This window comes from Rice orange leaf phytoplasma, assembly GCF_001866375.1.
Taxonomy (GTDB): domain Bacteria; phylum Bacillota_I; class Bacilli_A; order Acholeplasmatales; family Acholeplasmataceae; genus Phytoplasma; species Phytoplasma asteris.
The window spans coordinates 1-57,671 of sequence record NZ_MIEP01000001.1 but is presented as its reverse complement, the minus strand read 5'-3'; the positions used below and the strand labels follow the sequence as shown (position 1 = coordinate 57,671).

At 25.7% G+C, this 57,671-nt stretch carries 55 protein-coding genes and 4 pseudogenes (1 of these 59 running past the window's edge); 24 read left to right on the top strand and 35 right to left on the bottom strand.

Annotated features, from left to right (window positions below; genetic code table 11):
- From BHE82_RS00285 to BHE82_RS00260, 7 genes are all read left to right on the top strand, one after another.
- Positions 1 to 117 carry the 3' portion of a hypothetical protein gene (locus tag BHE82_RS00285; RefSeq protein ID WP_071345326.1) on the top strand. Its footprint begins 96 nt before the window's first position, so the window shows 117 of its 213 coding nt (coding positions 97-213); its start codon lies beyond the left edge, outside the window; the stop codon is at positions 115 to 117.
- A gap of 640 nt (positions 118 to 757) precedes the next feature.
- On the top strand, positions 758 to 958 hold the full coding sequence (locus BHE82_RS00280; RefSeq protein WP_071345325.1) for a hypothetical protein: 201 nt from the start codon (positions 758 to 760) through the stop codon (positions 956 to 958).
- An 872-nt stretch (positions 959 to 1,830) separates the two neighbouring features.
- The gene (locus BHE82_RS00275; protein ID WP_180365472.1) at positions 1,831 to 2,319 is read left to right on the top strand and encodes a hypothetical protein; all 489 of its coding nucleotides are present in this window, start codon (positions 1,831 to 1,833) and stop codon (positions 2,317 to 2,319) included.
- 70 nt (positions 2,320 to 2,389) lie between these two features.
- Positions 2,390 to 2,983: a hypothetical protein gene (locus tag BHE82_RS00270; RefSeq protein WP_071345323.1), complete on the top strand. Its 594-nt coding sequence runs from the start codon at positions 2,390 to 2,392 to the stop codon at positions 2,981 to 2,983.
- Positions 2,984 to 3,018: 35 nt separating this feature from the next.
- Positions 3,019 to 4,053, top strand: a complete 1,035-nt coding sequence (locus BHE82_RS03165; protein WP_257608361.1) for an AAA family ATPase — start codon at positions 3,019 to 3,021, stop codon at positions 4,051 to 4,053.
- 16 nt (positions 4,054 to 4,069) lie between these two features.
- Positions 4,070 to 4,381 carry a hypothetical protein gene (locus BHE82_RS03345; protein WP_257608360.1) on the top strand — a complete coding sequence of 104 codons (312 nt, stop codon included), beginning with the start codon at positions 4,070 to 4,072 and terminating at the stop codon, positions 4,379 to 4,381.
- A gap of 581 nt (positions 4,382 to 4,962) precedes the next feature.
- Positions 4,963 to 6,621, top strand: coding sequence for a DEAD/DEAH box helicase (locus BHE82_RS00260; RefSeq protein WP_071345322.1), 1,659 nt, complete (start codon positions 4,963 to 4,965; stop codon positions 6,619 to 6,621).
- 131 nt (positions 6,622 to 6,752) lie between these two features.
- Here BHE82_RS00260 and recA read toward each other — a convergent pair.
- The 4 genes and pseudogenes from recA to BHE82_RS00240 form a co-directional block, all read right to left on the bottom strand.
- Positions 6,753 to 7,708 (bottom strand): annotated as a pseudogene (gene recA / locus BHE82_RS00255) (recombinase RecA).
- A gap of 296 nt (positions 7,709 to 8,004) precedes the next feature.
- On the bottom strand, positions 8,005 to 8,664 hold the full coding sequence (gene pgsA / locus BHE82_RS00250; RefSeq protein WP_011161060.1) for a CDP-diacylglycerol--glycerol-3-phosphate 3-phosphatidyltransferase: 660 nt from the start codon (positions 8,662 to 8,664) through the stop codon (positions 8,005 to 8,007).
- 617 nt (positions 8,665 to 9,281) lie between these two features.
- A complete protein-coding gene (locus BHE82_RS00245) occupies positions 9,282 to 10,817 on the bottom strand; it encodes a 2-hydroxycarboxylate transporter family protein (protein ID WP_180365471.1) in 1,536 nt (511 codons plus the stop codon).
- Complete coding sequence (locus BHE82_RS00240; protein WP_071345321.1) at positions 10,814 to 11,986, bottom strand: NAD(P)-dependent malic enzyme; 1,173 nt, start codon at positions 11,984 to 11,986, stop codon at positions 10,814 to 10,816. Before BHE82_RS00240 ends, BHE82_RS00245 begins: the two co-directional genes overlap by 4 nt.
- 550 nt (positions 11,987 to 12,536) lie before the next feature.
- On the opposite strand from BHE82_RS00240, the gene BHE82_RS03020 reads away from it, so the two are divergent.
- Together BHE82_RS03020 and BHE82_RS03340 are read left to right on the top strand one after the other, a co-directional pair.
- Entirely contained in the window at positions 12,537 to 12,707 is a 171-nt protein-coding gene (locus BHE82_RS03020; protein ID WP_240682820.1) for a hypothetical protein, read from the top strand.
- Positions 12,652 to 12,867 (top strand): hypothetical protein, encoded by a 216-nt coding sequence (locus BHE82_RS03340; RefSeq protein WP_257608372.1) that lies wholly within the window; start codon positions 12,652 to 12,654, stop codon positions 12,865 to 12,867. The genes BHE82_RS03020 and BHE82_RS03340 overlap by 56 nt, the downstream gene beginning before the upstream one ends.
- A gap of 63 nt (positions 12,868 to 12,930) precedes the next feature.
- Here BHE82_RS03340 and gtfA read toward each other — a convergent pair.
- Positions 12,931 to 13,901 (bottom strand): annotated as a pseudogene (gtfA, locus tag BHE82_RS03490) (sucrose phosphorylase); the annotation flags it as partial.
- A gap of 123 nt (positions 13,902 to 14,024) precedes the next feature.
- On the opposite strand from gtfA, the pseudogene BHE82_RS00220 reads away from it, so the two are divergent.
- The 3 genes and pseudogenes from BHE82_RS00220 to BHE82_RS00210 all read left to right on the top strand — a co-directional run bounded on the left by BHE82_RS00220 (position 14,025) and on the right by BHE82_RS00210 (position 15,272).
- Positions 14,025 to 14,653, top strand: a pseudogene (locus BHE82_RS00220) (sigma-70 family RNA polymerase sigma factor).
- Between the two features lie 5 nt (positions 14,654 to 14,658).
- Positions 14,659 to 14,847, top strand: coding sequence for a DUF2963 domain-containing protein (locus tag BHE82_RS00215; RefSeq protein WP_071345317.1), 189 nt, complete (start codon positions 14,659 to 14,661; stop codon positions 14,845 to 14,847).
- A 110-nt stretch (positions 14,848 to 14,957) separates the two neighbouring features.
- Positions 14,958 to 15,272: a DnaB-like helicase N-terminal domain-containing protein gene (locus BHE82_RS00210; RefSeq protein WP_071345316.1), complete on the top strand. Its 315-nt coding sequence runs from the start codon at positions 14,958 to 14,960 to the stop codon at positions 15,270 to 15,272.
- Positions 15,273 to 15,728: 456 nt separating this feature from the next.
- Here BHE82_RS00210 and BHE82_RS00205 read toward each other — a convergent pair whose 3' ends face one another.
- From BHE82_RS00205 to BHE82_RS00185, 4 genes are all read right to left on the bottom strand, one after another.
- Positions 15,729 to 17,522, bottom strand: a complete 1,794-nt coding sequence (locus BHE82_RS00205) for an ABC transporter ATP-binding protein (protein WP_071345315.1) — start codon at positions 17,520 to 17,522, stop codon at positions 15,729 to 15,731.
- Entirely contained in the window at positions 17,519 to 19,243 is a 1,725-nt protein-coding gene (locus BHE82_RS00200; RefSeq protein ID WP_071345314.1) for an ABC transporter ATP-binding protein, read from the bottom strand. Before BHE82_RS00200 ends, BHE82_RS00205 begins: the two co-directional genes overlap by 4 nt.
- Positions 19,244 to 19,455: 212 nt before the next feature.
- Positions 19,456 to 19,893, bottom strand: coding sequence for a large conductance mechanosensitive channel protein MscL (gene mscL / locus BHE82_RS00195; protein WP_071345313.1), 438 nt, complete (start codon positions 19,891 to 19,893; stop codon positions 19,456 to 19,458).
- A 1,506-nt stretch (positions 19,894 to 21,399) separates the two neighbouring features.
- Positions 21,400 to 21,717, bottom strand: a complete 318-nt coding sequence (locus BHE82_RS00185) for a hypothetical protein (protein WP_071345311.1) — start codon at positions 21,715 to 21,717, stop codon at positions 21,400 to 21,402.
- A 288-nt stretch (positions 21,718 to 22,005) separates the two neighbouring features.
- Between BHE82_RS00185 and BHE82_RS03330 the strand changes: the two genes are divergently transcribed.
- Complete coding sequence (locus BHE82_RS03330; protein WP_257608359.1) at positions 22,006 to 22,137, top strand: hypothetical protein; 132 nt, start codon at positions 22,006 to 22,008, stop codon at positions 22,135 to 22,137.
- A gap of 397 nt (positions 22,138 to 22,534) precedes the next feature.
- Here the strand turns inward: BHE82_RS03330 and BHE82_RS00180 are convergent, their stop codons facing one another.
- A complete protein-coding gene (locus tag BHE82_RS00180) occupies positions 22,535 to 22,729 on the bottom strand; it encodes a hypothetical protein (protein WP_143549413.1) in 195 nt (64 codons plus the stop codon).
- A gap of 719 nt (positions 22,730 to 23,448) precedes the next feature.
- Here BHE82_RS00180 and BHE82_RS03090 point away from each other — a divergent pair.
- Positions 23,449 to 23,631 (top strand): hypothetical protein, encoded by a 183-nt coding sequence (locus tag BHE82_RS03090; RefSeq protein WP_130427320.1) that lies wholly within the window; start codon positions 23,449 to 23,451, stop codon positions 23,629 to 23,631.
- A gap of 313 nt (positions 23,632 to 23,944) precedes the next feature.
- On the opposite strand, the gene BHE82_RS03160 is transcribed toward BHE82_RS03090, so the two are convergent.
- From BHE82_RS03160 to BHE82_RS00140, 7 genes are all read right to left on the bottom strand, one after another.
- The gene (locus tag BHE82_RS03160) at positions 23,945 to 24,088 is read right to left on the bottom strand and encodes a hypothetical protein (protein WP_180365469.1); all 144 of its coding nucleotides are present in this window, start codon (positions 24,086 to 24,088) and stop codon (positions 23,945 to 23,947) included.
- Between the two features lie 529 nt (positions 24,089 to 24,617).
- On the bottom strand, positions 24,618 to 25,670 hold the full coding sequence (nrdF, locus tag BHE82_RS00160) for a class 1b ribonucleoside-diphosphate reductase subunit beta (RefSeq protein ID WP_071345306.1): 1,053 nt from the start codon (positions 25,668 to 25,670) through the stop codon (positions 24,618 to 24,620).
- A gap of 322 nt (positions 25,671 to 25,992) precedes the next feature.
- Complete coding sequence (nrdE, locus tag BHE82_RS00155; RefSeq protein WP_071345305.1) at positions 25,993 to 28,536, bottom strand: class 1b ribonucleoside-diphosphate reductase subunit alpha; 2,544 nt, start codon at positions 28,534 to 28,536, stop codon at positions 25,993 to 25,995.
- Between the two features lie 343 nt (positions 28,537 to 28,879).
- Positions 28,880 to 29,239 carry a hypothetical protein gene (locus BHE82_RS00150; RefSeq protein WP_071345304.1) on the bottom strand — a complete coding sequence of 120 codons (360 nt, stop codon included), beginning with the start codon at positions 29,237 to 29,239 and terminating at the stop codon, positions 28,880 to 28,882.
- Positions 29,239 to 29,472 (bottom strand): hypothetical protein, encoded by a 234-nt coding sequence (locus BHE82_RS00145; protein WP_071345303.1) that lies wholly within the window; start codon positions 29,470 to 29,472, stop codon positions 29,239 to 29,241. Before BHE82_RS00145 ends, BHE82_RS00150 begins: the two co-directional genes overlap by 1 nt.
- A 17-nt stretch (positions 29,473 to 29,489) precedes the next feature.
- Positions 29,490 to 29,657: a hypothetical protein gene (locus BHE82_RS03325; RefSeq protein ID WP_257608358.1), complete on the bottom strand. Its 168-nt coding sequence runs from the start codon at positions 29,655 to 29,657 to the stop codon at positions 29,490 to 29,492.
- Positions 29,658 to 29,684: 27 nt separating this feature from the next.
- Positions 29,685 to 30,248 carry an AAA family ATPase gene (locus BHE82_RS00140; RefSeq protein ID WP_257608370.1) on the bottom strand — a complete coding sequence of 188 codons (564 nt, stop codon included), beginning with the start codon at positions 30,246 to 30,248 and terminating at the stop codon, positions 29,685 to 29,687.
- A 494-nt stretch (positions 30,249 to 30,742) separates the two neighbouring features.
- Between BHE82_RS00140 and BHE82_RS00135 the strand changes: the two genes are divergently transcribed.
- The 5 genes from BHE82_RS00135 to BHE82_RS00115 all read left to right on the top strand — a co-directional run bounded on the left by BHE82_RS00135 (position 30,743) and on the right by BHE82_RS00115 (position 36,666).
- Entirely contained in the window at positions 30,743 to 31,060 is a 318-nt protein-coding gene (locus BHE82_RS00135) for a hypothetical protein (protein WP_071345302.1), read from the top strand.
- 197 nt (positions 31,061 to 31,257) lie between these two features.
- Positions 31,258 to 31,725, top strand: coding sequence for a hypothetical protein (locus tag BHE82_RS00130; protein WP_257608357.1), 468 nt, complete (start codon positions 31,258 to 31,260; stop codon positions 31,723 to 31,725).
- Entirely contained in the window at positions 31,700 to 32,362 is a 663-nt protein-coding gene (locus BHE82_RS00125) for a hypothetical protein (RefSeq protein WP_257608356.1), read from the top strand. Before BHE82_RS00130 ends, BHE82_RS00125 begins: the two co-directional genes overlap by 26 nt.
- 32 nt (positions 32,363 to 32,394) lie before the next feature.
- Positions 32,395 to 33,375, top strand: a complete 981-nt coding sequence (locus tag BHE82_RS00120; protein ID WP_071345299.1) for a DUF2963 domain-containing protein — start codon at positions 32,395 to 32,397, stop codon at positions 33,373 to 33,375.
- Between the two features lie 225 nt (positions 33,376 to 33,600).
- Complete coding sequence (locus BHE82_RS00115) at positions 33,601 to 36,666, top strand: UvrD-helicase domain-containing protein (RefSeq protein ID WP_084024620.1); 3,066 nt, start codon at positions 33,601 to 33,603, stop codon at positions 36,664 to 36,666.
- A gap of 502 nt (positions 36,667 to 37,168) precedes the next feature.
- On the opposite strand, the gene BHE82_RS00105 is transcribed toward BHE82_RS00115, so the two are convergent.
- The 13 genes from BHE82_RS00105 to BHE82_RS00050 form a co-directional block, all read right to left on the bottom strand.
- Positions 37,169 to 37,408 carry a hypothetical protein gene (locus BHE82_RS00105; protein WP_071345298.1) on the bottom strand — a complete coding sequence of 80 codons (240 nt, stop codon included), beginning with the start codon at positions 37,406 to 37,408 and terminating at the stop codon, positions 37,169 to 37,171.
- A 326-nt stretch (positions 37,409 to 37,734) separates the two neighbouring features.
- Positions 37,735 to 38,358, bottom strand: coding sequence for a hypothetical protein (locus BHE82_RS00100; protein WP_071345297.1), 624 nt, complete (start codon positions 38,356 to 38,358; stop codon positions 37,735 to 37,737).
- An 85-nt stretch (positions 38,359 to 38,443) separates the two neighbouring features.
- Positions 38,444 to 39,178, bottom strand: a complete 735-nt coding sequence (locus BHE82_RS00095) for a hypothetical protein (protein ID WP_071345296.1) — start codon at positions 39,176 to 39,178, stop codon at positions 38,444 to 38,446.
- 11 nt (positions 39,179 to 39,189) lie between these two features.
- Complete coding sequence (locus BHE82_RS00090; RefSeq protein ID WP_071345295.1) at positions 39,190 to 39,651, bottom strand: hypothetical protein; 462 nt, start codon at positions 39,649 to 39,651, stop codon at positions 39,190 to 39,192.
- Positions 39,652 to 39,709: 58 nt separating this feature from the next.
- A complete protein-coding gene (locus BHE82_RS03315; RefSeq protein WP_257608355.1) occupies positions 39,710 to 40,363 on the bottom strand; it encodes a hypothetical protein in 654 nt (217 codons plus the stop codon).
- Positions 40,364 to 40,394: 31 nt separating this feature from the next.
- Positions 40,395 to 40,916 (bottom strand): AAA family ATPase, encoded by a 522-nt coding sequence (locus BHE82_RS03310; RefSeq protein WP_440480366.1) that lies wholly within the window; start codon positions 40,914 to 40,916, stop codon positions 40,395 to 40,397.
- A 33-nt stretch (positions 40,917 to 40,949) separates the two neighbouring features.
- A complete protein-coding gene (locus BHE82_RS03305; RefSeq protein WP_071345294.1) occupies positions 40,950 to 41,384 on the bottom strand; it encodes a hypothetical protein in 435 nt (144 codons plus the stop codon).
- Between the two features lie 257 nt (positions 41,385 to 41,641).
- A complete protein-coding gene (locus tag BHE82_RS00075) occupies positions 41,642 to 42,553 on the bottom strand; it encodes a hypothetical protein (protein WP_071345293.1) in 912 nt (303 codons plus the stop codon).
- 35 nt (positions 42,554 to 42,588) lie between these two features.
- Complete coding sequence (locus BHE82_RS00070) at positions 42,589 to 42,939, bottom strand: hypothetical protein (protein WP_071345292.1); 351 nt, start codon at positions 42,937 to 42,939, stop codon at positions 42,589 to 42,591.
- 52 nt (positions 42,940 to 42,991) lie between these two features.
- Positions 42,992 to 43,174 (bottom strand): hypothetical protein, encoded by a 183-nt coding sequence (locus BHE82_RS00065; RefSeq protein ID WP_071345291.1) that lies wholly within the window; start codon positions 43,172 to 43,174, stop codon positions 42,992 to 42,994.
- A gap of 69 nt (positions 43,175 to 43,243) precedes the next feature.
- The gene (locus tag BHE82_RS00060; RefSeq protein WP_071345290.1) at positions 43,244 to 43,765 is read right to left on the bottom strand and encodes a hypothetical protein; all 522 of its coding nucleotides are present in this window, start codon (positions 43,763 to 43,765) and stop codon (positions 43,244 to 43,246) included.
- Between the two features lie 304 nt (positions 43,766 to 44,069).
- Complete coding sequence (locus tag BHE82_RS00055) at positions 44,070 to 44,684, bottom strand: hypothetical protein (RefSeq protein WP_071345289.1); 615 nt, start codon at positions 44,682 to 44,684, stop codon at positions 44,070 to 44,072.
- Positions 44,685 to 45,171: 487 nt separating this feature from the next.
- Positions 45,172 to 46,302 carry a hypothetical protein gene (locus BHE82_RS00050; RefSeq protein WP_071345288.1) on the bottom strand — a complete coding sequence of 377 codons (1,131 nt, stop codon included), beginning with the start codon at positions 46,300 to 46,302 and terminating at the stop codon, positions 45,172 to 45,174.
- 1,015 nt (positions 46,303 to 47,317) lie between these two features.
- Between BHE82_RS00050 and BHE82_RS00045 the strand changes: the two genes are divergently transcribed.
- Both BHE82_RS00045 and BHE82_RS00040 read left to right on the top strand, forming a co-directional pair.
- A complete protein-coding gene (locus BHE82_RS00045) occupies positions 47,318 to 50,080 on the top strand; it encodes a cation-translocating P-type ATPase (RefSeq protein ID WP_071345287.1) in 2,763 nt (920 codons plus the stop codon).
- Positions 50,081 to 50,291: 211 nt separating this feature from the next.
- Positions 50,292 to 50,501 carry a hypothetical protein gene (locus BHE82_RS00040; RefSeq protein ID WP_071345286.1) on the top strand — a complete coding sequence of 70 codons (210 nt, stop codon included), beginning with the start codon at positions 50,292 to 50,294 and terminating at the stop codon, positions 50,499 to 50,501.
- Positions 50,502 to 50,794: 293 nt separating this feature from the next.
- Here the strand turns inward: BHE82_RS00040 and BHE82_RS00035 are convergent, their stop codons facing one another.
- Positions 50,795 to 51,208, bottom strand: a complete 414-nt coding sequence (locus BHE82_RS00035) for an Hsp20/alpha crystallin family protein (protein ID WP_071345285.1) — start codon at positions 51,206 to 51,208, stop codon at positions 50,795 to 50,797.
- Between the two features lie 370 nt (positions 51,209 to 51,578).
- On the opposite strand from BHE82_RS00035, the gene BHE82_RS00030 reads away from it, so the two are divergent.
- Complete coding sequence (locus BHE82_RS00030; RefSeq protein WP_071345284.1) at positions 51,579 to 54,653, top strand: S1 family peptidase; 3,075 nt, start codon at positions 51,579 to 51,581, stop codon at positions 54,651 to 54,653.
- A gap of 106 nt (positions 54,654 to 54,759) precedes the next feature.
- Here BHE82_RS00030 and BHE82_RS00025 read toward each other — a convergent pair whose 3' ends face one another.
- From BHE82_RS00025 to BHE82_RS03155, 4 genes and pseudogenes are all read right to left on the bottom strand, one after another.
- Positions 54,760 to 55,260: an ATP-binding cassette domain-containing protein gene (locus BHE82_RS00025; RefSeq protein WP_071345283.1), complete on the bottom strand. Its 501-nt coding sequence runs from the start codon at positions 55,258 to 55,260 to the stop codon at positions 54,760 to 54,762.
- A 28-nt stretch (positions 55,261 to 55,288) separates the two neighbouring features.
- A complete protein-coding gene (locus BHE82_RS00020; RefSeq protein WP_071345282.1) occupies positions 55,289 to 55,534 on the bottom strand; it encodes an ATP-binding cassette domain-containing protein in 246 nt (81 codons plus the stop codon).
- A gap of 16 nt (positions 55,535 to 55,550) precedes the next feature.
- Positions 55,551 to 56,587: pseudogene (locus BHE82_RS03485) on the bottom strand (ABC transporter ATP-binding protein).
- A gap of 88 nt (positions 56,588 to 56,675) precedes the next feature.
- Positions 56,676 to 56,876, bottom strand: coding sequence for a hypothetical protein (locus BHE82_RS03155; RefSeq protein ID WP_180365468.1), 201 nt, complete (start codon positions 56,874 to 56,876; stop codon positions 56,676 to 56,678).
- Here BHE82_RS03155 and BHE82_RS00010 point away from each other — a divergent pair.
- Together BHE82_RS00010 and BHE82_RS00005 are read left to right on the top strand one after the other, a co-directional pair.
- Positions 56,863 to 57,177 (top strand): hypothetical protein, encoded by a 315-nt coding sequence (locus BHE82_RS00010; RefSeq protein WP_071345281.1) that lies wholly within the window; start codon positions 56,863 to 56,865, stop codon positions 57,175 to 57,177. The two genes, BHE82_RS03155 and BHE82_RS00010, sit on opposite strands and share 14 nt — an antisense overlap.
- 226 nt (positions 57,178 to 57,403) lie before the next feature.
- A partial coding sequence (locus BHE82_RS00005) for a hypothetical protein (protein ID WP_143549412.1) occupies positions 57,404 to 57,671 on the top strand: 268 nt, incomplete at its 3' end.

Here is a 57,671-nt window from a genome sequence, read left to right as displayed (position 1 = left end):
AATATAAAAGAACAAATTATAAATTCCGAAATGCCGAAACAAAATCCATCCCAATTAAAAAAATATAATATTAATAAAATAACTGTTGCCCTTTATTTAATTTATCCAGATTTATAAAACAATATCATAAGAGAGTATTGTTTTTTTGAAGGAATGAATCCCACTCAAAAAGATATTAATGGAAAAATAAATTTCTTTGAAAAAAGATTTTGAAACATTAAGTAAAATTTTGCCATCATATTATATCATTTGGACTGAAGGTAAAAATAATTTATATAATTTAGAATAAAAAAATGCAAAACCTAAAGAAAAATATGGTTGTCAAATTTCTAAAGCTGACTATTCATTAATACAAACTAGCAAACCAGATGCCACTGATGAATTATTAAATACAAATTGTAACAATAATGATAATTACTATAATGAAAAATATTCTTTTATAAACACAATCAATAATATTGATATAAAAAAAATATTGAAAAATAGCAATATATCTTCTAAAACACCTTATATACGTTTTATAACCAAAAATTTAGAAATTAATTTTGATTGGTTAAGATTAATTTGTGAAACATTTAAAGATGAACTTCAATTTACTTCCCAAACTCAATAAAAAACATTACAATCCCAAGAAAATGCAATCAAAGCTCAAGAAAAAATAAAACAAAAGCAAGAAGGGCACCAATGGTACACCGAAAGAACAAAAGAATTTATAACAAGAGCCAAAGATAGACTTACTAGGGCACAAAATAATAATATGCCCATTTTTGATATAGATTTAAAATGCTACGAAGAAAAAGTTCCTTATTTAAATTTTAAATACAACCAAAATGATTTTATTAATTTTATGAAAAAATTAAATATCCCTAAAGAGGATAAAAAATATGATATGCGAACTTTTATTATCTATAATTTAACAAATAATATTGTAGACCCTGAAAATAAATATGTCATATAAGAATAAATTTCAATATATTTTAAAAAAATAAATTTATGAATCAAAAAAAATATGAAAGGTTATTTTATACTATATGAATTTTTCTAAATAACAAATTAAAATTATATTATTTATTTTAATATTATCTTTATTAACTGGTTTTGCTTTTTATTTTACATACAAACATTTAAATAAAGACTTAAATAAAAATGAAACCCAAAACCAAAAAACACCCCAAATAACAAAATATAAAGAACTTAGCAACCCACATCAAAAAATAAAAAATATTATTTCTAAAATTAATATTTTTATTTCTGAAAACGATCCCCAAATAAAAGAAGCAAAAACACAAAACACAAATCCAAGAATACAATCTGAAGACTCAAATTACCCAAATCAAGTAGAAATTAATTTAATTAATAAACTTAAAGATTTATTTGAAAGTTTATCACTTTCTTTAACGGATGCATAAAATCCTTTTGAAATAACAGAAACCCTAAAATCAAATACTCAATTTTTTAATCCTGGATTTTATAAAAAATAAACAAATTACAGAAGACTTAAAAGTTGAAATACCTTCCACTTGGGAAACAATTTATACCAATAACATTGATTGTGCAAACTTATTCCACAAAGAAGAACAAATAAAATTAATTAATGATTTATTTAATTAATTTGAAACATTTAGAATTAACAATACACCACCCCAAAAAATAATAGAAAAAGAACAAGATAATAATGATGAAGTTAAAAAAGGAGCACAAAACATTAAAGAATTATTTGACTCATTGTTAACAAATCAAAGTTTACATTATAATGTTTTCTTGTCAAACCTTTATAAAAGTATTAACGCAATTAAAGATTGTAATGAATTCAAAGATGTTTGCTCAAATTTGCCTATCAAAAGAGAAGCTCAATTCGCATTCAATAAAAACACAATAAAATTAAAATTCCAACTTTTATTAGATAAAATAAATAGTTTTTTGCAAAATAATAAAAAAGAAATTATATTAATTCCTGAGCCAATCAACCCAAATCAAACACAAAATGCAATAAGCAAAGAGCAATTTATAAATTTAATCAAAGGAAAATTAAATAATTTAGAATCAATTTTTAATCCTTATTATATAGTTCCTGAAGCTTTACCTTCAAATAATATTTTAGATATATTTGCAACTTTTAAAGAAACATATAATGGTTTTAATAATGGATTCCATATAGACAATTGTAATGAACAAGAATCTATAAACACTTTAGAAAATATGTTAATGAATTTTAAAAAAATAAAAAATTATCAAAACCCTTCTAATAAATTAGAAACTAATTTTTTTCAATCTTATTTCAAACTTTTAAATGATATAGACCAAATCAAAAAAACATAATCAAGGATAAATAATAATATGAACATTTTGAAAAAATTTAATACTAAAAAAAACATTACTTATAGTAATTATGTTTTGTAGCATTTGGTTTATATTTCTTTTATTATCAATTGCTCCTGTTTTTTTAAGTGATGTTGTTTTTAAAAGTTCAGGAACTAAGATAAGTCATAATACTATAGATGAATACATTGATGAAGAAATACAAAATTTAAAAAGCTATAAAATGGTGCAAGAAGCATTAACCAAATTTAAAGCCAAAAAACAAATTAATTTTTCTGAAAAAGAAAATTTATTGCAAATCATTGAAAATAGCGATATATCGCAAGAAGATAAAAAAAATCTTCAAACTGCTTTAGATTCAAATATAAGCTTTTCTGTAAATCCACAATCCAATGAATTATCAAAAGCAAATTTAATTATTTTAGAAAAAATAACAGATAAAAATACAAAAAAAATAAAAAACAATGAAATTAGTAAAATTAATTTTATCAAAAAAGAAAATGATTTTATTCATTCAGAACCTATTTATAAAATAGAAATTATAAAACAAAATGACACTTATTATTTAATTACAGATGACCGTTTTTTTAACAAAAAGAAAGATTTTTTAGAAGAAAACAAAATTAAAATCCCTTTTGAATACTACAAAAAACTAATTTATTAAGGGTTTTATTTGGTCCTATAGTATATCTACATTCTATGATTTTTATATTTTATATTATTCATGGACTACATAGAAATTCTGGAAAATTAAAATCTAAGTCTAAAATTTCTTCTTCACAAAAATCTTTATTTAGTTTTAAAGATGTTGCAGGAAATGAAGAAGAAAAAGAAGAAATGAAAGAATTGATTGATTTTTTAAAACAACCCCAAAAATATGCTGTTATGGGAGTTTGCATTCCTAAAGGAGTATTATTATCGGGTCCTCTTGGTACTGGCAAAGCCTTACTTGCAAAAGCTCTTGCAGGAGAAGCAGGAGTACCATTTTATGCAGTATCTGGTTCTGAATTTGTAGAAAGATATGTAGGAATTGGGACTTCTCGTGTAAGAGAATTATTTAAAGAAGCTAAATATAATGCTCCTTGTGTTTTATTTATTGATGAAATAGATGTTTTAGGAGGCAAAAGGGGTCATGATTCTAGAGGAGGGCAAGAAAAAGATCAAACTCTCAACCAATTATTAACTGAGATGGATGGGTTTACTAAATCACAAGGTATTATTGTGGTGGCTGCAACTAATAGAGCTGATATGCTAGATTCTACCTTACTTCGTCCAGGAAGATTTGAAAGACAATTTATTGTAAGTCTTCATGATGTAAAAGCAAGAAAAGCAATTTTACAAGTTCATGCCAGAAATAAAAAAATTGATGTTAACATTGATTTTATTTCTATTGTTAAACAAACTCCAGGCATGTCAGGAGCACAACTTGGAGCTGTTCTAAATGAGGCTTCAATTTTGGCTGTAAGAAATAAAAAAAATGTAATTACTTTAGAAGAATTAGAAGAAGCAATTGACCGTGTTTTGATGGGTCCTGCCAAAAAATCAATCAAATACAACGAAGAAGAACGAAAAATGGTAGCTTATCATGAAGCAGGACATGCCGTTATTGGATTAAAACTTAAATACGCACAAAAGGTACAAAAAATAACTATTATTCCTCGAGGCTCTTCTGGTGGCTATAATTTAATAATGCCAGAAAAAGAAACTTTTTTACTTCTGATAAAAAAATGCTAGCTCAAATTAATCTTATTTGGGCGGACGTGTAGCTGAAGAAATAATTTTTAATGAAGTTTTTAATGGGGCTTATGATGATTTTAGACAAGTAACAAAAATAGCTCGTTTAATGGTTACTAAATATGGTATTAGTAGTTTAGGAGTGAGCCAGGATTCTGAGTTTTCCGATAAAACAACAATAGATTTAGAAATCAAAAAAATTATTGCAAAATGTTATACTAAAGCAAAAGAAATTATTTCACAAAATAAAGACTTATTAGATCAAATTACTAATTTATTATTAGAACAAGAAACAATCACTAAAGAAGAAATATATAAACTTTTATAATCAAATATACTAAATAAGACTCTCAATAAATGAGAGTCTTATTTTTATTTATTACCTCCCATATTTCAACAAATACATAATAAAAGCAACAAAAAGACACTTTTAATTCCAACATAGTTGTTTTTTTATTAATTTACAAGTATAATAAAGTATAATATTAAAGATGCAGTAAAAAATTATTAAATGTTACAAATCAAAAAACTATTATAAATTAGTGTAACTTTTTACTTTTGAACAATTATTTAACTTTATTTCACAAATAAAATTATTACTCCAACCATAATTGTTATAAAAGCAAAATACCAAAATACTTTTTATTAAGGTCTTAACTAAAAATATTAAGTCTTACAACTTTTTTACTTAAAGTAAAAATGACAGCAAATACACAGTTGATAGTTTTTAAAATGATTCCTTTTTTCAAGATTATTAATTATTTAGCAACTCCAAACAATAACTTGAAATCATAAAGGGTTTAAAAATATCTTATAAAAAGGGTTTAGTGTTTTTGTGCACTTAGCAAACATTTTATATTTATATCTGTATAATTTAATTTTTAAATTAAAAAGAAAGATGAGGAATTTATGAATACTTTATTCGAACAATTGCCTATTTTAGAGCAAACTAAAAAAGCTTTAAAAGAACTCAATTTTATTGATGCTACTCCAATTCAGGCCTTAGTAATTCCAGAAATTATAAAAGGACATGACGTAATTGGACAAGCTCAAACAGGAACAGGAAAAACTTTTGCTTTTGGTATTCCCATTATCGAAAAAATTGAACCAAAAATCCAAAAAACTCAAAGTTTAATTTTATGCCCTACTAGAGAATTAACTCTCCAAGTATACGAAGAATTAAAAAAATTACTAAGATTTTATCAAGAAATAAGAATCGCTGTTGTTTATGGTGGTGAATCTTACACCAAACAATTTAGAGCCCTAGAAGCTAAACCTCATTTAATTATTGCTACTCCTGGACGTGCAATTGACCATCTAGAAAGAGGTAAAATCGACCTCTCAGCACTAAAAATTCTAACTCTTGACGAAGCAGATGAAATGTTAAAAATGGGATTCCAAGAAGCCTTAGAAACAATCTTAAAAAAGATTCCAGAAGAAAGACAAACTGTTTTATTCTCAGCAACTCTACCTCCATTTATTAAAAAAATAGCAAGCAAATATCAAAAAGACACTAAAATCCTACAAGTTCCTGTTAAAAACATTGCAGTTAATGCAATCGAACAAAATTACTTTTTAGTAAAAGAAGTTGACAAAGCTAAATTATTAGTACGTTTACTAGACTTAAAAAAAGATTATTCAGCTATCTTATTTGCAAACACTAAAAAAGATGTTGACGAAATTACAACCTACCTTCAAGACAAAGGCTTTTTAGCTGATGCAGTTCACGGCGATTTAAAACAAAATCAAAGACAATATGTAATGAATAATTTCCGTAAAGGCAAAATTAAAATCTTAATTGCAACTGATGTAGCTGCAAGAGGACTTGACATTTCTGACATCAAAATGGTAATTAACTATGACTTACCACACGAAGACGAAGTTTATGTTCACCGTATCGGAAGAACTGGAAGAGCTGGCAAAAAAGGTTTAGCTTACAGTTTAATTAGCCCAAGAAAAGTAAGCCAACTTAAAAAATTAGAATACTACTTAAAAGAAAAAATTACTTTACTAGATATTCCTTCTGTTCAAAGCATAAAATTACAAAATGCCAAAGATTTAGAAAAAAAGCTATTAAACATCATTGAAAAAAACAACAAAGACGCTACTCCAAATCCATTAGCACAAAAGTTATTAGAAACTTTTTCTTCTGAACAAATTATCCAAGGATTATTGAAAAACTTTTTACCAAAAGAAAGAAATTACACTGACATCCTTCCTCCAAAAATGACTACTAACAATTCTTTTACCAGATCACGTTTTGGTGGCGAATCTAGATTTGTTTCTTATAGTTCTAACAACTCTTACGGCAATAACTCTTACCAAAGAGCAAATAGCAACTTTATAGAAGTAGTTATTAATTTAGGCAAAAAAGACAACATTAATCCTCCAATATTATTAAAATTATTAAAAGACCATTTCCAAATTTATGGCAAAAATATTGGCAATATCAAACACTTAACTCACGAAACTATTTTTGAAGTAGCAAGTCGTTTTTGGAATCAAATGAAAAGCAAAACTAATATTCGTTTCCAAAACAAAACTTTAATTCTTAACAAAAAAGATTAAAAACTAATAAATTAACAAAATAATAATTTAATAATAACAAAAAAGCTAGCTTCAACAAGCTAGCTTTTTCTTATATTTGCATAATTTAAAATAAAAATAAAAAATCAATTAATTTCAATTAATAATTTAGATTAATTGCTAATATTATATCTTTTTTTAATTTCAGCAACCAAATGATTATAAATTTTAGGATTATTAGTTAAATATTTTTTAACACTTTCTATTCCTTGACCAATTTTTTCATCTTTAAAACTATACCAAGACCCACTTTTTTGAATCAAATTAAGGTTAGTTGCTAAATCAATTACTTCTATCATTTTAGCAATACCTTTACCATAAATAATATCAATAGTAGCAGTTTTAAGAGGAGATGAAAGTTTGGATTTAACTACTTTTACTTTGGAACGAATCCCTACAACTTGGTCCCCTTGTTTAAGGGTTTCTGCTCTTCTAATGTCTAAACACAAAGAAGCAAAAAATTTTAAGGCTTTACCACCTGGAGTTACTTCAGGATTACCAAAAACCATCCCTGTTTTTTCTCTAAGTTGATTAATATAGATAAAAACTGTATTAGTTTTATTAATGATTCCTGACTGTTTACGCATGGCTTGCCCCATCATTCGTGCTTGCAAACCCATAGCCATATTGCCCATATCGCCTACTAATTCTGCCTCAGGAACTAATGCTGCTACAGAATCAACTACCAAAAGACTAATTTTGCCACTTGCAATTAATCTACAAGCAATATCTAAAGCTTTTTCACCTGAATCAGGTTGTGAGATTAAAAGTTTATCAAGATTTACTCCAATAGCCTTTGCATAACCTGGGTCTAAGGCGTGTTCTGCATCAATAAAAGCAACATTACCTCCCTTTTTTGAGCCTCTGAAATGGCATGCAAAGTTAAAGTAGTTTTGCCTGAACTTTCAGAACCATAAATTTCAATAATTCTTCCTTTAGCATAACCAACAATTTCTAAGGCAATATCCAACGACAAAGAACCAGTAGAAATAGATTCAATTCCTTTATGAGTTTTGGAGTTGAATTGCATAATGCTACCTTTACCAAACTTTTTTTCAATATCCTTAATAGTGTCTTATAAATCGTTTTTGTTTTGTGTATTTTGCATAAATAATTTTCCTTTGGTTTTTTATTTTAGTTTTGATGAAATATAATTTTTAAATATTGTAAGTAAAATAATAAAGATAAAAGAGTAAGATGAAAATAATTATTAAAGATAAATGTAAAAATTTAGAAACATATATAAAAGACAGATTTTAAAATATAATAAAAACAGCAGTAACAAAATAAAGATCTCACTGAACCCCAAAAACTAGACAATAAATATTTTAAAAAAATAGGGTACAGTGAGGATCAAAAAATGAATTACTCAGGAGCAAAATTTTTACGAATAATTTTATAATTTTTAAAAAAATAATCAAAACCAGAAACAATAGTTAAAACAACTGAAACAAGCAGGCAAATATCACCTATATTACTTAGATATCCAAACCATTTTTTTAAATTTGCATCACAAGCAAAAGTAGAAGAAGTATACAACCCAAAAAAAAGGCAAATGATGGCAACGAATGTAAAAACGGTTTTGGCTTTACCCCAAAAAGATGCACTAATAACAACTCCTTCTTTATTAGAAGCTACCAATCTTATTCCTGTTACTAAAAATTCTCTAATCACTATAATCATAATAACAGCAGTAAAAAATTTTTTAGGCATTTGAGTATCTGCAAATAAAAAAGTTCCTTGCGTAGCAGACAAACGACATTGACAAATATAAAAAAGTGTGATAATAACTAATAATTTATCGGCAATAGGATCAAAAAACTTACCAAAAACAGTTTGTTGTTGATATTTTTTAGCTATATAACCATCCAAATAATCAGTAATAGCAGCCACTATAAAGATAATTTGAAAAGTCAAAACATTAGCAAATTCAGGCTCACTTTCACTTACACACATCAAAGGCAAAAGCACAAACACTAAAACAATCCTAAAAACAGTAATTAAATTAGCCAACAAGGGAAACATACATTACTCCTGTAGTAATTTTGTAAAAAAACTCATATTTTTGTTTAATTAAATATGGTTTAAAAAGACAAATCATTTCTTTGAATATCAAAAAATAAAAATAGTAAATGTTTAAGGAAAAAAATAAGATTTTCAAAAACTCTTATATACCATTATTATAACATTATTGATAAATGTTTTTAGTAAGTGTTTTTATATACATAACATAATTGTTATTATTTTGAGTAATTATTACAATTAAAAGATACATTACAAAAACTCTACATTTATCTACATTTAAAAAGTAAATTAAATTTGTTCTACATTTATAAATAAATTTTGTATAAAGAAAACATATTTAACTTAATTTTTAAATGTTTATAATATAAATAAATTAGCAAAATGTTTTATATAGTTTTTTGTGTTTAAAAATCTCACGGCACCCAACTATTAGCATAAACAAATCGAAGGGCACCACAATAGTTAAAAATGTTTTATAATTTTGATATAAATATGTTAGCTATTTTGCATTGCAATAATTTCAATCAAATCAACTAATAATAAAATACTAAAATAATATTAAATAATCATAAATACTTATGATAAATATTTTTCATATTTATATATATAAAATATAATTAATATAACAAAGGATAAGCAATACTAGCTACTACTACTACTAAAGCTCCACCAATACGAGTAGCTATTTGAGCAAAAGGCATTAATCCCATCAAATCAGAAGCTGATAAAATAGCAACATTACCAGCACCTCCAATACTATTGGTACAAAGCCCTGCAGTAATTGATGATTCTACTGGATAATAACCTAACTTTTTGCCTAAATACCCTGCTACTAAAGCAACTGATAATACACACATTATACATGTAAAGACAAATTTAACATTTAATTGTTTTAACATAACTTCCATTGGAATACTAGAACCTAAAATTACTAAAAAAGCAGATGTAAAATTAGTAGTAACAAATTTAGAAGCTTGATTAATACAACTATTATAATAATCAGATACTACATTAAATAATTTCATCAAAACAACTACAAACACTAAAAAAACAATATATTCTGGTAGGTATTTTTTAATATTTGGTAATAATAAAATTAAGGATTCCCTTATTAAAACACTCAATAAATATAAAGTAAAAATAGCAATTAAACCTGTAGTTATTTGAGGATAACTTAATTTTTCAGGAACTGATTTAGAAATATTTTTATCTGGATTTTTTGGAGTTTCTTTAACTTCCAATTTACCATAACCACTATATTTAGTAGTTTTCAAAAATTTCTTAATAAGCCCAGAAGCAAAAATACTAAAGATTCCTCCTACTAATAAAGCAGGAGTCATATGAGACATAAAAGGTTCTTGCCAATCTAGATTCTGCCGAGCATAAGCATTTTTTAAAGGAGTAACTCCAGATGACATACCACCACTTGCTAAAGGAGCAAAAATATAAAAGACAGCATCTAAAAAGCCCCCTTTAGAAGTTTGAGAGGCATTTTCTAAACCTCCAATAGGATTTAATAAAGCCCCCAAAGTTCCTACAACTAAAGCACCAGTAAGCAAAGATACTAATATTAAAGGAATAAATTTTTTAAAAGAACTTTTTAATAACTTTTTATCCATACTTAAAAAACTACCAATAATTAAAGCAGAAACGAAAAAATTAGCAAAACCAATAGCTTTATAAGTATATTGAGTTTCTTTTATTATTATAGACTCAGCATTTAAATGTTTCATAATACTTTGCATAAACTTTTGCATTTGCAAAAAGATAGAATCATCTTTAAAAAAAGGATAAGTAAACAAAATAGAAGGTACTAAAATACATAAAATAGAACCACCTCCAATATCTTTTAAGAGGGGAGTTTTAGCACCTATTTTTTGTAAAACAGCAGCTAAAAGCATAGCTATTAATAAAGGGGTAATTAATGGATGAAATGCAGGATTAAATTTCTTAGTAGTTTGAAAACTTACAAATCCCAAAACAAAAACTTGCACAAAAACTACTAAACTCATCAAACAAAAAAGAGGTACACTAAACCCTAAAATAGTTTTTTGAGGAACAAAAATACTATTAACTTTTTTAGAGTCTTTATTATCTTTATTATTATTGTTTTCTTTATTATCTGGGGAACTTTGTTCCTGTTCTATACTCATTTTCTTACTACTCCAGTTTCTTTAGCTACTTTACAAACTGCCAAAGCAATTTGTTTAACTACTTCTTTATTAAAGGAAGTTGGTAAAATATTATTTTCATTTAAATCTTGTTCTTTAATGATGTTTTTTAGAGCATAAATAGCAGCTTTTTTCATCTCTTCGGTAATTTTAGTTGCTTTAGCATCTAATGCCCCACGGAAAACACCTGGAAAAGCAAGACAATTATTTACTTGATTAGGAAAATCAGATCTCCCAGTAGCAACAATTCTAGCCCCACCTTTTTTAGCTTCATCTGGCATAATTTCTGGTACTGGATTAGCTAGAGCAAAAACAATTGCATCTTTTGCCATAGTAGATACCATTTCAGCTGTAACAATACCAGGAGCAGATACACCAACAAAAATATCTTTTCCTTTAAGTACTTCTTTCAAAGTTCCTTTTTCTTGATATTTATTAGTTACTTCAACTAATTTTTTTTGCGGCTCATTAAGATTGGCTACTCCTTTATATAAAGCTCCTATTTTATCAACTAAAACAATATTGTTAACTTTTAATAACAACAACATTTTAGCAATTGCCATCCCTGCAGAACCTGCTCCATTAATAACTACTTGAACATCTTCAATAGATTTTTTAACTACTTTTAAAGCATTTAGAATTCCTGCAGAAACTACAATAGCAGTACCATGTTGATCATCATGAAAAACAGGAATATCAAGTTTAGCTTCAAGAGCATCTTCAACTTCAATACATTGAGGCGACTTAATATCTTCTAAATTAATTGCTCCAAAAACAGTTGAAATTTTAGAAACAATATTTACTATTTCTTGAGAATCAGTAGAATCAATACAAATAGGAAAAGAATCAATCCCTGCTAATTCCTTAAACAAAATAGCTTTTCCTTCCATTACTGGCAAAGAAGCTTTCGGACCAATATTACCCAATCCTAAAACTGCAGTCCCATTTGTAACAACACCTACCATATTACCTTTAATAGTATAACGATAAACATCACTAGGATTTTCCTTAATTTTTAAACAAGGCTCTGCTACTCCTGGAGTATAAGCTAATGCTAAATCATCTAAGTTTTGTACTTTTACTTTACTTACAATACCTACTTTACCTTTATTTTTTTCATGTATTTCTAATGCTTTTTCTTTGATGTTCATTTAACTGAAAATCTCCTTTTATATTTCTTTATGTATTTTATATATATTTGAAGGGTGATTTAATCTTGAAATTATTACCAAAAATAATCATCCGTCTATATTTTATACCTTATTTAATAAAATAATTAATATTTTTTTTACTTTTTTAACATTTATTTAAATTTAATACATTAAAAAAATAACAAAAAAATCAATAATTACATTATTTTTTAACGTTTTTTACTCAAAAAAAAATAGTAAAATAAAGGTAAGGGAGATTTTTTTGTGCCCTATTAAACCCAAAGGATACAAAAATGTATCAAAATAAAAAATAACCTAATTATACTTTATGGACTATTTTATTACTTATTTTTATTTCTACTGGAGTTGTTTGTGTAGTTGTTGCAGTAGCATTTAAAAACACAAAAGAGCCCCAAGAAGAACAAATACAAACCCCAACCTCTTACAAACCTAACTATACCCCCAATAAGGGAACTTAAACAGAAAATAAAGAAGAAGCTGCCAACTCCCCCAATAAAGCACCCATCAATACCAAAAATTCTACAACATCATGCAAGAAGCAGCAGATTTTTATTCTCATCAATTAAAACACAACAAACAAGTCCTCAATTATTTAGAAAAAAGAGGATTTGACAATGACATAATAAAACATTTTAAATTAGGTTATGCTCCCCAAAGCTTCCCATTTATCACGTTATTTAATGGAAGGTACCAAATTTGACCCTGATGACCTCAAAACATTAAGTCTCATCAATCAAGACGACAAAATCGCACTTTTTGTAAAAGATATGAAAGATTTGATCCAATCCACCCTTTCCGACAACAAAGAACTCCTTGCACAAAAAGAACAAGAACTAGCAAACTACTCCAATCAACCTTAAAACAATAAGGACCTCTATAAAATAGAGGTCTTTTCTTATTATATATTAACTTATATATTATAATTAATTACTAAATATTTGTTTATCATTTTCAACAATAACAAATTTTTTATTCATCAAATCAGCATCTAAAACAGCAACATTATTACCTAATTTATCTTTACGCAATATTTTAATTTTAGATGCAGAAGTACTACATTCCATAACACCATCTAGATCAAAGGAATTAGATTTATTTCTCCAAGCCAACAACTTAAATAAATTAGCTACTACAGGACGTTTAACTTCTTCTTTTATTTCTTGTCTAGAATAATAATGACGATTAGTATTTCTTCCTTCTTTATAAGATTCTAATAATTTAATATCATTTTTCCCAGCAAAAAGACAAACATAATAAACTTGATGTATTGAGAAAAGATTTGAAAAGCTCTACTCAATAAATAAGCATCATCATTTCCTAAAGCAGAATAATAAGTAAAATTAATTTGATAAATATCTAAATTATTATAAAGAGATGAAGAATATACTTTTTTAACATTAGCACCTTGTTTATATAATTGTTCAGAAGTATACTTAATTTCTTTATCAGTTAAAATATCATAAACATCAATTACTCCAATACCATCATGAGTATCTAAGGTAGTAAATTATTTCATTGGAGATTTTTTCAACCACTCCACTAAACGTTGAGGATTTTTAGAATAAAGAGTATAAAGAACAACAAGAGGAAGAGCAAAATCATAAATAAAGTATCCATGCTCACTAATCTTATGTGAAATACTATGATTTTCATGAATTTCTGGTAATAATTCTACATCCAAAGGCTTTAATACATCTCTTACTTCATCAAGTAATTGCCATATATCAGGTTCTACAAAAAAACAACTAGTATCAGCTTTTTTACAAGCATAAGCAAAAGCATCAAGACGAATAATACTTGCACCTTGTTTTATCATATTAGTTAAAGTAGTTTTAATAAATTATTTAAAAATAGGCTCTTTAACATTAAGATCAATTTGAGGTGTTCCAAAACTTTGGACAACTTTTTACTTTCTAAAAATTCTTTAAGACTAATTATTTAAGTTATTCTTTTTTTCTTTTCAAGACTAAAAAAATAATTTCTATCTTTTCTAAAAATATTTTTAGGAAGGAATAAAATGTTAAGACAAAAATTATTTAAAGATTTTTTAAAAAATAAAAAGAATTTAGCAATTCGCGATCAATTAATCGAAATGCATTTACCATTAGTAAAAAAATAGTTAAACAATTTAAATATTTCCCTAAAGTACTTCAAAGAGAAGATTTATACCAAGAAGGAATTTTAGGTCTAATCAAAGCTTTAAATAATTATCCAGATTTAGGATGTGATTTTATTTTCTATGCTACCCAAACAATTAAAGGTGAAATTACAGAATTTATCAGAGGCCTACAAGCTACTTCTACTTCCAGAGAGGTTTTTCAGAAAGAAAAACAAGTAAATAATATTCCTTTTGAAGAAAAACAACACCAATCTATTAATATCAACAATCCAACCCCTCATCAAATTTGGCTAAACCAAGTTAATCACGAATTATTCTTAAAAAAATTTAAAACTATTTTAAATCTCCAGGAATTCGAAATTATTAGATTAAGTTTTGGTATTCCTTTAGGAAATGTTAATGAGGATCCTCAAATTAAATATTCCAACGAAAAAATAGGAAAAATGATAAATTTATATCCAAGGCAAGTAGAAATTATCAAAAACAAAGCAATTAATAAATTAAAAATATATATAAAAAGGAAATAAATAATATGAATTATCAAAAAAATACAACTACTTATTATAATGTTGATGGTAAAACAATTTGCGGTATTCACGAACATGCCCCTGATACATGGAATTTTATTAAAACAACCTGGTTTAATAAAGATGGTAAAACAATTGACTGTATTACTGAATATGATCCCATAACAGAAGAACCAATCAAAGAAACCTATTAAAATCCTGACAGAACAATTAAAGAAGAAAAAACTTTTTAATCAACATAGAAACTAAACCCCTTTTTGAAGGGGTATTTTTTATATCCCAATTTAAAAAAGGAGTTAGAAAGATGATTGAAGCCGAACGTGCTTTGTTGGGGGTTGTACTTTTAAACCCCAAAATAATTTCCTTAGTTTTTAATGAAATTACAGAAACTGACTTTTACAGTCCTCATCATAAATATATATTTAAAGCCATGAAAACCTTACATCAAAATAATAAAGAAATTGATTATGTTTCTATAAGTGCTATTTTAGAAAATGAAAAATTATTAAAACAAATAGGAGGAATTGATTATTTAAATGAATTATCTTATTCGATGCCTTCTCCTCGACACTTAGAAACATACATTGATTTAATTAAAGAAACATCTTTAAAAAGATAAATTGGCGGTATTGTTACTAAATTATCCCAAATTGCAAGAAGCAAAATAACTCCCCAAGAGTTTTTAGAATTAATAGAAACAAATACTGCAAAATAAAGCAAAGTAATTATGGCAATAAAAATAATTATAACAAAAGTATATATAATATATGAAGATTTAATTTGTTTCATTTTTTTACTCCTTTTTAAATTCGGTTATGATCTCAAAATATTCACTCTATAATAATTTATAGTTTTGAAAATAAATCAATCAAATAATTATCCAGTTTACAACACAAATATAATCTCCCATAATTTTTTTATACATTATCGCAATTGATTATTTTTATTATAACATATCACCTAAAACCAACAACACCAATAAACAATCTTTAAATAATAAAATAATAACTTACAAATAAGGAAAAGACCAACTATTTTTATAGTTGGTCTTTATATTTAATATTAATATTATATCTTATTTTTGAAATTGACTTTGATATAGTTTATAATAAAATCCTTTATAATTTAATAATTCTTGATGTGTTCCTTGTTCAATAATAGCCCCTCTATGAAGCACTAATATCTTATCAGCATTAACAATAGTAGACAATCTATGAGCAATAACAAAAGCAGTTTTATTTTGAATTAACTTTTGAATGGCTTGTTGTAACAAAATTTCAATTCTAGTATCTACATTAGAAGTAGCCTCATCCAAAATTAATATTTTAGGATTACTTAAAATAGTCCTTGCAATAGTAATTAATTGTTTTTCTCCTTGTGATAAGTTATCTGCTTCTTCATTAATTTGCATCTGATAACCATTAGGCTTAGTATTAATAAAATAATTAACTTGAGCTTGTTTGGCTGCTTGTATTACTTCTTCATCGGTTGCATCTTGTTTACCATATTTAATATTTTGCCAAATAGTATCTTTAAAAAACCAAGTATCTTGTAATACCATTCCAAAAATAGTTCTTAAATTATCTTTCTTTAACTCACGAATATCAACTCCATCAACTTTAATAGACCCTGCATTAATATCATAAAAACGCATTAAAAGATTAATTAAAGTAGATTTACCTGAACCTGTAGGACCTACAATAGCTATGGTTTGTCCTGGCTTGGCAACAAAATTAATATTCCTTAATAACATATCTCTTTTATTATAACCAAAAGAGACGTTTTCAAAAACAACTTCTCCTTGAGGATTGGCAATAACTTGAGGTTTTAGCACTTCAGGAGCTTCTTCAATTTCATTTAAAAAAGCAAATACTCTTCTAGAAGCAGCATTAGCAGATTGTAATAAAACTGACATATGACCTATTTCAATAATGGGATTTCCTAAACGCCACACAAATTGTAAAAAACATCTAAAAAGTCCTATTCCAATAACTCCTACTCCTAATTTAGTTAAAAAAAGAGGTATATTATGTCCTTCAATCAAAAAAAATCCCATCATACTAACTGCAATTAAAGTAAAATGAGTAAACAAACATACAATTGGCGAAGTTAATCCAGACAAAAAATTAGATTTCGAAACTAACTTTTCTAAATACTTACTTTGATAACTAAACTCTTCAATAACTGTATTTTGTTGATTATATAAAATAATTTCTTTATATCCAGTATATTTTTCTTGTAAAAAACCATGATGATTCCCTGATGCATCAAACCTTTGAATAAAGATTTTCTGTGATTTAGTAAACACTTTATAAATAGCATAAAAGGAAAAAGGAATCATCATAAAGACAATAATACCTAAAAAAAGATGTAAAACAAACATAAAAAAAACAATCATTACAATCATTAAAAAAGAAGCTAACATAATAGAAAAAGATTGTTGCAAGGCATTAGAAATAACTTCAATATCATTTGTCATCCGACTCATAATATTTCCTAAAGTATTAGAATCAAAGTATTTAATAGGTAAAAGATGAATTTTTTTTTGCACATCTTGACGCAAATCTCTCATCCCTTGATGAATAGATGAAATTAACATTTTATTAAAAAAGACACGACACATAACAACAACAAAATATAAAAATAAATTAATACATAAAATAAAGATAATATAAGACATAATATCATTGCCAAAAAAAGGAACAGAAAAGGAATTTTTATCTTTATAATAATTTTGAATTTTATCAGTAATAAATCTACCTTCAAAATAAAATAAAAAAACATTAAAAAGGGAAGCTACAAAAATTAAGAAAAGCCCTAAATTAATTTGTTTTTTAAAAGGTTTTAAATATCTCAAAATTCTTTTCATACAACAACCTCTAAATTTTGGGATTTGGCAATTTCTTGATAAAGAAGACAATTTTTCATTAATTCTTGATGAGTTCCTATAGCTTTCATTTTTCCTTCTTCTAAAACAATAATTTTATCAGCATTAATAACAGAAGTAAGTCTTTGAGCAACAATTAACACTAAGGCTTGATCTTTCATTTCAAAAAAAGCTTTTCTAATTTCATATTCAGTTTTATAATCAAGAGCTGAAAAAGAATCATCAAAAATATAGATATCAGGTTTTTTAAGAAATCCTCTTGCCATAGAAAGCCTTTGTTTTTGACCCCCTGAAAAATTAGTACCCAATTCACTTACTCTTTCATTAAATTTATGATTTTTATTTTGTACAATTTGATAAGCTTGAGCAAGTTGCAATGCTTCTGTCATTTGATTTTCTTGAGGATTTTGTTTGCCAAAAGCTAAATTACTTCTAATAGTTCCTTTAAATAAAACATTTTTTTGAGAAATAAAACTAATTTTATTACGCAAATAATTAAGATCATATTCTTTAATATCAATATCATTAATTTTAATAGCACCTTCGCACACATCATAAAGGCGAGGAATAAGCCCTATTAGGGTTGATTTTCCTGAACCAGTAGCACCTACAAAAGCTACAATTTGTCCTTGTTTCATACTAAAATTAATCTTTTCTAACATGGGTTGTGTAGCATCAGGATAAGTAAAAGTGACATTTTCAAAAGACAAAGTTTGAAAAGGCATTTGCGGTTTTAAAGGTTTACAAACATTTTTAATTTTAGGGGTAATATTTAAAACATTTTCAATTCTTCTAACAGATACCAAAGTTTTAGGAAACATCATAAAGAGTAATAAAAAATCTAAAATAGCAAATAAAACATGAAATTGATAATCAATACATGAAAGAAGTTTTCCCGTAGTAAAATCAGGATGACTTTGAGTTAAATAATATACTCCTACTCCAACATTAATCAAAATAGAACAATTTAAAAACAAATAAAAGATAGGATCAATAGAAACCATAAAATTAAATAATTTAATAGAAAAAAAACTATATTTATGATTTACTTTAGAAAAACGAGAAGTTTCATATTGACTTTGGCGAAAAGCACGAATAGATTTAATCCCAATTAAATTTTCGCGAGTAATAACATTTAATTCATCTAATTTTTTTTGTTGTTGCTGTGATAAAATATAAGATTTTTTAAGAATAATAAATAAGGTTAAAACTAAAAAAGGAGCAACAAAAAGGATTCCTAAAAGCAAAAAAGAAGCTACATAAAAAATAGCAACAACACTAACTACAAGCATAATAGGAGACACAATAGCAGTACGGTAAAAAACAGAAATGAAATTCATTATTTGAAAAACATCCAAAGTAGTATAGTTAAGGATAGAAGAAATCCCTAATTGTTTCATCTCAGTGGGTGAAAAAGTTTGTACTTTTTTAAAAATATCGACGCTTAAATCTTGAAAAAGCAAGGATGATACTTTGGAAGCACAATAATTAAGAATTAGATTTCCTATAAAACCACAACAAGCACATAAAGCTAAAAGCCCTAAAAGTGCGAAAGGATCAATTTGATTTTTATTATAATCAATAATAAATTTACCAATTATAAAAGGAATTCCCAATTCACTACAACAAACAAACAAAACAGCAATTAAATTTAATAACAGCAACATTTTGTATTTGAATAAATATTTCCAAATAATTTTCATTAGTCTAAACTCACAATTCCTTTGTTTATATGGTTAATTTTTTTGTTGCAATTTCTTTCAAGTAATAATGGTCAAAAATAAAGATAAAAAGGGTGAAAATATAAATTAAAATAAAAAAAATAAAACGTAATAAAAAAAGACTATTAAAAATAGTCCCTTATAATTATTTTAATAACAACTAAATAATATTTATTGTTAATACTAACTTGCAATTACTTATTTGATTTCAAAATATCTTTAATTTCTTCTAATAAAGCAATTTCTTTATCAAGACTTTGTTGTAAAAGTAACATATTCTTATCGACTTTATTCTTTTGCAAAGGATTTTTCCATGACATTAAAGTTAAAATAGTATAAATAATAAAAGAAAGCAACAAAAACTCTAAAATAGTTTGCAAAAAATTACCATAACCAAGATAAGTATTAGCTTTAATTTCCAATTTCAAATCTTTTAAAGCCCCAGTATAATTAAACAACAAAGAAAAAAGAGGCATAATAATATCTGCTACCAAAGAACTTACAATTTTGGCAAAAAGTTGTCCTATTACAACTGCAACAGCTAAATTAATGACATTACCACGAGCAATAAAAGCTTTAAAACCTTTAGCAAATTTCAAAGATTTAGAGGTAAAATTATAATTTTCTATCATTTCAAAACTCCTTTTTAATAAAAAATTAAAGATAGGTTTTGTAATTATTTTAGTTATTGTATCAAAATAAAGGCATAACAAAAGTCAAAAAAAGGATTCAAAACTCTTTAAAATTTTAGATTTTAATATTTTTATAAAACAATTTTAATAAATAACAAATATGAAAAAATAATTTGAAAAATCAAAAATGGGATGTTTTTTTAAATGGTTTGAAATTAAATTATTGCAAAACTCAAAAAGAAAAACACAAAACAATACTTTAAAATCAAAAGATCAACCAATAAAAAACCAACTTTTAACACTTTAAATAAAAGGGTTTTTTACATTTGTATTATAACATTTTTTAATTATAAAAATAGCAAAATATCTAAAAAATATTTAATTATAAGTGTTTGGGGTTCAGTGAGGTTTTTTCTTTTGTTCTTTATATTATAAACAAAATTAACTAACATATTAAAAAAATATTAAAAGTTCTATAATCTATTAATAAACTAGATATTAAAAAAGGAAAGAAACACACAATAATATTAAATATTTTATATAATTAATATAATTAACCTAATTCTTTATTTATACCATAATAAAATAAAAAAAGAGCAAACAAATAAGAAATGCTGCCAACTAATCTAGATCATTCAAAAATTTGAATTTCAATTAATCTTTTTCCCTTTTGTTCTTGTTTTTGGGTTTCTTTCAAACATTTCTTTAAACTATTAATTGATTGTAAAACATAAGTTTGTTTTTTAATAATTATTGTAAGATATAAAAAACTCAAACTAAGTAAATAGTTTGAGGTTATAATTATGAATTATGTTTTATTTGTAGTTAATGAATTTATTTTTTACCCTTAAATAAACGAAAAAATAATTATAATAATATTAAATACCTCTTTCCAATTTAATATAAATACTTAAATTTTTATCTTTTATCATTTTTTATATTACCTAAATAAGTAATAACATATATAAAAAGTTCAAATATACTACAAAATACTTACATACTAGAAAGCCATAAAAAATTAACTAAAATCCATTCGCATTCTTTGGCAAGCACTTTATTTTAGCAAAGTTATCTAATTGATGTAAAACATAAACCCATCTTAAAATACCTATGATAAAAGTTATTAAGGATAAAAATATAAGGATAATAAGAAAAAAAGTTAGAAAAATAATTATGATAGCAGTATAAAGAAAAACAAATAATTTCACCAATAAAACTAATAAGAAAAAATATTTTTAAAACTTTAATGAATCCATGATAAACTTTAATTTTATTTATTTTATATAAAACAGTAATAAAAACTAAAATCAAAATAGTAATTAACAAAGATATTAAAGGAATTAAATGTTGAATAAAAGGGGAAAAGTTCAAATATTGTTTCCCATAAAAGCGGTAAAAGCAAAATAAAGCAGCATACAAAAAAACCCACTAATATAACCATCAAATGAAGAGCTATCGGCAAAAAACAATTCCAATAATAAAGACTTAATTTATAAAAACAACATATCAAATAATGATTAATTTAAAGCCAATTAAAAATAAAATCAATTCCTTTATATTTGTTATTTTGGTTTGTAAAAAAGAATATAATGTACTGTGATAGTGGCTTAATAACTGATAAATAATTAATCCTGATAGTAAACAAAATAAATTAAGGATAAAAAAATTTATAAAAACCATCTTATAAGAAACTATTTTATCAGTTTTATTAGAAACATGTTTTTGCATTAATTTATTTATTTTTTGATTTTTATGATTATGAGATTTTTTTAACAATTTATTAAAATACTCAGGATTATCAAAAATGAAATCTAAGAACTTCATATTTATCAATCCTCCTTATAATTTTAGTTTGTTCTTTTACCACAATAAAGATTTAAATATTGAGGACCGAACCTGTGTTTAGGTTTTAAAATATTAATTAAAACATGCGAAGAATTAGAAATTTCACTTTTTTGGACTAACCTATAAGATCTTTTGTTATTATCTAAAAATAATTCATAAACTTCTATAACATCTTCAGAAGGAAAATGAACTGAAAATCGAATTGTTTTTTATAATAATTATTTGTTATATCAAAAAATAATTTTTTTATTTATATACGCATAAGATTTGTATTTTCTTTCTGCTGCCTCAGCTGCTTCAAAAACCTCAGGAAAAAATACTTTGCCCCAAAAACTACCTACTGCTTTTTTAGTACTTTTTTTCAAAGTTGTTTTAGCAATAGCATGTCCTACTTTTTGATTAATCTTTTTCTTAATATATTCTTTAATTCTTTTTTTAACTATTTCTGTTTTTATAGAATGTGGTAATGTTTTAACAATATCTTTGCCAAATTTCTCAATTTGTTGAGGGGTTACTTCGAAATTGTTATCTATTATTCCTTCAAAAAAATCTTTAGCTATTTTTAAAAGGGTAGAATCTGTAGGACAATCACAAAAAGTAAGTTCTACTTGTTTAATTTCGTCTAATTGAGAAAGATCAAAAAAGAAAAAACCTTGTTCTACATTTTAATTCAAATGATAATCTAGCACATCGTTAAACATAGCAATTTTAGAACTTGGCAAAAATTCATCTTTAGCATCAAACCCAAAGCTAACTACTTTTTTAAAACTAGGAATTGGGACAAAATTACTTGCTATTAAAGCAGTATTTTTATTAAATGATTTGCATTTACAAATTCTTTATATGAATGAAAAGGAATGGGTTTGATTCCTGAAAGACCATAAAAAACTCTAGCATTATCTGAAAAAGTATGCCCATCGGAATGACGCCAATCAAGTACATTATGTTTTTGAGAATAATCTGGTTCATAATCATCAGTATTAAAAGCCATAACTTTAGAACTTGTAAATGAATAAAATAATATTAAAAATAAAAAACTAAATAATTGTAATTTCTTAAAATAAAGTTTTTTTAATAAAAACAATATAACCTCTTTTTAAATTTTATTTTATTATGTATTTTATATTTAGCATAATTAAAATATTAATTAAAAAAAATTGATTACTTTCATATAAACCACCACCATTTTATTGAATTTATAAAAATATATAAATCAATCAAATAATTATCTAGTTCACAACACATAATATAATCGTCCATAATTTCTTTATACATTATCGTGATGAATTATTTTTATTATATCATGTTTATAGTGTATTTATATAAATATTTAATAATATAAAATATTTAATTTTAGTGGCAAAAGTTATTTTTCTTTAAATAAAAATGCAAAGCATGTTAAAATTTTAAAAACAGAAAGAAAAATTTGAAAAAAACTACCAAACAAAAGACATATAATAAACCATTCATATTTTTTAGGAATTTGTTCTTTTACAAAAAGATCGAGATTTTCTAAAGTAATGGTCCACATTAAAATACCTATAATTAAATTAAAAAAAGACCACAATAAAAAAGCAAAAATAGTCCATGGATTTTGTAAATTGATACCCAAACCAAATAAAGCTAATAATATTGTACCAAAAAAAAGAAATCATAAAAAGGATTTTGGTTTGCAAACGAAATTGAGTTTTTTTAATATTATATAAATAAGTGGCAAAAGCAACAATTAAGGAAGTTGCTATAATAGGGATTATTATCAAAACCAAAGACAAAGATTTTAAAAAAGGATCATTATTTAATTCCAAGAGAGTAGGGACAAAACCTATAAAAATAAAACCTGAAACTAAAGCAAATAATGAAATCCCAAATTTTAATAAAGGATTGAAAAGATAAAACCCAATGCCTACAAGAAATGATGAAATTGTTAAAAATCAAACCCCAGGGTACCATTAAGATACCAAAATAAAGTTTTATTTTAGCATCTATATTATTTACTTTTAATAAATCATCAATAACAAATTGACAAAATGCAGAGATATCAATAATATAAATTTTTAATTTTAAAGATTTAATAAATTCTAAATATTTATAAATATTAGATTCGGTTTTGAAAAAAAGATAAGCAGATAAGATACCAAATACAAAAACACATAATAAAATAAAAAAATTAATAAAAACAGTATTATGAGTTACTAATTTGATTTTTTTACTTAATTGGTAATTTTTTTTGATTTTTAATTTCTTCAATTTTTTCTTGTACTAAAAAAGTAATATCGTCATCAGGATTACGTGGTTTTAATATTTTTTTTACTCTTTTAGAAGGATTAATTAAGTGTTCAAAAAAACCCATATTAAATACCTCTTTTTTAGAATTTATAAGTTGTTTGTTTTCTAAAATAATTTATGGCGAAAATGATTTAGTTTTGGGTTTGATTTGAAAGTTATATATTTGGAATAAAATAAGTTATTTTCTTTGGGATAGATTAGTGCAACAAAATAAAGGATAAGAATAATGATAAATATTTATAACAATAAATATAATAAATTATGAATTAATTTTTTGTTAGAAATGATAAATTGCAAAATTATAAAACACGCAAGAAACAAAAAAAACAGCAAATTATTAAGTACATTCGCATGTTTTATTTTCTTGTAACATGTTTTATAACCTCCTTTTTAATCTTTCCCTCATTGATATGTTTTTTTCTTCCCAAAAAAACGCCAATGAATTAATTTTATTTTACCACTAAAAATAAAGTTTCAACACAAAAATACTTATTTTAGTATAAAAAGAAAGGAATTATGATAAAAATAAATGTTTTTAAAAACAAAAAAAGCTAGTTTAAAAACTAGTCTTTTTGTTTATTGTTGATTGTGTCTTAAAAATAAAAATCTTCATCTTGCAACGCCTCAGAGCGCATTTTTTGATAACCATTTCCCTTCATAGAAAAGTTATCCATAGTTTTAGTCTCAGTATTAAGTCCATTAATGATAACAGGATTTACATTTTCGGATGGAAAAAAAGCATCAAATCCCAAATTCATTAAAGCTTTATTGGCATTATAACGCACAAATTTATTAACATCATCTTCTAAATTTAGTTTATGATAAATGGCATGAACTAAGGAAGTTTGGGTTTGATAGAGTTGTTGCATCAAATCATCTAACCATGTTTTTAAAGTTTGTTGGGTAGGCTTATCAAACAGTTTATAAATTTCAGTTGCAAGACGCCCCACATAAACACCATGAATACTTTCATCACGAATAATTAAATTAATAATTTCTCCTGATTGCATCAATTTACCTTGACCATAAAAATATAAAGAATAGTAAAAACCACTGTAAAACAACCAAGTTTCTAAAAAAACCGATACTGCCATAGCTTGCCACTGAGTTTTTTTAAATTCCAATTCACTAAATTGTAAGGAGGATTGTTTTTTCAAATAAATTTGGTCTTCCAAAGCCTCATAAACTTTTACAATTACTTGCATCATAGTTTGAAGGCTTGTTTGCTGGTTGCCCCACAAAAAAAGTTGATTAATTTCTTTGTTAGTTAAATAGCTCATAAAAATATTAGAATAACTTTTAGCATGTACTGCATTTTCCATAGCTCCCATAAAATTAAGGGTAGCTTTTTTTTGGTGTTCATGTTCTTCTAACGAACGAGCAATAACAGGCATACCCAAATCACCTTGATAAGTATCTAAAAAAGTAAGAACTAAAAGATTGCGGGAATAAGCAGTTTTTTCTTCTAAGGTAAGTTCACTCCAAGCAGCAAGATCACCTTGCAAACTGATATCTTCAGGACGCCAAAATTGGCTTAAATTTTGTTCATAAAAAAAATGGGTATATTTGTCTTCTAACACATTCCAGTTAGCTCCTTGAAAAGGTCTTTTAGAAGTTGGGTGGGGTTGGGAATTTTTGGTTTTCATTGATTTACTCCTTTTTTCTTTTAGGGTTTTTGAATTTTTCAGTATAAATTAATTGGGATAAAATTGAAAGGGTTGTGATTTGGGATTGTAATTTGGAAAATAATGAAGGTATTTATTTTGATATAAAAGGGGTTGAGGCAAGAAATAATCTTTGTTAAGAATAAAAAAAGACTATCCATTTGATAGCCTTATTTTAGCAAAAACAAAATCACAAAAAACCAAGTACGAGAAGCAATCAAACTTGCCTGAGATTTATAAATATAGTGTATTAATGAAAGTTTTATTCCATTAATTATTTTTTATTCGGTTTTATAGGGTGTTTTTAAACACCACAAGCCTCACATTCATCAATTTTTAGCTTTTGGGTTCGTGTGTAATAAAGGGTTTTTATCTTTTTATGATGAGCATAAAGATAGTATTTTTGTAATTCACGCGTAGTAATATCAGATGTAATACCAAGTTCAAACGAAATACCTTGATCAACGTGCTTTTGGGCAATGGCAATAACATCAATGAGGTCGTATTTGTTCATTTTATAAGCAGTGGTGTACATAAAGGAAGCTTGTTTTAAGGCAGGCATTGGACAGTAAGTTTTGGAGTTGCCATAGGTGCGTTCCTCTACTAATTGTTTTACAGGAGTCAAAGAAGGAGTTGCTCCCATAATGTATCCAATTGAGCCGTTTGGAGCCACTGCGAGGCGATGAGAATTGTAGAGCCCAAATTGCATAACATCTTGTTTGAGTTGGTGCCAATCGTTTTGCGTGGGCAAGGTGATGTTTTGGAACATTTTTTTGATTTTGGCAGTTTTGGGTAAAATTTCACCGCGATTGTCAAAATAACTACCATCAGCGTATTTGGATTGTTCAAAACGATAAAACTTTTTACCTGTGGTTTTAGCTTTATTGCAAGAATGAAGAAGGCTGTAAAAATTAACGGCATTGAAAAAAACATCAATTAAATCTTTGTTTTCTTCACTTCCAAAAGCAATGTAATTTTGAGCTAAAAAACCGTGATGACCCATAATTCCAAAACCTACACTGCGGTTAAGAAAATTAGCTTTGGCAACAGCTGGCACATAACTAATGTTAGTGTTTTCAGAAACACAGTTCATTACTTCCATCGCCATAAAAACAGTTTCTTGAATGGTATTGTTAGTAATCATGTTTCCCATGTGTCCTGATGCTAGATTGCATGAAACATCCATACCAATTTCGTCTTGTTGGGTTTGATGGTAATCTTTGTAATGTGAAGTGATAGTGGGTTGGAGGATTTCAGTACATAAATTAGAAAACTTGACTTTCAGATCGGAAGTGTTTGTTTGATTGGTGTTGTCGCAAAACATTAAGTAAGGATAGCCTGATTCGCCTTGCATGTGGGCAATAAGTTCTAAGAGTTGGCGTGGATTGATGGCTTTTTTTTGCACTTTGGGATTGGCAACTAGAATATCGTACCAATAGTCCATATCAACTGCGATGTCAGCAAAATTTTTGCCGTATTCTAAGAAAACAGTGTGCGGGAAAAAGGTATACATAACTTCTTTGTTGCGGGCAAGTTCAATCATTTTATTAGGAACTACAACGCCCAAAGATAAAGTTTTGACACGAACATCCTCGTCAGCGCTTAATTTTTTCGTACTTAAAAAATCAATGATATCGGAGTGAAAAACGTTCAAATAAACAGCGCCAGCACCTGTACGTTGTCCCATTTGATCAGCATAACGGAAACTGTGGTCTAATAATTTGCACACACCTACAACACCTTTACACACGCCTTTGATGCCTTTGATAGATTCACCTTTGGCACGCAAATTAGTGATGTTAATCGAAACACCACCGCCAATTTTGGAAAGTTGCATCGAAAATTCATTAATGCGGGCAATGTCGTTTAAAGAGTCACCAGCTTCTAACAAAAAGCAAGAGACAAATTCGCCACGATGTTTTTTGCCTGTGTTGAGCAAAGTGGGAGTTGCAGGAGTAAAGTCTTGGTTGATTAAGGATACAATGAGGCGTTTGGCAATTTCAAAGTCACCTTTGGCATGATAAAGGGCGTTTACTGACAAGCGGTCTTCGTAGGTTTCTAAATAGTGTTGTTTGTCACAAGTTTTAAGGGCGTAATCGTGGTAAAATTTGAAAGCTCCCATAAAAGTTGGGAAAGTGAAATTCTTTTGGTAGGCAATTTGGTAGATTTCTTTAATTTGCGAGTGGGTGTATTTTTGCAAAAAAGCACTTTCATAATATTCGTTTTCTTGTAAAAAAGTTAATTTTTCTTGCAAAGTGGCAAAACGTTTTAGTTTGGGCAAAACTCCTTCTTGCAAAAAACTTTGTAAAGCTTCTTTATCTTTATTGAGGTCTTTGATGTTTCCTTGTTCGTCAATAATTTGATTGTTGAGTGTAATCCAAGGTGGCAAGACGGTTTTTTTTTGGGTGAGTGTTTGAAGTTGTGCTTGCGTTTGGGATTGATAAGAAGGCAATTTTTGGTCGTTACAATAGCAAGCAAGCCATTTTTTTAAAAAAACTCTTTCTTCTGGCATGCCCGAACCTTCGAATTTGAGAACCAAAGGCACATTGTAAGTAGAAGCGATGGTGTCGCCTGCTTTGCCATAGTTTTTGCCCCAATTTTTATTGCCAGACACAGCAACACCTATTACTTTGGTAGCGTTTTTGTCTAAAAAAGTTTTGGCATCATCAGATACTTGTCCAAATTTCACACTGCGAGTAAGTAAAAAAACGTTTTCATCGGTTAATTTGGAAAGGGCATCTTGGATATGTTGAAATGAAAAGTCTAGACTTTGAGCCATTTCATAAACTTGACCTTGCAAGAGACCATCATAAATAACTTTAATTTTTTTGGGAAATAAGGCTGGCATTAAAAACTCCTTTTGCTTCTTTGGCTTTTTTTGTGATTTTTTTTTTGCAGTTTGATTTAATTCATATTTGCATTTCAATAATGCATTTCAGTTAATTTAATACATGAAAAAGTTAAAATTGTTTGAAATAAGTTAGCTTACTGTCAAATATATTACGTATTTTAAATAATAAATTAAATTTGCATGCATTATATTATTATTCTAATAATATGTATTTTATATTAATATTATATCAAAAGAAAAAAATATAGCGGCATTAAATGGCTTAAAAAACATATTTTAGAAAAGGCTTATTCGTCAAAATAATTCGTCCCAGTATAGAATAAATATTTAAGCTACCAAACTATTTAGGTAATTGAGCAGATGCAAAATGAAAAAAAGTAAGAAAAAGATGAATGTAGGAGGGAATAAAACATGCAAATGGGCTTTTAGAAATGCAAGAAAACTCTTTAAAAAATATTAAGTTGTCTAAATAAATGAAACAGTTAGAAAGTTTTGAAACAGTTAAAAAATATGAACGTAACTTATCCACTAACTCTTTATTATTGAGCAAAATCCTATTTATATCATTTGGATATAAAGTTTTTTTATTATATAATTCTTGAGCTATTTTTCCCCAAAGTTCTTTATTATTTTCTATAATGGTGCAAGCTTGTTTGTATAATGCTTGAATATCTACTTGGTCAAAACCATTATTTTCCATCAATTTTTTTCAATACCATTTGTATAATCATCATCAATGCCAGAAAATATTTGTTCTTTTGAAATTTTGCCTTGATTAGCCAATATTTGTTGAGCTGCAGCCCCACCCCAATATAACAAAGTCATAGGTTTACAAATACCTTGTGCTTGAATATTTGTCAATGAATTATAACCCAAAGTTGTTGATCCATCAGAAGTGGTTTTTTGAATACAAATTTTATGTATAGCAAACATAGAAGGAAACTTTAAAGTTAATATAGATTATAACCACCCGCAGTTCCCCGCGGAATAATAGTTATTTTTTGCACCTTTTGAGAAAAAGGCAATTTCAACCCTATAATAGCATGTCCTGCTTCGTGATAAGCTACCATTTTCCTTTCTTCTTCATTGTATTTCGCTGATTTTTTTGCAGGACCCATTAAAACACGGTCAATTGCTTCTTCTAATTATTGTTTAGTAATTAAATCTTTATTATTTCTAACAGTCAAAATAGAAGCTTCATTAAGAACAGCTTCCAGTTGAGCTCCACTCATTCCAGGTGTCATTTTAGCAATACAAAACAAATCAACTAAAGGATCTATTTTTTTATTTCTAGTATGTACTTTCAAAATAGACTCTCTTGCTTTAAAATCGGGGAATCCTACTATTACTTGTCTATAAAAGCGTCCTGGACGTAGTAAGGCAGGATCTAGAACGTCTATTCTATTAGTAGCAGCAATAATAATTACTCCCAATGATTTAGTAAAACCGTCCATTTCGGTAAGTAATTGATTAATAATAGAGCCATCATCATCTTTAATAGCACCTCTTTTTTTACCAATAGTATCTATTTCATCAATAAACAAAACACAAGGAGCATTATTTCTTACTTCTTTAAATAAATTTCTAATCTTTTTAGCTCCTACACCAAAATAAGGATCTACCATTTCAGAACCAGAAACAGCATAAAAAGGCACTCCTGCTTCTCCTGCTAAAGTTTTTGCAAGTAAGGTTTTTTCTGTTCCTGGAATATTGTAGGCGATTAAAGAACCATTAAAAAAAATACCAACTTTTAAGTTGGTTTCCTTATTGTTTCTAAATACTAAAAAATATTTTTCTTATTAAATAATAAAAAAGGAGATTAAAATGGCGAGAAATTACAGACGTTCTTATTTCAGTAAAAAATCTTTTAGAAGAAATAAATTAACTTTAGGCAGTTTTTTACATATTGGATTTTACCTACATTAGGCATTGTTATTCCTTTGATTGTTTATTTTGCTTCAAAAGGTTATTTATCAATAGCTAAATAATAAAAAGGAGAAAAAAATGACTTTAAGACAAGTATTAAGTTTAATTGCTCTTGGTTGTATTTTTATATTTGTATCTTATAAACTTGGTTTTATTGTTCCTGATGCAACTAAAATTACATGGATTAAATAAATGAGTGTTTTTTTAAAAAAACACTCATTAAGGATAATATATGAATATATGAATAAATTAAGTTAAAATTAAGGAGTTAATTAAAATGGATAAAAAACAAAAAATAAAGAAAGAATTTCACGAACATTGTCAATGTTGCGGAAGTTATTTGGGAATGAATATCAATGATGTTTATTTGAATTTATTTGGTGTAATAATGGCTTTAATGATTTTAATTAGTTTTGGATTTTTTGTATTATTTGGTTTTTTGAGTTTATTTTTATCTTTTCAAATTAATAATGAAATTTTGGCAACTCTTATTTGTATTTTTTTTACTGGTATTCTTTCATTTTGTTTAATAGCTGACTTTATGCCTAAATTGCTTTTTGAAAAATTAGATTATGAAAAGGTTGAAAAAGAATAAAGGAGAATATATGAAAAAATATAATTTATTTGATAATTTTATTTGTTTCTTGATGGGTGCAATTATTGGTATTTTTTTATCTATCAATTTTTTTTATCAAAAATAATAAAGAATTAGAAATAATTCAAAAAGATAATAAAATAGTTGAAGTAATAAAGAAAATTAAAATCCAATAATTTTATAGAAAGGAATAATTGATGGATATACAACAAACAATTATTAATATTGTTGAATCTAAAGTATTTATTTCTTTTACTTCTTTTATCTTTGGTATTTTTATTTATTGGCTTTATTTTTATATTAAAGAATTGAAAAGTAAATATGATTTTAGTGATGAATTACGAGATATAGTAAACCATTATCTTAAAAAAGGTAAAATTAGTATTAGTGAATATGGTGCCTTAGTTAGATTAATGGCACATATGGGTAATTACTTAGGTATATATAGAAAACATGTTGAAACAATGATTAAAGAATTTGGAGAACATGGAGGTCTTAATTTTTCTGAGGGTATTTTTGATGAAAAAGATAATAATCAAGAAAATAAAGAAAATAATAATTTAGATGAAATTTTAAAAGAGAATTTAAAATTAAAAAATCAATTAAATAATATAAAAAATCCTTTAATTGTGGAATCTATTGATAATACTGAAAATGATTTTTAGTTTTAATTTTTTAAAATATTTAATTTCCTTTGATTTTAAAGATTTTTTTTATTTATTATATAGTATTTTTTATAGTATTTTTTTTACTAAATCATCTTTTTTATTTGATTTTAATGTTGGTTGGAATATTAATTTTATTAATATCTATAATATTATAAAGACAGTAATTGTTTTTATATGGGAAAAATTAATATTTTTAATTTATCCTTTGAAATTATTTAGTTCTTTGTTTAATTTTTTAATGCAAATATTAAAAATTTTTATTGATGTTTTTGGTAGTATTATAGGTTATATTAAAAGTTCTATAACAAGTCTTACTGGTCAAAAATTAATGGACCCTGATGAAGGTTTTTGGGAAAAATTAAAAGAAATAGCAAAACTGATTTTTAGTGTTGTTGTTGGCGGCTCTGTTATTTATTTTTTGAAAGAAATTAATAATTTTCTTTTAAACTCTTTCATTAAAATAGGTGATTTGTTGTTTAAAATTGTTTTAAGAATATTAGATATTATTTCAATTGTTTTAAAATTCTTTTTATTTTTGTTTAAAAAGGTTATAATAATATTGAGTTTCGTTTTATCATTTTTTATTAATTTCCTATATTTATGGGTATTTGAAAATGCTAAAAAAATTCTTTAATTATTTTTTGATAATAAAAAAGAGGTTTAAAAATGTCAAGTTTTAGAATAGGCAATAAACATTATAAAATAATTCCTTTTTTAATTACTACTGGAACATTACTGTTTTTTGTGTTTTGGATAGGTGGGATTTCTTATAAATATCATTTAGAAACCGAAGAAAGACGTAAATTACAAAAAGTAGATATTAAAGCAAAAGCAAGGGAATTAAATAGTCAAATACATGAGGAAAATGAAAAATTAAAAAAAGAAAATGAACATTTAAAAAATACTCCTTATGAGTTTATAAGAGATAATGGAGAAAAAGAATATTATAATTTATTTACTCACAAATTAGTTAAAAAAATCGATAAAGATGGTACAATTTGGGAATATGATAAAAATAATGGTCTTTTGTTGAAAAAAATTGATAGATATAATAATGTTGAAGAGTACGGTTCACATGGTAAATTAATCAAAAAAACTTTATCAGATGGCGTTTGGATGGAATATAATCCCATTAATTCAAAATTAATGAAACGTAAAAATATTGATGGTTCTATTGAAGAATTTGATGATAATGAAGAAAAGTTTAAAGAAATAGATAAAAATGGTAAAGTTAAATTTTTTAAAACTAAACTTTATCAAAMTATTTCGGATTTTRAGAAATTATTTATTAMTGATAARGATTTRGAAAAAACTTTCTTAGAATCTCGTATTTTTAATTTAAAAGATTTTAAAGCTTATGGATATACTTTGCAACAATTAATATCTGTTGGATATAGTTCGCAAGATTTAAAAGCTTCTGGATATACTTTGACAACTCAAAAAATTCATTATCAAAAAGACGGAAAATCTATTTTTTACATATTAACAGTTGACTATCTAACAGGTAAAAAAATTAAAGAATTAACATATGAACATGATGGAGAAACACTACCTTGCATGAAAACGTTTGGCTCTCATGCAGGTGAACGAATTGACGCAGGAAATTACAACCCAAATGGATCTGTTTCATTAATACTAATTTATTAATTATGAGAAGTAAAAAAAGAAAATTAATTTATTTTTTGTCTGATAGTATTCAAAGACGAGCAGAGCGGACTAAGCGGCCAGCCGAAGAACATTACAATTAACCTATTAGACCCCTCCTATAATGACTCCTTAGGGGATCTACGAGGATTTTAATATTATAGAGGAGAAGCCGAATCATTTATTTATCAAATCAACACCACTCCTAATTAGTTCCCTGCGTCATGCATGTATATACGTGGTGGAGAGCGCTCTGGCAAAACTACCATTTTAATTGAAAAATTAAGACAAAAAGAAAAAGAAAAACCTTTAATTTTGGTAGCTACTAATGCTACTAAAAATATTATTTATGATAAATTATTTTCATCATTAAAAGAAGATTATCCTTCTTATAATGATGATGAATTAGAAAAATATTTAAAAGATAATTATGAAATTAGAACATTTCATAGTTTTGCTTATTCTTGTTATTTAAAATATAATATTTTTAATGAAACAGCAAAACAACGAAAATTTATTGATGATGAAACTAAATTAAATATTTTAAAACTGATTTTAAAAGAAAATCAAGATTTAAAATTGTATTTTAAAGAACAAAGAAAATATTCATTTAGAAAGCTTTTACAGGAATTAAATAATTTAATACGTTTAACTTTTCAAAAAGAAAACTGTTATTCATCTATTAAAATTGATGATAAAGTTTTAAAAAAATCTTTTGAATTGTTATTAAATTTGTATTATGAAAAATTAAATTATTATAATTTAATAACTTTTGATGGTTTATTAATTGAAACTAGTGATTTTATTGAATTTGTTGAAAGAAATAATGGTTTAATTTATAATCGTCCTGTTTTTATTGATGAATTTCAAGATTTAAATTATTTTTATTATTTTATTATAAAAGAACTTTTATTTAATAAACCAAATTCTTTATATTGTTTTGGTGATTATACTCAAAATATTTATAGTTCTTTTGGTTCTAGTGAACGTATTTTGGAACTTTTTGTAAAAGATTTTAAACCTGAAAAACATTTTTTAAATGTTAATTATCGTTCCAAAGGTATTAATATTGTTAAAGCAGCTAATGAATTAATTGATAATAAGGAATATTTACAATTATCTTTTAGTGAAAAAAAATATAGAGATTTTATAAATTTTTCTTTTTTTGATAATTTTTATCAACAAATTAATTATTTGTGTGAAAAAATTAAAAATTCTTTAATTTCTTCTACAACTGTTCTTTGCCGTAGTAATGCTGAATTACAAAAAATTAAAGATGAGTTTACAAAAAACCAAATTCTTTTTACTACATCTGATAATAATAGTAAAGAAAATGAAATTATTTTGTCAACGATACATGGATATAAAGGATATGAAAACGAATACGTTTATTTAATTGGTTGGCAAAATCGAAATGAATTACAAGACMAAGTYYTAGAAAAAAAATTAATTTATACTGCAATAACTCGTGCTAAACGTGATATTGAAATTTTAACTTTGAATGATTCTTCTATTTTTATAGATTATTTTTATTCCTTAATAAAAAAAGAATTAATTTCTGATGATTTTACAAAAGGATTAAATGATAAAATTTTTGATTTAGATTATTTAAAAATTTGTTTACCTAATTCAAAAGATATAGAAAATTATGATGAATTATCTACTACTATTAAAATTTATAATGAAAAAGTTAACCAATTAGAAAAACAACATAAATTTAATCAAATTACTGAATCTTATTATAAGAAATGTTATTTAAAATTATGTGTTTTATTTAAGGAAATTTCTAAAAATATTTATAAAGTAAATAAAAAAGATAATGGTTATGAAACTCGTTTAAAAGGGTTTAATTATTTTATGTTTGAACCTTTGGAACGAATTAAATGTTATAAAAAATATTTAAAAGAAAAAAAAGAAGAAAGGTATTTGTCATTAAGTGATGATGATTTGAAATTGGATTATTCTTTAAAAAAACAATTAAAAGAAAATAATTTGCAAGAAATTAAACCAAAATCAAAAATTTTAAGGCATTATCGAGATTCTTCACAAAATGCTAAGGATAAACTGTTATATAATTTTAAAGATTCTAAAAAAATATCTTTTATTACTTTGACAGCTCCTTATGATGATTTACAAGGTAAAACTATAAAATATACTCATGAACCTGATATTATGGGACAAGCAAGAAAACGTTTTATTCGTTTAGTGAGAAAAAAATATTATCAAAGTTTATTTCAACAATTCTTTCAAAAAGATTTGGTTTATTCTAAAATGCAAGATTTTCGATATTTTTGGTCTTTGGAAACTACTAAATTAGGAGTTATTCATTACCATATTATTTTTAATATTGATGTTTTAAATTCTTTTGGCGTATACTCTCGTTATTTGTGTACTGATAAAGATTATGCTTTGGGTTTGAAAAACCGACCTATTAAAGGGAATAAGAGTATTTTTTATGATGATTATTTAATGCATAAAATAGATGAAAAAGGTAATATTAAAATACCTCAAAATTATTATGAGAAAAATAATGTTAAAGTTCCAAAAATTACTTTGCTTTGGGCTAATGCTTATTCATCTGTTATGAATAAAAATAATATAAAACATTATAAACATTTAAATCCAATTAGTCAAAACGTTCAAATTTTTAGACCATCAAAAACAAATCTTTTATTTGAAAAAATTGAAATTAGCAAATGTAAACCTTTTTATAAAGGCACTTTTGATAAAAAAAATTATGTCAATAAAATTGTTTCATATGTTAGTAAATATGTTTCTAAAAATGATAAACTAATTGAAACAAATTCTAATAAAGGAATTGATTTTTATAGTCGTCATTTGTTTGGATTTTCTCGTACATGTGTTTCTTGTCCGCAAAAATCCTTTTTGGCATTATTTCCTTATGATATAATTAAAGAAATAGAATTAAGTTCATTTCCAATTGTTAATTTTAACTTTTCTAATATATTTGAATGGAATATTAAACAAAGAGTCAATGGAAAAAATATTAAAATTCCACATAATTTGACTTTGTTGTGTAAATCTTATATGAATTCACAACAATTTCAAAATTCTAATTATTTTAGTTTAAATTTATCTGGTATTCAACCAAAAAATCATTTTCTTAATAAGAATTTTAAAAAATATTTTAAATTACAAAAACTTAAATTAAAACTTAAAAAAGATTATGAAAAAAAAGATACAGATATTAAAATATTGAAAAAAATTGAATGTCAATATTGGTATAGATATCTTGAAAATAATTATATTCAAAATTTTCAAATTTCTCTTTAATTTAATTTGATTAAATTATTTTAAATTCAATATTTTTAATTAATTTTGCTGTCTAATTGTTAGACGGCTTTTGTTGTTGGAAAAAAATAAATAAAATTATTTATAAATTTTAAAAAACTTAAAAAAACTTTAAATTATTAAAATTATTAATGCTATAATATAAGTAATAAGAAAAAGATTTTTTTTAAAAGAAACAATATTTTTAAAAAACTCAGTAATCGCCTACAAAAAACCCTTGAGGACCTGAAAGAATAACACCTTTAGGAATTGATGCTCCCATCTTTTCATATGTTTGTTAGGATGCTTTAAAAAATCAACTAACTCTTTGAGCTCTTCTTGTTCTTCTCTATTTCCTGCTACATCTTCAAAGTTAAAAAGAAATTTTTGTTTATTAGAAATTTGTTTTTTTTAGATGAATTATTTGTAAGAGTTTTAATAGAATACATAATATAGATGCCAAACAAAAAAATATATAAATTCTTAAATAAACTTAAAATAATTTCTAAAGGATTAAAACTAAATTTTTTTCTGTCATATTATCTAATAGATTACTATTTTTTAATATAGAACTGTTGAAAAAATATTTTTTTAATTCGTAAGTCAAAATACTATTAAACCAATTGTCATTTTGATCTTTAATTACTATAAGATAGTATTCTTGATTATTGGCATTATAAAAACTATTTTGTTTATAAAATAATTGAATTCCTTTTACTTTTTTATTTTCCAGTTTTTGAAACACTTGATCATATCTTATTTTTTTTCCTGATAAAAATATATTCTTTAAAATCGTTCCTTATTATTTGTTATTGTAAATTATAATATTTTTGGTATTTATAATTATTTAATTACTTAAAAACTTAATGACTTAAAAACTTAATGACTTAATTAATTGCTCATTAGTGAAAAAAACCTAACAAAAAACTATTAGTAAAATCTTTATTCAAGTCACTATAAACCCTAACTTTATTTTTATTTAATAAAGGAATCAAATTCATATTTTGAAAATTATCCATTTCAATTTGTTGCAAAATCTTAAGAAAAAATTGATTTTCTTGTAGGGTTTGGTCAGAAGAAACAACTAAATAAGTTTTTTTCTATAAAATCTACAAATTCCCCAATATTAAAAATTAATTCATTATTAGAAGTTATTTTGTCAAAAAAATAAGTTTTCCAATCATCATTATTAGCATATTTTTTCCTAAAAACTTCTACTAAAGGATCATTATTTAAATCAATTACTATATTTCTTGATTCTTCATTTACTTTTTCTAAATTAAAAATAAAAGCTAATCTATTAGTTACATTATTATAATACACATCACCTATATTTAAAATAAAATCACAGTACTCTTCATCACTAATGATAATTTCCAAATTGGAATTGGTAAAAACACTTTCCAAAGATTGTTTTAAATATGAATAGACCATATTTTCAATTTCTTTTTCTGGTTTTGGCAATAAAAATTTTATTTGTGCTTCATGGTTTGCTTGTGGATTTTTTTCTTTGTATTCTTCTTGCACTTCATTAAATAATTGTCTAGCTTTGGTTGGATCAAAACTTTTGTTCAAAGCTTCATCAAAATTATAATTATCAAGTCCTAAAAAAACTTTTAAAACATCACAATGTTGTTGGGTATTATTATAAGTAGTATTGTTAGTTATTAAGGCTACTTGACTTACATAAGACAAACTAGGATAATAAAAAAGTTTATTTTTTTAGCTAATGCATTTCTATTAATTTTATAAAATAATGCTTTTCTAAATTTAGGATGATTTATAAAAAATTAAATTTAGGGTTGTCCTCTGAAACTTGTTTTTCTAAAAATATATTTACTTGTTCTACTGAATCAAACATTAAAATATTATTTGGGTTTATAGGATTTGTTTGTGCCAAAGCAAAAAAATCTTTTTCTTCCATTATATGTGTTTCATTCAATGAATTAGTTTGCCATAATTGATTTTGATCATCTACATTTGACACCATTTTATAAACAACTTTTTCTAATGGATATTTATCAACATTAAAATGATGTTTGTTTTTAACAAATTCCCAACATTTTTCATTATATCCTTGTGATAAATAAGAAGCTCCATAAGAGATAAAAGGATGTTTTTTGGTTGCATATTGAGATTGTATTTCTTTTTCTTTATTTGTAAAATAAGCAGCTTCAAATTCTTGTTGCGGAAATAAAGTTAAAATATTTAAGTTCTTAAATAAAGTTAATAAATGTTGGGTTTCAGGATAAGTTATTATAGAAGAAGTATCATTTATTTTTTCAAAAACAATATCTTTTAACAAAACATTATTTTTATCACATGAATAAATATTGTCTTCATTGGATTCTAGAGTTTCTTTAATTATTTGTTGATGTTTTTCCAAACAATATGCAATTACATCAGCATTAATGGGTTTTTCATTTTCAAACTTTAAACCATCTTTTAAAACACATTTGAACTTTTTAGACTTAATATCTCTTGCTTTGGTCTCATGATAATGTTCTTCTTTCAAAAAAGAAGTGGCTACAAAATCATTTTTTTATCATCAAAATATAAAGAGAATGCTTTTAACAAAACTAAAGTATATTGTGGTTTGAATTTAGCTACTTGAAATTTATTATTTTGAATCAATTTAGAAAAATCATTTTCTTTGGAAGCCAAACCTTCTTGTATAGCTAAATGCCAGTTAGGTTCAGTATTAATAAAATTAGTTTTTAAAAGAGCAAACATTTCTTTTTGTGCTGAATTTCCTTCACTAAATGGATGTAAGGAGGGGATGTTTTCTTCTAGAAGACTTTTTTGATATACTTTATCATTTATAACTTGCAATTCTTGTGTTTTTTCATTTGTTGATTGCAAAATTGGGTCTTTTTGAAATTTTTTCCAGTTTATAGCAACTACAAAAGCAATAATCAATATTGCCAAAAATCCTACTATAAATAAGATTATTTTTTTATTTTTGTCTAAAAATTGTTTGATTTTCATGATAAATATTATCCTTTGAATTATTTAGTTTTTGATTGAATGTAATTTTCTTGCATGTCTAAACTAATTTATCTATTTGTTCTTTGGTAATTGTTTCTTGTTCTAACAATAAATTAGTTATTTTATCAAGCAAGGATTTATTTTGGGAAATAATTTCTTTGGCTTGTAAATAACAATTATCAATTATTTTTTTAATTTCTTGATCAATTAATGTTTTATCAGAAAACTCTGAATCTTGGCTTACTCCAAGGTCGCTCATGCCGTATTTAATAACCATTAAGCGAGCTATTTTAGTGGTTTGTTTAAAATCATCATAAGCACCAGAAGAAACATCATCAAAAATTAATTCTTCAACCACACGTCCCCCTAAATAAGATGTAATTTGGGCAAGAATACGTTTTTTAGATGAAAAGAAAGTTTCTGTTTCTTGTGTCATTAAATTATAACCGCCCGAATTCCCACGCGGAATAATAGTTATTTTTTGCACCTTTTGGGCATGTTCCAACTTAAGTCCTATAATAGCGTGTCTTGCTTCATGATAAGCTACCATTTTTCGTTCTTCTTCGTTGTATTTAATTGATTTTTTGGCAGGACCCATCAAAACACGGTCGATTGCTTCTTCTAATTCTTGTTTAGTAATTAATTCTTTTTGATTTCTTACAACTAAAATTGAGGCTTCATTGAGGACAGCTGCAAGTTGAGTGCCACTCATTCCTGGAGTTTGTTTTGCTATTTGATAAAAATCAACACTTGGAGCAATTTTTTTTGTTTCTGGCGTGTACTTTTAAAATAGCTTGTCTTGCTTTTATGTCGGGTAAGCCTACATTAAATTGTCTATCAAATCTTCCTGGACGAAGTAAGGCAGAATCTAACATATCAACTCTATTGGTTGCTCCAATGATAATTACTCCTAATGATTTAGTAAATCCGTCCATCTCTGTTAAAAGTTGATTTAGGGTTTGTTCATGTTTGTTATCTAGTCCACCACGCTTTTTGCCTAAAGTATCTATTTCATCAATAAATAAAATACAAGGAGCACTATATTTAATTGTAGTAAACAATTTTTGGATTTTTCTAGCGCCTAAACCTACTAAAATGCCATCAAACTCCGAGCCAGAAGCGGCATAAAGGTACTTTTGCCTCTCCTGCAAGTGCTTTTGCAAGTAAGGTTTTTCCTGTTCCTGGAGGACCTGAAAGAATAACACTCCTTTAGGAATTGAGTCTCCTGCATATTCATATTTTTTAGGATTTTGTAAGAAGTCCACTAGTTCTTTGAGTTCTTCTTTTTCTTCTTCGTTTCATGCCACATCTTCGAAAGTAAAAAGAGATTTTTGTGAAGCAGAAATTTTAGTTTTACCTGACATATTCCCACCTAATAAATTATTTTGTCGCAAAATATAAACTACAAAAATAATAACTTGAGCAGGAACTAATATATCAAATAAAAGCACAATAACATTCAAATGAAAAACCTTTTGCGAAGGAACTTGTTTAATTAAATAAATCATATCCATATGATATAATTTGGTTTTAAAAAAATTATCATCAATTTCTTGGATTTCTACATTATGATAAGTGCTAAAACTTTTCATTTGGCGAGTGCCGCCTTTACTATAACGCACAGATTTAATTTTACGAGATTCTAATTTTTTCCAAAGTTCATGTTCAGTAATTATTTGTCCTTTGGGTTTAAACTGCCCTATACCTAAAAAATTACCAATAATAACAATCAATATTGTTAAAATAATTAAACTGATTTTTAAATTTTTTTTAATTTGAATAAATATGGATTTGCCTTTTTTATCTAAAATGAATTTTGTTGTTAATATTGTTTAAATATTTAGCATAAATAATATATAATTTTAAAAATCAAAAAGTTGTAAATAATTAGGATAATCACGATTAATATCATCAAAAACAAGATATTTTTGAATAGTTGTTAAAGGAATACGATAAAAACTTTGATATAAATCTTTTTCTAAAGTTTGAGCTATATAAGTAAAAGCTCTTCTTTAGTCTTAGCATCAATATTTTGAACTTGTAATAAACAAGTACTTACAATACCTATTATTTGGTTTGCATTTCCTTTCCAATCACCATTTTCTTCAATTTTTGGAAAGTTTACTGTTTTTGTATTTATTGTTCCTTGTTCCTTAGTTTGTGCAATAGTAGTATTAGAAGGCAGTGAGAAAAAATTCTGGAAAGCTTTGGAATCGGTTAAATCTAAAATTTCCATTTCGCCACCTGTATTAATTAATTTATCATACCATTCAGGTTTTGCTAAATCATTTTGAAATTGATTTACTAAATAATCTCTAAATGATTTTAAATTGAAATTTATTTCTTTGTCTTTGTTTTTATCAGGTAATAACTGATAAAGAATAGTATCTGAATCATCTTTATCCTGATATGCAAAACCTAAATAATTGCTTGCTGTGTCCAAATTTTCAAAAAAAGCCGCCTCTTCTTCTGGTGTCATATCATCCATGCTCACTATATTAAGTTTGAATTTTATTTTATTTGGACCCAAAGCATCTTTAAATAATGTTTCCCAAAGTTCAGCCATTTTCTGCACTTTATCACAATTAAAGCCGCCTTCAAAATTTATTTGAATTTCTAATGTCTGAGGAGTTTCATTATTATAGAATTGTTGTAAAAAGTTATTATAAGATGTTTTTAATAATTGTTTTGCAACCTCATAAGTTTGTTGGGACTTTAATACTTTCATATAATCTAAATTAGTTTGGTTATTGGCATTTAGAACGCCATCTTCTTGTAATAATTGATTAACATTATCTTTATGTTGTTGGGTTAAATTATAATAAGAAGCAGTTTTAGACACTTTAGCTTTATCAGAAGATAAATTAATAGTAGGATTGTTGTCTAATTTTTGACGTGCCATACCATAAAATAAAGCTTTTCTAAAATTAAGATCTTTTAATAACCCAGAACCTTTTTTAAATAATCGTTTTCATCATTTTCTATATTAACTCGAAATAAAGATATAAAATCAGAAGAAAAAATTGGTTTTAAACCTGGATGATTTGTATAAATATCTAAATAATTAAATTCTCTTGGCATAAAAGGAACTACAAAACTCAATTTATGTTGTTTTAATAATGTTTTGTGTTCTTCTAAAGGAGCAATTAAAACCTCTACTGTTTTTGGTAAATTAGTTTGAGGATTATCATAAGTAAAATCATTTTTATTTTTAACAAAAACCCATTTTTTAGGATTATAACCTTCTTGGACTTTATAAGGACCATAAGATACAAACGCGTACCGCACTTAACATCGCTTCCTACACATGAATCTTGAAAATTTTGAGGAGATAAAAGAACTAAATTATTAACTTTTTTAATACTTCTAACAAAGCTTGAGGACTTTGATATTTTATTTTAAATTTATAATTATCTACTTTTTCAAAACATTGATTTAATTGTTGTACTTGTGTTAAATTTTGATCTTCTTTCAGATCTAGACCAAGGTTTTTTAATCCTTTAACTTTGTTTTTGAATTGCACTGTTTGATCTTGTGTATTGGAATTAGAATAATACTTATCATAATATTTAATATATTTTTCAATGGTATTTTATACCACATCACAATTAATTTCTTCATCATTTTCAAATTTTAATCCTTGTTTTAATTCAAAAAGATAATTTTCACTTAAAACTGTTTTAGCAGCTTGTACTTGTTCGGAATTTCCCATGATATGTTCTTGTTGTTGTTCTTCATTGCAACTTTTAACACTAAAAACTAAATTAGGCAAAAAAACGCTATTTTCATTTTCCATTTTTTCTTTAAAAAAGGGTTGCGTCAATAATTTGTAAATATTTTTATGAAATCCTTGTTCGCTAGGATCAGCATTGTGTGCACCTAATGGATATAAAGGACATAACTGACTTAATTCTTTAGGAAAAGCAACTCTCATCAAATCTTGATTAACTTCTTGTAAATTATTTGCTGTTTGAGTTTGGTTATTTGTTGGTGTTTTGGCATATTTTTTATATAAATAAACTCCTAAACGCAAAGAAACAACACAAAATAATAGTAGTGTAACTAAAAATAATTTTTTCTTTTTCATCCAAAGTTGTTTTAAATTATCATTCATATTCTTTAAGGCCTTCCCTTTTTCTTTTGTTTTATAAATATTTTTTGAAATTTAAATAGTATTTTTTAATCGATAAAAAATGTTATAAATTTTATAAATTTTTAAAAAGTTATTCTTAATGATAAATATTTATTTTAACTTCATACAGCTTTAATTTGGCATGATTAAAGATTAATTATTACCAAATTCAAGATAAAAATAAAGTTGTCTATCTAGATTTTTCATAGAATCAGTGAGCAAATTGCCATTTTGATCCAAAGTTTGCTTATACAATAACATTTGAATTGTTATTTTCCATATTAATTTATGATTGATTAATTTTTTTAATTTCATTATAACAATAATCTAAAACATCTTTTGTTGCTTTTGTTTTATTGCCATCCCTTTGTTGTAAATAGTGATTATTTGGGAATTTGTGAAACATTTTTTCAATTTCTCTTTTAGCTTGAAACGCATCATCTACACAATTCTTTGAACCGCCATCCGTTTGAAATAAAAGTACTTCAGCAGCACGCCCGCTAAGATTAATAATAACTTCATCTAAATAATCTTTTTCTTTCATAATGCTATCATCTAGTCGATAATAAGAAATTCCACCATCAGCATTATAATTAATCAAAGTTTGGGCAGAAACTGAATTAATAATTCTGCCTACACTCAAAGCAACAACTTTATGTCCTGCTTCGTGTACTGCTGTTTTGAGCATTTTTTCATCAATTTGGTTATAATCAAGATTATTAAAATCTAAAGTTTTAGAAAAGTTAGGTTGTGTGTGTTCTTCAGATTTTTTAACATTATATTGAAGTTTGTCTGTTAATATTAAAAACCCAAAAACGCTACTTTCTATTAGAATTAAAACCACCAAAATTCCTAACCATACATATACATTTCTTTCCTTTTTCAATATTTTAATTTTCATAGTTAATTTGCCTTATTTTCTTTGAAATTAGGTTTATTTGTCAAGATTATTTTTTATAAATTTCAATATTTTTTTCTTTCTATTTATTTCTTTTTTAAAAAATGTTAAAATAAAATGAGCTAATTGCAATTGCAAAACTAAAAACTAAAAAAAGATAATGTTAAAATAAAATAATTGTTGTTTTCTTCATGGTAAATTTTTTACATCCTTTTTGCTCCTTTTTTAAAAATTAGCAGTAGTGATTAAAAAAACTGTTATTAATGTCATTTTATCAAAAAAAAACGATAAAATTTGCTCACTAATCCTTATATTCTGATAGTTTTCCTTGCAATTTTATAAATAAAAAAAGAGACTTTAAAAAAGCCTCTTTTTGGGATTTAGATTTATTTTGGCAAAATATTTTAATTATTCAATAATTTTAATTCTAAGTTGATAACAAAAACAAAAACAAATCGATAAAATTAACAAAAAAATAAATTAAAATTATTTATCCAATTCTTAATTTAGCAACCAACATATGATTATCTTTAATAATTCTTTCTATATCTATTTGTTGTAAAAGTTTCTTTTGGTCTATTTCTTGGGCAATAATATCTAATAAATCTTTATTATTTGCAACAATATTATAAGCTTGTTGAAATAATTTATTCAAATCTACTTTATTTAATTGATTATTTTCCATTAAAAGTTTTTCTATAAATTGAAAATCATCATCAATTCCTGAAAATATTTTTTCTTTTGGAATTTTGCCTTGATTAGCTAAATACTGTTGCGCAGCTGCACCTCCAAAAGCTTGTAAAACTAATCTTTGCCAACCTTGATTTAATTTTGGATGCCTAACAACTGTTTGTCCAAAAAAAAACATCGAATCAGCGGTCAAATCAGTAGTTGTTTCTTGAATATAAATTTTGGCAACCGAACATAATGCAAAAGGAAATTGCAAAACTATTAAGGCATGTCCTGCTTCATGATAAGCTGTTAGTTGACTAGGAGTAAGGGGTGTTGGTGTTTGCATCATAGAAAAATGCAAAATATGAGAAAAATCAGGTTTTAGGATTTGTCCATTAGCACACCAAATTTCTTTAATAGTTTGTATATTGTCTTGTGTTGGCATATAATATTTAAAAATAGATCCACTTGGTAAAATCACTTGTGTAAGCAAACAAGAGTCTAAAAAACCTTCAATAATTATGCCATTTGGTTGGATTTCTCTTAAAAATTTTTTTTCTTCTTGGAAAATAGAACAATTAAACTTTTTATTTTGGTGCTCTTTGGCTTGTATGGCAATTTGCATCACTTTATTATCGCGGTGTTCTTTGCCTTCTTTCATTAACTGAGTTTCCAAAAGTTCAGGCATTAAAGGAATATATTTTTCATCCGTATAAATATTATAATGAGGTTTTGCAAAAGATAAATTGTGTTTTTTTAATGACATATTGATAGAAGGTTTTGTAAAACAAGCCCCTACAGGAACAACATCACAAATAATATGGGTTGGGTTAGTATTTAAATCAATTGACAATTTTTTTGGTAAAACTATAAATTCTTTTATCCCAATTATTACAAAAATAATAATAGCAATGTTTGTCCAAAATAATTTTGGGATTTTAGAAATCATATTTAGTTTTTTATCTCCTTAAAATTAAAAAAGTTAAATTAAAATTTAACATAAAAAAATAACATAATAAAGTGATTAATATTATTTGAAATAATAAAGTTTTTTGGATGATATAAAATAAAATCATATAGCAAATAATAAATAATGTGCTTTATTAATGGATGATAAATTTTATACTTGATAATTAGTTATCAAAATGATATACTACAAATAAACAAATATTAAAATTCTACATCATATATTATTATATTTTATAATATGGATTTAAGAATTATAAATTTGAATACATTTGGGTGATTTATATATTTAATAAAACCACTTTCAAAAAATTTTATAACTAATTCCATCCTTAAAAATTTATTATTTTGTTTCATCCAATCCCAAATCACAACAACTGCCAAAAATTAACTAAAACGGATACAAAAAAATAACAATTTTTTTCAAAATTCACCCAATTCCACCCAAATAATTCCCAAAATAACGGTTTTTGGTTCCAAATTCCCAAAATAATGCATTTTTTTAACATTTATTATTAGCTTTTATTTTTTGTTTTGTTATAATTTAATCAGGCTTATAAAAAATAATTGATCATCAAAAGAAAGATGACTAGAATAAACGAACTAAAAAATAATTTAATTTTGCAAAATTGACCCAAGATAATACTTTATAACTTTGGTTGTGGCACTTTTCTGATTTATTTTTAGTAGTTATAAAAACAATATAACTAATTTATTAAACTTGCAAATGCAAAACAAAAAGTCAAAAGCAAGAAGGCAAAAAAACATACAAATGACTTTGCACACAAACAAGACTAACAAACCACATAAACCACATAACTCAAAACCCCAACCAAACTCCCCCAACAAAAAATTATCTTACTCAATTAGCATCCTTATTATTTTGAATTCCTTTATTCCATTTAATTTTATACACCATTATAGCCTTGCAAATATTTTTTATATATCAGTTAACAAAATACTAAAATATAAAATTTAGTCAAAGGAAACAACTTTATATGAATAAAAAAGAAGAAATTTTGCAAATCAGTCGTCTTGATAAAGATGCTGTTGTCAAACATCTAAACACCGATGCTTGCGGACTTACTGACAAACAAGCCCAAGAAAGACAAACTCTCTACGGTAAAAATATTATCAAAAAAGGCGAATCTTTTCCGTTTTGGCAACAATTCATCAAACAATTTACCTCGATAATGGCTATTTTATTATGGATAGCAGCATTAATGATTTTTGTAATTAATCCCAAAGAAGCAGCCATCGGTATTTCTATTATTTTAGTTATCATTGTAAATGGCTTATTTTCTTTTTCCCAAGAATACAAAGCTGATAAAATGTTGTCTTCCTTAGGTAAAATGATTCCTAAAAAAGTTCAAGTTTACCGCAACAAAAAAATAGAATTAATGGATGTTATTGAACTTACCATTGGAGATGTCATCTTTTTAGAAACAGGAACCCAAGTTCCAGTAGATGCACGTATTATTCAATCTAATAGCTTTTTTGTTGACAACTCAATGTTATCAGGCGAAACCATTCCTTTAAACCGTACTGAAATGCCAAACCTCGAAGATAATCATTCCATTGCTGAAATGCCTAATTTAGTTTATGCAGGTACTACAGTTACTCAAGGTAGTTGTTTTGCAGTTGTTTATGCTATTGGAAATAACACCCAAATTGGAGAAGTTTCAAGCATTGCTCAAAGCATTGAAAAAGGCAAAAGCCTTCTAGACCAAGAAATGCACCACATTGTTAAAAAAGTAAGTATTATTGCTTCTTGTGCAGCTTTATTTGTCTTTATGATTTGTTTTTTCAAAGCAGAAAAATATAATATAGATTCTTTTAGAGCAGCAATTGTTTGTGCAGTTGGTATGTTAGTTGCAAACATTCCTGAAGGCTTACTTCCTACCGTTAATCTAAGTTTAGCAGTTGGTTCTCAAAGAATGGCTAAACAAAACGCTTTAGTTAAAAAAATCTCTTCCCTAGAAACCCTCAGTTCTACTACTGTTATTTGTACTGATAAAACAGGAACTCTAACTCAAAACCAACTTACAGTAAGAAAAATTGTAACTCCTGATGACACTATCAAATTAAAAGGTTCTGGCTATAACGACGAACAAACATTTAGTGTTTGCCCAAAAAATACTGCCTCCAAAAAAGGAATTGAAAAATTCTTAATTGCATCAGTTCTATGCTCTGAGGCTAAATTAGTTCCTACGCCAACTAAACCCCACCAATTTGAATTAATCGGTAATCCTACTGAAGGAGCTTTATTAATTGCTGCTAAAAAATACGGTTACAACATTGAAGAAGTAAAAAGCAACTTAGAAATAATCCAATTAAACCCATTTACTTCAGAACGTAAAAAAATGAGTGTCTTAGTTAAAAACAACCAAGAACCTGCATATGACACCAATTCACAATATCTCTTTATTAAAGGAGCTCCTAATATTGTCCTTGAACAATGTCAAATGCAATACAAAGGTTCTCAAGTAAGTCCTTTTAGCCCTCATGAAAAAGAATCTTTCTTTAAACAAAACGACCAATTTGCAAGCCAAGGATACCGCGTTCTTGCTCTTGCTTACAAAAAAATTGAACAAAATCCTCCCCTAGAAGAAGATATGGTTTTCTTAGGTTTTGCAGTTAATTACGACCCACCAAGAGAAGAAGTTAAAGAATCAGTTAAAAACTTAACTCAAGCAGGACTAAAAATTACTATTATTACAGGAGATTACAGTCTTACTGCTGCTGCCATTGGTAAACAAGTAGGAATAATCCAAGACAAGTTCGTTGGTTTAGACGGTTGTGACCTTGACAAAATGTCTTTAGAACAATTACAAGAAGTCCTCAAAAGCCCTCATCCAGTTGTCTTTTCGCGCACTACTCCCAAACATAAATTAAAAATTGTTCAAGCATACCGCAAAAATGGAGAAGTAGTAGGAGTTACTGGCGACGGAGTTAATGACATTTTAGCCCTTAAAGCAGCTCACATAGGAATTGCTATGGGAAAAGCAGGCACTGATGTTGCTCGTAATGCTGCTGATATGATTTTATTAGATGATAATTTTGCAACTATTTCCAAAGCTGTTTTAGAAGGACGTTGTATTTATGAAAACATCAAAAAATTCATGACTTATGTCTTTGCTTCTAATATCCCTCAAATCTTTCCTTTCATCGCTATTGCTTTTTTAGGAGTTACAGAACCTTACTTATATGTTTTACAAATTTTAGCAATTGATCTTTTAACTGACTTAATTCCTGCTATTGCTCTAGGAGCTGAAGAAACTGACCCAAGTTTATTAGTCCAAAAACCACGTACTAAAAACGACCATCTAATGGACGCTAAAGTATTAAAACGTAGTTATGGCTTTTTAGGAATAGTTGAAGGTTTAATGTCTTTAGCATTTTTTTGTGCAGTTTACAATTTTAATACAAAAGACAACTTCTTCCTAGCTTCTACTATGGCATTTGGAGTTGTTATCTTTGCTCAAGTAGGAAACGCATTTGCTTGTCGTTCTAACAAACTTTACTTTTGGCAAACTATAAAAAAACCTAATAAAATATTGTACTATGGTATTATAATTGAAGTATTATTCTTTGTATTAATTACTAAATTTAGTTCTTTAAGTGATATATTCCATACTAAGGATATTAATATATCTCATTATTTATGTTTATTATTATGTCCTTTAGTTATGTTATTATTTGATACTATCTGGAAAAAAGTATTTGCATTTAAGAACCAAAAACAATCAAAAATAAACTAATACTTACAATTAAATAATTTATAAAAGACCTCTTTTTTAGAGGTCTTTTTTTTGTTTATTAATATAATTATTAAGTCTCCTAAACTCATAAAACTACTTTTTTAACTATTATTGAGCGTTCTTTACGCAAAAAAAAGAGTAAAATAAAAGTAAGGGAAATGTTTTTTGTTCCCTATAAAACTAAAAGGAAATGATAAAGGAGACAAAAAATATGCAACAACCACAAAAAGACAATAAAAATTTTATTGTACTTACAATATCATTTACAGTATTAATGTTAGGATTAATTTTAGGTGTTTGTTGGGTTTTAAAATCTAAACAAGAACAAACAAAAGAAGAAACATTTAAACTGCCCACACAAACTTACAAACCTGATTATAGTAATAACGAAGGAACTTATACAGGAAGTCAAGTCAATTAAAATCCTTACTTGCCTTCTCAAACATTTACAACCACATCACAACCACAAACAACAAACTCTCAACCAACTAAAACCCAAACTCCACAAGGAAAACTAATCAAAAAAACAAGAATATAAATCCAATGGAACAAAAGCTGATTATTGTACCTACGAATACAACTACCAATGATTATTTTCATAATTGAAGCATTTCATAATAACCTCTTATAAATAAGAGGTTATTTCTTTTAATAATATTAATCATATATATATAATAAAAACAAGTTAATTACTTAACTTGTTTTTATTATATCTTAATTTAATTTTATATAACGTTTTTCTTTGGGTTTAACTTCTTTTTTAGGAACACTTAATTTTAATAAACCTTGTTCCAAAGAACCTTTAATATCTTCTAAAAGAAAATCATCACCTAAATAAAAACTACGTCTCAAAAATCCTTGAAATCTTTCTTTACGTATAAAATTAGCTTCTTTAATTTCATTTTTTTTAGAATTTTTAGCCTCAACTACTAAATAGCCTTCTTCCAAAGCAACTTTAACATCTTCTTTTTTAAAACCTGGTAATTCAATAGTAATAAGGTATTGATTATCTTGTTCTTGAATATCAGTTTTCATAATATTGTTGTTGTTAGTTAAAGAATTTGTTTTAAAATCTTCAAATAAATTTTCTAATAAATCTTGATTTCGATTAATTAAATTAAATAGCATTTTTATCACTCCTTTTTTTCTTCTTTCTAACTTAAAAAATGAAAAAACGATTTTCTATAATTTGTTCATTTGAACTTAAAGCGATTTTAGATGAAAATATAAATCTTTACTATCTTTTCTGATAATCTCTTATATTTATTTTATTTTTTATAATATGTATAAAATATTTAATCCTTTAAGCTCAATTTTATTTTAACAAAAATTTTTGGCACTGTCAATACATTATTGCTATTTTTTTTACAAACTAATAAATAAATTTTAGGGTAAAATAATAATGAAGGGTGTTTTAAATTTGAAATAAATCCCAAAAGAAAAAAAATACTTTTATTTATATTTTATTTAACATCGCTCATAATTAGAAAAGAGTTTTATGAAAAGAATTAATTTTTATCGTAAATTTATCTTATTTTTTAACATATCTATTCTTTTTTGGCTAAGTTTTATTCAATTACAAAATTACTTTTATACTATTCAATTTATGAATAATTCCTTATATTTTGATAAACTACATGAAAATAACCAAACTAAAACTATTAAACAAACTATTAAAGCTTTGGAACAAGAAAAAGACATTTTAAAAGAAAAAATTAAAAAAGATATTAAGGAAGAACAAATTAAAAATACTAATCAAATACAAACCAACAAAGACCAAATTTGGCAAATACATACAAATGATAAAACTGCTTTGGGAATTATTTTTTATAGTTTCAAAATCACAAATAATAATGACAATGAAAATGAAAAAACACCATCAATTAACAATTCAGAAAAAAAAATATATTTTGCTCTTACTCCTAAAAATATCATACAACCAAACAACATTATAAAATTATCAAATCCCCAAGGAGAAGAATGGGGCACTATTCAAAATCAAGTATTAACTCAATATAATATTTTTACTCCCTTATTAAAAGATTTTGATATTATCACTTTTAAATCTCACAAACAATATATAATTACTCCTTTACAAAGACAAAACAAATATCACCAAGGACAACCAATTCATTCTTTTTCTACAACTATACCACAAGCAATTGCCTTTCAACAAAGTCATATAAGTGAAGATATTGAAGTTAACAATGAATTAGATGAAATATTTATTGCTATTTATAGTCGTTGTAATTCCAACAATAAACAAACTATGTTTTGGACTGAAAAAGGCAATTTAATTGGTTTTTTAATAACTCCTGAAATAAAAAAAGAAAAAGGAATTAAATATATTAAAGTGATTCCTTCCATAAATTTTAATAAACCTATAATAAATGACGAACTTCCAATAATAAAACTTATCAATGCAACTATCAACCCCAATAATATAAATAATATAGTAGATAAAGATACAGAAACAAAGACAAAGGAAAAAGAACCGCCCAACAACCAAATACTAAAAGACATCAATTTAATTACTTTATTTATCAATACTGGTTATAGCCTAGGAACAGGAATAATTGTTTACAAAGAACAAATAAATAACCACACCATATATTATGCACTAACTAATCGTCATGTAATTGAAAGTTTTTATCATACATCAAATCACCAAAAACAAATAACAATCAAAAACAATCAAGGATTAAACAAGCAAGCAAAACTATATGCTTTTATTAATAACAATCGTGAATACGACGATATAGCTATCATAACTTTTACTATTCCTAACTCCGATACTACTAAAAAATTAGATGAAGTTCTTGCCAAATACATTAATTTTGATAAAGATATACAAATACCTATCCATCAAGGAGAACAAGTTTGGGTATTAGGTTGCCAAAAAGGCTTACAAACTAACCAATTCCAAAAACCAACAAAACTAAAATGGGAACAATGGTATTTTGACCTAATGCCTCACCAAAGACCTCAATTTAGACAAAATTTATTTAAAACAGGAGTTATTGCTTTTCTCAATGAAAAAGAAATTAACTCTGATATGACCCTAGATTCAGGCAATAGCGGAGGACCTCTTTTTAATGCTGAAGGAAAATTAATAGGCATAAATAGGAGTTATCATAAAATTTTGCGTATTTCTCAATCAATTAACATTAACTACATCAAACAACAATTCTATACTTTACTCAAATCCAAAAAAGAAAACATAGCAAATAACAACCCAAATAATATTGCATTCCAAACGACTAACACTAATACAAATCATATTGCAAACGAACTTAACATCTTACAAAATGAAAAACTAAACGAAAAAAAAAATCACATCCAAACCAACATCTTTTTAGAAGACCTACATACTTATATAAAAGAACAGCCCGAACAAAAAATAATTTTTCAAAATAAAGACAACCAAGAAACTCTACTTACAATAAATTGTCATGGTTTGGAAACAATACAATTAGTTAATTTTGATACTCACAAATACAAGCAATTAGAAATTAGTTTAGCAAACACTAATCAATTTAGTATCTCTTTACAAATTCAAATTTTTGATTATAACAATAAAAAAAGTTATGAAGAAATAATTCAAATACCTAAAATTGACATAGATAAAATGTTTTTATCATTTACTAAACAAACTTTTTCTTATAACAACATTTTAGAAAACCAAAAAAAGATTTTAGAAACTAATATCAAATTGGCAAAAACCACCTTCCAAAGCCCCAAAAAACCAAATACTTTTTATAATCTTTTTGATAACAAAGAACAAATAATTAAAGAAGATATGTTAAAAACTATAGTTTTATGCCAAGATTATTACAATTCCCAAAATATCAACTTAGGAGTTATCATTGACAAAAAAACTGTAAATAATTCCGATAATACTTTTATATATACTGTCATTTTACAAAAAAATAGAACAAACCTAGACACTTCTTATCTCTTAGATGTTTTCCAAAATATTTGTAATGAAAACGTTAAAATAACTATCCAAACACCTTTTGGCTTACAAGATGAAAAAGGAAAATACAAAACCATAGCCACCCACAATAATCCTTTTAGCTACATAACTTTTGAATCTAGAACAAATTATCCTGTTTGTACCTTTGTTCCTGATAAAAAAATTTTATTAGGAGAAAAAATATATTTAATTAGTAATCATAATAATATCTCTGATAAAGCCTTAGCGCCTCATATTTTTCAAAGCCATTTAGCATTACTAGATAACCCAAACAGCCAAGCAATTACAATAGATAGTACTTTTTTAGAAAATTATTTTAACTTAGAAGAAAGCCTTTATTATAATAATTGGTTTGCCTTTGATTCTCAAGGAAATCTAATTAATATTTGCTCTCAACAAGATATTTATCATCTACACAAAAGTCAATTTCCTTTTATTACATTTCCCAAAAATAATATTTTCCCAAATAAAATACTAAACATTACTAATGCAAAAATAGCAATATTTTTAATATGGACTTTTATTTGCATTATAGTTTTTGTAATAATATATATCAAAAGTTTTAAAGATAAATACAGTATTGCATATAAATTATAATATTTTTTGTCTTTTTAGAACTAAATAAAAAAAAGAGACTTAAAAAGTCTCTTTTTATCTTAATATCTTGTTTTTAGTATATTGATTTATTTTCCCACACTTCAACTTAACTTAAATTAGCATCTTTCAATAAAGTTTTAGTATATTGATGTTGAGGAAAGACAAAAATATCTTTAACATTTGCCATTTCTACTACATTACCATGATACATTAAAGCACATCTATCACAAAAATACTTAACTATGGATGAATCATGAGAAATAAAGACAATAATAAGTTTTAATTTTTCTTTCAATTCATTTAAAAGATTAAGAATTTGTGCCTGAATGGAAACATCCAAATCAGAAACAGGTTCATCAGCAATAATTAAAGTAGGTTTTACAATTAAGGCTCTAGCAATTACAATTCTTTGTTTTTGTCCTCCTGAAAATTCATGAGGATAACGCGCCAAATCACTTTCTTGCAATCCTACTAATTTAATCATTTCCAAAACTTGTACTTTTCTTTGATTTTTATCTTTAATTCCTTGACAAATCAAACCTTCTTCTACTAAATCTCTTACAATCATTCTTGGATTAAGAGCTTGATCAGGATCTTGAAATATCATTTGAATCTCTTTTAATTTTTGTTTATCTTTAAGATTTTGGGTATTTTTTAAAACCCTGTTGAACTAAATATGTTTTTTTATCCACGATACCACTAAATAAAACTGTTCCTGCAGTAGCATGAATAATACCTGCCATAATGCGTCCTAAAGTAGTTTTGCCTGAACCTGATTGTCCTACTAATCCAAAACATTCACCTTTATAAATAGTTAGAGAAACATCTTTTAATCCTTGAAATTTATTAGGAAAAATTTTAGAAACATTACTAACGTCCAAAATAACTTTATTGTTTTTAATTACAATATCCTCCTTTCTTTTGCAAATCCAAAATTAAATCAGGGACTTCAATTCGGGGAGTAAACTTGTGTAATAACCAACTACTTGCATAATGAGTAGCAGAGATTTTAAACATGGGAGGTTCTTTTTCAAAATCAATTTTTAAAGCATAAGGATTACGAGGAGCAAAAGCATCCCCCAAAATAGGAGCAGTAAGCAGATGAGGATTTCTTTGAATACTTTTTAACTTGTTGCCTTTCTTGGCAAAAACAGGCATAGATTGCAAAAAAGCCCAAGTATAGGGATGTTTACTATTATAAAAACTTCATGAGTAGTCCCATATTCAAAAATCCTACCAGCATAAATAACAGCTATTCTATCAGCTACATATTTAACTACTTCTAAATCATGAGTAATAAAAATAATGGAAAACTTTTTTTCTTGTTGTAATTTTTTAATCAAATACAAAATCTTTTTTTGCACACTTACATCCAAAGCTGTAGTAGGTTCATCACAAATTAAAATTTTGGCTTCATTAGCTAGAGCAATAGCAATTACAATTATTTGACACATCCCACCTGAAAGTTGATGAGGATATTGATTGAAACGCTTCATAGGTTCGGGAATTCATACTTCTTCCATCAATTTTAATACTTGATTTTTGCGTTGTTGATGAGTGCTTTTAGTCTTTTTTAATTGTAGGATTTCATAGATTTATTTACCAACTTTAATTAAAGGATTAAGACTTGAAAGAGTATTTTGAAAAATAATAGAAATCTCATTTCCTCTAATTTTATTAAATTGTTTATCTTTCATTTGGGCTAAATCTAGGTCTTTATAAAGGATAGAACCTTTTTGTATTAAAGCATTATCAGGTAAAAGTCCCATTAAAGCTTTAGAAATAACACTTTTACCACTCCCCGATTCTCCTACTAACCCCAAAATTTCGCCTTCACCAAGAGACAAATTAATCCCTCTTAGTGCATAGATTAAATGTTTTTTAACAAGAAAATTAAGATTTAGATCATATATTTTAAGTATTTCTTTTTTCAAAAATAACTCCTTTATATATTTGTTTAATTTGTATATAAATATATTTTAGTTGGGGGATTGATTGTTTATTAGATGTTTTTTTGGTTGTTTATTTAGATAAAAGATATAAGGATTCAGTATAAATTGTAGTTAAAGTAAGTAATTGATCAATTGTAAAGAATTCATTCACTTGATGAGCTAATTTTTTTAAGTCAATAAAGGCAGGTCCAAAAGGAACTAAATTAGGATCACATTTTGAATAAGAACCACCTCCTATACACATATATTTAAATAAAATGGATGATGCCATTAAATCAAGATTTACTTACAAAATTGAAGTTAAAACCCTTGAAAAAGAACCACGCAAAGACTTTATGAAATTCTTAGTTAAAAATATCTATAAAAACCCCATTTCTGATGATGCACTAAATTATCTCACCCAAAATGTTAATGATGCAATTGAAAATGACATTATGAAGTGTTCTAATCGTACCATCGAAACACTTGTTAATGATGCTTGTATTAATATGTGTAGAAACAAACACACACAAATTGAAGTTCAAGACTTAAAAGAAGTTTGTTTATCAGTTTTAGGTTTTATCCCACAATAAAATAATATATATAATAATTTATAAAGCATTACAACAAAGAAATATTAATAAAAATTAAGTATATTTTTATCTATTTTGCGATATAATAATTTTACATAGTATTTAATACTATTACAATTATAAAAAACAAAATAAGAGATAATTGTATAATTAAAATAAATAATAGCAATTTTTTCAAGTTGGAATTATTTATAATTGCCATATTAGAAAAGAGTTTTTTTACAAAGTGAATAATTTAGAACAACCCAAGCATTTTTTATTGGCTAAGGTGTGCTTGTTGTTATTGGCATTATGGATTTTTATTGTATTATTAGGAAATATAATTACAGTTTGGGCAAATAATCCATTAAAAGAAAATTTAGATATTAGAGTTATAGAAAAAAGAAAATATTTAGAAGAAAGCACGCAAGATAATAAATTAGTTGATTGGCAAAATCCTGATACTTATGATGCAATTTATGATACCAACGAAAATCAAATAGCACAAAGACATT

What these genes read in the sequence shown, in the direction of transcription:
- BHE82_RS00040 (WP_071345286.1), top strand. Translation starts at nt 50,292, where the DNA reads ATGCAACAACCACAAAAAGACAATAAAAATTTTATTGTACTTACAATA.
- BHE82_RS03155 (WP_180365468.1), bottom strand. Translation starts at nt 56,876, where the DNA reads ATGGCATCATCCATTTTATTTAAATATATGTGTATAGGAGGTGGTTCT.
- BHE82_RS00090 (WP_071345295.1), bottom strand. Translation starts at nt 39,651, where the DNA reads ATGAAAATCAAACAATTTTTAGACAAAAATAAAAAAATAATCTTATTT.
- BHE82_RS03315 (WP_257608355.1), bottom strand. Translation starts at nt 40,363, where the DNA reads ATGAGTGGCACTCAACTTGCAGCTGTCCTCAATGAAGCCTCAATTTTA.
- BHE82_RS03160 (WP_180365469.1), bottom strand. Translation starts at nt 24,088, where the DNA reads ATGGGTTTTTTTGAACACTTAATTAATCCTTCTAAAAGAGTAAAAAAA.
- BHE82_RS00260 (WP_071345322.1), top strand. Translation starts at nt 4,963, where the DNA reads ATGAATACTTTATTCGAACAATTGCCTATTTTAGAGCAAACTAAAAAA.
- BHE82_RS00035 (WP_071345285.1), bottom strand. Translation starts at nt 51,208, where the DNA reads ATGCTATTTAATTTAATTAATCGAAATCAAGATTTATTAGAAAATTTA.
- BHE82_RS00075 (WP_071345293.1), bottom strand. Translation starts at nt 42,553, where the DNA reads ATGGCACGTCAAAAATTAGACAACAATCCTACTATTAATTTATCTTCT.
- BHE82_RS00245 (WP_180365471.1), bottom strand. Translation starts at nt 10,817, where the DNA reads ATGAGTATAGAACAGGAACAAAGTTCCCCAGATAATAAAGAAAACAAT.
- BHE82_RS00200 (WP_071345314.1), bottom strand. Translation starts at nt 19,243, where the DNA reads ATGAAAATTATTTGGAAATATTTATTCAAATACAAAATGTTGCTGTTA.
- BHE82_RS00130 (WP_257608357.1), top strand. Translation starts at nt 31,258, where the DNA reads ATGGATATACAACAAACAATTATTAATATTGTTGAATCTAAAGTATTT.
- BHE82_RS00025 (WP_071345283.1), bottom strand. Translation starts at nt 55,260, where the DNA reads ATGATATTTCAAGATCCTGATCAAGCTCTTAATCCAAGAATGATTGTA.
- BHE82_RS00055 (WP_071345289.1), bottom strand. Translation starts at nt 44,684, where the DNA reads ATGAAAATTAAAATATTGAAAAAGGAAAGAAATGTATATGTATGGTTA.
- BHE82_RS00280 (WP_071345325.1), top strand. Translation starts at nt 758, where the DNA reads ATGCCCATTTTTGATATAGATTTAAAATGCTACGAAGAAAAAGTTCCT.
- nrdF (WP_071345306.1), bottom strand. Translation starts at nt 25,670, where the DNA reads ATGAAAACCAAAAATTCCCAACCCCACCCAACTTCTAAAAGACCTTTT.
- BHE82_RS00180 (WP_143549413.1), bottom strand. Translation starts at nt 22,729, where the DNA reads ATGGCTTTTAATACTGATGATTATGAACCAGATTATTCTCAAAAACAT.
- BHE82_RS03325 (WP_257608358.1), bottom strand. Translation starts at nt 29,657, where the DNA reads ATGGGTCCTGCAAAAAAATCAGCGAAATACAATGAAGAAGAAAGGAAA.
- BHE82_RS00215 (WP_071345317.1), top strand. Translation starts at nt 14,659, where the DNA reads ATGAATTATCAAAAAAATACAACTACTTATTATAATGTTGATGGTAAA.
- BHE82_RS03165 (WP_257608361.1), top strand. Translation starts at nt 3,019, where the DNA reads ATGATTTTTATATTTTATATTATTCATGGACTACATAGAAATTCTGGA.
- BHE82_RS00010 (WP_071345281.1), top strand. Translation starts at nt 56,863, where the DNA reads ATGGATGATGCCATTAAATCAAGATTTACTTACAAAATTGAAGTTAAA.
- mscL (WP_071345313.1), bottom strand. Translation starts at nt 19,893, where the DNA reads ATGATAGAAAATTATAATTTTACCTCTAAATCTTTGAAATTTGCTAAA.
- BHE82_RS00185 (WP_071345311.1), bottom strand. Translation starts at nt 21,717, where the DNA reads ATGAAGTTCTTAGATTTCATTTTTGATAATCCTGAGTATTTTAATAAA.
- BHE82_RS00270 (WP_071345323.1), top strand. Translation starts at nt 2,390, where the DNA reads ATGTTTTGTAGCATTTGGTTTATATTTCTTTTATTATCAATTGCTCCT.
- BHE82_RS00210 (WP_071345316.1), top strand. Translation starts at nt 14,958, where the DNA reads ATGATTGAAGCCGAACGTGCTTTGTTGGGGGTTGTACTTTTAAACCCC.
- nrdE (WP_071345305.1), bottom strand. Translation starts at nt 28,536, where the DNA reads ATGCCAGCCTTATTTCCCAAAAAAATTAAAGTTATTTATGATGGTCTC.
- BHE82_RS00060 (WP_071345290.1), bottom strand. Translation starts at nt 43,765, where the DNA reads ATGAATGATAATTTAAAACAACTTTGGATGAAAAAGAAAAAATTATTT.
- BHE82_RS00240 (WP_071345321.1), bottom strand. Translation starts at nt 11,986, where the DNA reads ATGAACATCAAAGAAAAAGCATTAGAAATACATGAAAAAAATAAAGGT.
- BHE82_RS00145 (WP_071345303.1), bottom strand. Translation starts at nt 29,472, where the DNA reads ATGTTTGCTATACATAAAATTTGTATTCAAAAAACCACTTCTGATGGA.
- BHE82_RS00030 (WP_071345284.1), top strand. Translation starts at nt 51,579, where the DNA reads ATGAAAAGAATTAATTTTTATCGTAAATTTATCTTATTTTTTAACATA.
- BHE82_RS00045 (WP_071345287.1), top strand. Translation starts at nt 47,318, where the DNA reads ATGAATAAAAAAGAAGAAATTTTGCAAATCAGTCGTCTTGATAAAGAT.
- BHE82_RS03340 (WP_257608372.1), top strand. Translation starts at nt 12,652, where the DNA reads ATGCTCCCCAAAGCTTCCCATTTATCACGTTATTTAATGGAAGGTACC.
- BHE82_RS00205 (WP_071345315.1), bottom strand. Translation starts at nt 17,522, where the DNA reads ATGAAAAGAATTTTGAGATATTTAAAACCTTTTAAAAAACAAATTAAT.
- BHE82_RS00050 (WP_071345288.1), bottom strand. Translation starts at nt 46,302, where the DNA reads ATGATTTCTAAAATCCCAAAATTATTTTGGACAAACATTGCTATTATT.
- BHE82_RS03020 (WP_240682820.1), top strand. Translation starts at nt 12,537, where the DNA reads ATGCAAGAAGCAGCAGATTTTTATTCTCATCAATTAAAACACAACAAA.
- BHE82_RS00150 (WP_071345304.1), bottom strand. Translation starts at nt 29,239, where the DNA reads ATGGAAAATAATGGTTTTGACCAAGTAGATATTCAAGCATTATACAAA.
- BHE82_RS00135 (WP_071345302.1), top strand. Translation starts at nt 30,743, where the DNA reads ATGGATAAAAAACAAAAAATAAAGAAAGAATTTCACGAACATTGTCAA.
- pgsA (WP_011161060.1), bottom strand. Translation starts at nt 8,664, where the DNA reads ATGTTTCCCTTGTTGGCTAATTTAATTACTGTTTTTAGGATTGTTTTA.